Origin of the sequence: Aeromonas sp. FDAARGOS 1417 (assembly GCF_019046985.1) — a bacterium.
Lineage (GTDB): Bacteria > Pseudomonadota > Gammaproteobacteria > Enterobacterales > Aeromonadaceae > Aeromonas > Aeromonas veronii.
On sequence record NZ_CP077221.1, the window covers coordinates 2069712 to 2127382 of the forward strand.

39 protein-coding genes, 2 tRNA genes and 8 pseudogenes (2 of these 49 cut by a window edge) are annotated in these 57671 nt (G+C 51.5%); 25 read left to right on the forward strand and 24 right to left on the reverse strand.

The annotated features are described in order from the left end of the window. Positions 1-159: the 5' end (the start) of a universal stress protein gene (locus I6L47_RS09310; RefSeq protein WP_005335309.1), read on the reverse strand. It extends 273 nt beyond the left edge of the window; only the first 159 of its 432 coding nucleotides appear in the window; its start codon is at positions 157-159; the stop codon falls past the left edge of the window. 189 nt (positions 160-348) lie between these two features. Between I6L47_RS09310 and I6L47_RS09315 the strand changes: the two genes are divergently transcribed. Further along, the gene (locus I6L47_RS09315; protein ID WP_216949336.1) at positions 349-1092 is read left to right on the forward strand and encodes an ABC transporter substrate-binding protein; all 744 of its coding nucleotides are present in this window, start codon (positions 349-351) and stop codon (positions 1090-1092) included. Positions 1093-1211: 119 nt separating this feature from the next. Here I6L47_RS09315 and I6L47_RS09320 read toward each other — a convergent pair whose 3' ends face one another. Next, positions 1212-1664, reverse strand: a complete 453-nt coding sequence (locus I6L47_RS09320) for an RNA methyltransferase (RefSeq protein WP_005335311.1) — start codon at positions 1662-1664, stop codon at positions 1212-1214. A 204-nt stretch (positions 1665-1868) separates the two neighbouring features. On the opposite strand from I6L47_RS09320, the gene I6L47_RS09325 reads away from it, so the two are divergent. Then, the gene (locus I6L47_RS09325; protein WP_216949167.1) at positions 1869-2960 is read left to right on the forward strand and encodes a PfkB family carbohydrate kinase; all 1092 of its coding nucleotides are present in this window, start codon (positions 1869-1871) and stop codon (positions 2958-2960) included. Beyond that, complete coding sequence (locus I6L47_RS09330) at positions 2954-3862, forward strand: pseudouridine-5'-phosphate glycosidase (RefSeq protein WP_129503388.1); 909 nt, start codon at positions 2954-2956, stop codon at positions 3860-3862. The genes I6L47_RS09325 and I6L47_RS09330 overlap by 7 nt, the downstream gene beginning before the upstream one ends. 86 nt (positions 3863-3948) lie before the next feature. On the opposite strand, the gene I6L47_RS09335 is transcribed toward I6L47_RS09330, so the two are convergent. The 4 genes from I6L47_RS09335 to I6L47_RS09350 form a co-directional block, all read right to left on the reverse strand. Continuing rightward, the gene (locus I6L47_RS09335; RefSeq protein WP_216949337.1) at positions 3949-4674 is read right to left on the reverse strand and encodes a carbonic anhydrase; all 726 of its coding nucleotides are present in this window, start codon (positions 4672-4674) and stop codon (positions 3949-3951) included. A gap of 350 nt (positions 4675-5024) precedes the next feature. Continuing rightward, entirely contained in the window at positions 5025-6299 is a 1275-nt protein-coding gene (locus I6L47_RS09340) for an alpha/beta hydrolase (protein WP_216949169.1), read from the reverse strand. A 426-nt stretch (positions 6300-6725) separates the two neighbouring features. Continuing rightward, positions 6726-6801, reverse strand: a tRNA-Asn gene (locus I6L47_RS09345). Positions 6802-6805: 4 nt separating this feature from the next. Then, a tRNA-Phe gene (locus I6L47_RS09350) sits at positions 6806-6881 on the reverse strand. Positions 6882-7604: 723 nt separating this feature from the next. On the opposite strand from I6L47_RS09350, the gene I6L47_RS09355 reads away from it, so the two are divergent. Together I6L47_RS09355 and I6L47_RS09360 are read left to right on the forward strand one after the other, a co-directional pair. Next, positions 7605-8762: a site-specific integrase gene (locus tag I6L47_RS09355; RefSeq protein ID WP_216949171.1), complete on the forward strand. Its 1158-nt coding sequence runs from the start codon at positions 7605-7607 to the stop codon at positions 8760-8762. Between the two features lie 44 nt (positions 8763-8806). Then, on the forward strand, positions 8807-11107 hold the full coding sequence (locus tag I6L47_RS09360; RefSeq protein WP_216949173.1) for a DUF927 domain-containing protein: 2301 nt from the start codon (positions 8807-8809) through the stop codon (positions 11105-11107). A 356-nt stretch (positions 11108-11463) separates the two neighbouring features. Here I6L47_RS09360 and I6L47_RS09365 read toward each other — a convergent pair whose 3' ends face one another. Beyond that, complete coding sequence (locus I6L47_RS09365) at positions 11464-11643, reverse strand: hypothetical protein (RefSeq protein ID WP_029304370.1); 180 nt, start codon at positions 11641-11643, stop codon at positions 11464-11466. Between the two features lie 126 nt (positions 11644-11769). Further along, complete coding sequence (locus I6L47_RS09370; RefSeq protein WP_213393003.1) at positions 11770-12663, reverse strand: YafY family protein; 894 nt, start codon at positions 12661-12663, stop codon at positions 11770-11772. A 332-nt stretch (positions 12664-12995) separates the two neighbouring features. On the opposite strand from I6L47_RS09370, the pseudogene I6L47_RS09375 reads away from it, so the two are divergent. Further along, a pseudogene (locus tag I6L47_RS09375) lies at positions 12996-13201 on the forward strand (hypothetical protein); the annotation flags it as partial. A gap of 230 nt (positions 13202-13431) precedes the next feature. Continuing rightward, positions 13432-14202 (forward strand): EAL domain-containing protein, encoded by a 771-nt coding sequence (locus I6L47_RS09380; RefSeq protein WP_216949176.1) that lies wholly within the window; start codon positions 13432-13434, stop codon positions 14200-14202. Between the two features lie 455 nt (positions 14203-14657). Here I6L47_RS09380 and I6L47_RS09385 read toward each other — a convergent pair whose 3' ends face one another. The 3 genes from I6L47_RS09385 to I6L47_RS09395 form a co-directional block, all read right to left on the reverse strand. After that, on the reverse strand, positions 14658-15122 hold the full coding sequence (locus I6L47_RS09385; RefSeq protein ID WP_216949177.1) for a hypothetical protein: 465 nt from the start codon (positions 15120-15122) through the stop codon (positions 14658-14660). Next, positions 15073-15708 (reverse strand): helix-turn-helix domain-containing protein, encoded by a 636-nt coding sequence (locus tag I6L47_RS09390; protein WP_216949179.1) that lies wholly within the window; start codon positions 15706-15708, stop codon positions 15073-15075. The genes I6L47_RS09385 and I6L47_RS09390 overlap by 50 nt, the downstream gene beginning before the upstream one ends. A gap of 359 nt (positions 15709-16067) precedes the next feature. Then, on the reverse strand, positions 16068-16424 hold the full coding sequence (locus tag I6L47_RS09395) for a helix-turn-helix domain-containing protein (RefSeq protein WP_216949181.1): 357 nt from the start codon (positions 16422-16424) through the stop codon (positions 16068-16070). Between the two features lie 281 nt (positions 16425-16705). Here I6L47_RS09395 and I6L47_RS09400 point away from each other — a divergent pair, with 281 nt between their 5' ends. Further along, positions 16706-17623 carry a LysR family transcriptional regulator gene (locus tag I6L47_RS09400; protein ID WP_216949183.1) on the forward strand — a complete coding sequence of 306 codons (918 nt, stop codon included), beginning with the start codon at positions 16706-16708 and terminating at the stop codon, positions 17621-17623. A gap of 261 nt (positions 17624-17884) precedes the next feature. Here I6L47_RS09400 and I6L47_RS09405 read toward each other — a convergent pair. Next, positions 17885-18172: pseudogene (locus tag I6L47_RS09405) on the reverse strand (IS5/IS1182 family transposase); the annotation flags it as partial. A 69-nt stretch (positions 18173-18241) separates the two neighbouring features. Here I6L47_RS09405 and I6L47_RS09410 point away from each other — a divergent pair. Beyond that, positions 18242-19404 (forward strand): IS3 family transposase gene (locus tag I6L47_RS09410; RefSeq protein ID WP_216947903.1). Its coding sequence is split into 2 segments (ribosomal slippage): positions 18242-18497 and positions 18497-19404, totalling 1164 coding nucleotides; the frame shifts between segments, so codons are not numbered across the junction. Between the two features lie 10 nt (positions 19405-19414). On the opposite strand, the pseudogene I6L47_RS09415 reads toward I6L47_RS09410, so the two are convergent. Further along, positions 19415-19765, reverse strand: a pseudogene (locus I6L47_RS09415) (transposase); the annotation flags it as partial. A 205-nt stretch (positions 19766-19970) separates the two neighbouring features. Between I6L47_RS09415 and I6L47_RS09420 the strand changes: the two are divergent. Beyond that, a pseudogene (locus I6L47_RS09420) lies at positions 19971-20177 on the forward strand (IS110 family transposase); the annotation flags it as partial. A 296-nt stretch (positions 20178-20473) separates the two neighbouring features. Here I6L47_RS09420 and I6L47_RS09425 read toward each other — a convergent pair. Further along, positions 20474-20752, reverse strand: a pseudogene (locus I6L47_RS09425) (transposase); the annotation flags it as partial. A 213-nt stretch (positions 20753-20965) separates the two neighbouring features. On the opposite strand from I6L47_RS09425, the pseudogene I6L47_RS09430 reads away from it, so the two are divergent. The 7 genes and pseudogenes from I6L47_RS09430 to I6L47_RS09460 form a co-directional block, all read left to right on the forward strand. Further along, positions 20966-21169: pseudogene (locus I6L47_RS09430) on the forward strand (IS3 family transposase); the annotation flags it as partial. A gap of 298 nt (positions 21170-21467) precedes the next feature. Continuing rightward, the gene (locus I6L47_RS09435; protein WP_216949185.1) at positions 21468-22040 is read left to right on the forward strand and encodes a hypothetical protein; all 573 of its coding nucleotides are present in this window, start codon (positions 21468-21470) and stop codon (positions 22038-22040) included. Positions 22041-22144: 104 nt separating this feature from the next. Further along, the gene (locus I6L47_RS09440; protein WP_216949187.1) at positions 22145-22837 is read left to right on the forward strand and encodes a hypothetical protein; all 693 of its coding nucleotides are present in this window, start codon (positions 22145-22147) and stop codon (positions 22835-22837) included. Beyond that, positions 22815-25235, forward strand: a complete 2421-nt coding sequence (locus I6L47_RS09445) for a TcfC E-set like domain-containing protein (RefSeq protein ID WP_216949188.1) — start codon at positions 22815-22817, stop codon at positions 25233-25235. Before I6L47_RS09440 ends, I6L47_RS09445 begins: the two co-directional genes overlap by 23 nt. Continuing rightward, positions 25222-25800, forward strand: a complete 579-nt coding sequence (locus I6L47_RS09450; RefSeq protein ID WP_216949189.1) for a hypothetical protein — start codon at positions 25222-25224, stop codon at positions 25798-25800. The genes I6L47_RS09445 and I6L47_RS09450 overlap by 14 nt, the downstream gene beginning before the upstream one ends. Positions 25801-25871: 71 nt before the next feature. Beyond that, positions 25872-26897, forward strand: a complete 1026-nt coding sequence (locus tag I6L47_RS09455) for a hypothetical protein (RefSeq protein WP_216949190.1) — start codon at positions 25872-25874, stop codon at positions 26895-26897. Between the two features lie 560 nt (positions 26898-27457). Further along, a pseudogene (locus I6L47_RS09460) lies at positions 27458-27659 on the forward strand (IS3 family transposase); the annotation flags it as partial. Positions 27660-27769: 110 nt separating this feature from the next. Here the strand turns inward: I6L47_RS09460 and I6L47_RS09465 are convergent. The 5 genes from I6L47_RS09465 to I6L47_RS09485 form a co-directional block, all read right to left on the reverse strand. After that, positions 27770-28996: a site-specific integrase gene (locus I6L47_RS09465; protein ID WP_216949191.1), complete on the reverse strand. Its 1227-nt coding sequence runs from the start codon at positions 28994-28996 to the stop codon at positions 27770-27772. A gap of 483 nt (positions 28997-29479) precedes the next feature. After that, complete coding sequence (locus I6L47_RS09470; protein ID WP_216949192.1) at positions 29480-29914, reverse strand: DUF2787 family protein; 435 nt, start codon at positions 29912-29914, stop codon at positions 29480-29482. Further along, positions 29911-30531, reverse strand: a complete 621-nt coding sequence (locus I6L47_RS09475) for a hypothetical protein (RefSeq protein WP_216949193.1) — start codon at positions 30529-30531, stop codon at positions 29911-29913. Before I6L47_RS09475 ends, I6L47_RS09470 begins: the two co-directional genes overlap by 4 nt. Before the next feature lie 22 nt (positions 30532-30553). Beyond that, entirely contained in the window at positions 30554-30856 is a 303-nt protein-coding gene (locus tag I6L47_RS09480; protein ID WP_029304363.1) for a YkvA family protein, read from the reverse strand. Further along, positions 30853-31401: a hypothetical protein gene (locus I6L47_RS09485; RefSeq protein ID WP_216949194.1), complete on the reverse strand. Its 549-nt coding sequence runs from the start codon at positions 31399-31401 to the stop codon at positions 30853-30855. The genes I6L47_RS09480 and I6L47_RS09485 overlap by 4 nt, the downstream gene beginning before the upstream one ends. A gap of 735 nt (positions 31402-32136) precedes the next feature. Between I6L47_RS09485 and I6L47_RS22650 the strand changes: the two genes are divergently transcribed. From I6L47_RS22650 to I6L47_RS09515, 6 genes are all read left to right on the forward strand, one after another. After that, positions 32137-32937, forward strand: coding sequence for a pentapeptide repeat-containing protein (locus I6L47_RS22650; RefSeq protein WP_216949195.1), 801 nt, complete (start codon positions 32137-32139; stop codon positions 32935-32937). Next, positions 32934-33551, forward strand: a complete 618-nt coding sequence (locus tag I6L47_RS09495; RefSeq protein ID WP_216949196.1) for a nucleotidyltransferase domain-containing protein — start codon at positions 32934-32936, stop codon at positions 33549-33551. The genes I6L47_RS22650 and I6L47_RS09495 overlap by 4 nt, the downstream gene beginning before the upstream one ends. Then, positions 33548-33850: a hypothetical protein gene (locus I6L47_RS09500; RefSeq protein WP_216949197.1), complete on the forward strand. Its 303-nt coding sequence runs from the start codon at positions 33548-33550 to the stop codon at positions 33848-33850. The genes I6L47_RS09495 and I6L47_RS09500 overlap by 4 nt, the downstream gene beginning before the upstream one ends. Before the next feature lie 154 nt (positions 33851-34004). Continuing rightward, positions 34005-35459, forward strand: coding sequence for a caspase family protein (locus I6L47_RS09505; protein ID WP_216949198.1), 1455 nt, complete (start codon positions 34005-34007; stop codon positions 35457-35459). Positions 35460-35556: 97 nt separating this feature from the next. Then, positions 35557-36378: a hypothetical protein gene (locus I6L47_RS09510; RefSeq protein ID WP_216949199.1), complete on the forward strand. Its 822-nt coding sequence runs from the start codon at positions 35557-35559 to the stop codon at positions 36376-36378. A 103-nt stretch (positions 36379-36481) separates the two neighbouring features. Further along, positions 36482-37210, forward strand: coding sequence for a hypothetical protein (locus tag I6L47_RS09515; RefSeq protein WP_216949200.1), 729 nt, complete (start codon positions 36482-36484; stop codon positions 37208-37210). Positions 37211-37317: 107 nt separating this feature from the next. On the opposite strand, the pseudogene I6L47_RS09520 reads toward I6L47_RS09515, so the two are convergent. The 3 genes and pseudogenes from I6L47_RS09520 to I6L47_RS09530 all read right to left on the reverse strand — a co-directional run. Then, positions 37318-37740, reverse strand: a pseudogene (locus tag I6L47_RS09520) (transposase); the annotation flags it as partial. A gap of 97 nt (positions 37741-37837) precedes the next feature. Further along, positions 37838-38704 carry a glycine zipper domain-containing protein gene (locus I6L47_RS09525; RefSeq protein WP_005348376.1) on the reverse strand — a complete coding sequence of 289 codons (867 nt, stop codon included), beginning with the start codon at positions 38702-38704 and terminating at the stop codon, positions 37838-37840. A 12-nt stretch (positions 38705-38716) separates the two neighbouring features. Further along, entirely contained in the window at positions 38717-39133 is a 417-nt protein-coding gene (locus I6L47_RS09530) for a hypothetical protein (protein WP_216949201.1), read from the reverse strand. 724 nt (positions 39134-39857) lie between these two features. Between I6L47_RS09530 and rraB the strand changes: the two genes are divergently transcribed. After that, complete coding sequence (gene rraB / locus I6L47_RS09535) at positions 39858-40193, forward strand: ribonuclease E inhibitor RraB (protein WP_026034893.1); 336 nt, start codon at positions 39858-39860, stop codon at positions 40191-40193. Between the two features lie 63 nt (positions 40194-40256). On the opposite strand, the gene I6L47_RS09540 is transcribed toward rraB, so the two are convergent. Beyond that, on the reverse strand, positions 40257-42212 hold the full coding sequence (locus tag I6L47_RS09540; protein WP_216949338.1) for an EAL domain-containing protein: 1956 nt from the start codon (positions 42210-42212) through the stop codon (positions 40257-40259). Positions 42213-42397: 185 nt separating this feature from the next. Between I6L47_RS09540 and I6L47_RS09545 the strand changes: the two genes are divergently transcribed. Further along, the gene (locus I6L47_RS09545; protein WP_005335330.1) at positions 42398-42892 is read left to right on the forward strand and encodes a hypothetical protein; all 495 of its coding nucleotides are present in this window, start codon (positions 42398-42400) and stop codon (positions 42890-42892) included. A 70-nt stretch (positions 42893-42962) separates the two neighbouring features. Here the strand turns inward: I6L47_RS09545 and I6L47_RS09550 are convergent, their stop codons facing one another. Continuing rightward, a protein-coding gene (locus I6L47_RS09550; protein WP_216949202.1) for an immunoglobulin-like domain-containing protein crosses the window boundary here: on the reverse strand, positions 42963-57671 show its 3' portion. Its footprint extends 4158 nt past the window's final position; the window shows 14709 of its 18867 coding nt (coding positions 4159-18867); its start codon lies beyond the right edge, outside the window; it ends in the stop codon at positions 42963-42965.

Here is a 57671-nt window from a genome sequence, read left to right on the forward strand (position 1 = left end):
AAGGATCTTGTAACTGTCAAAACCGTGCAGTTGATCAACCACGTGGATCAGCTTGAGCTGGGCCTGATGGCTCTGTGCCATAAAAACGGCATAGTCGAGTACCGCGCGAGACATTTGGGAAAAATCGACTGGACAGAGCAGAGTCTTGATCGATGGCATAATGCAGTCTCCTCTACTGATTGGGGTGCTATTGAATCTTTACTCGATCATAACGATCCGACCGCAAATAACCCTCGACCCTGTCGCAAAATGGAGATGCGGGATCTTTTCTCCGCCCGCCGCGATCAATGGCATGGTATAAATCAGGTGATACGTGCTCTCCTCACCCCTGCGAGGATAATGCTGACCATGCTGCGCATCGGTTGTTTGCTGCTTTGCTCTCTGTGTGCGATCACCCACGCTCGCACAACCGATATCCACGTCTATTGCGATGGCTGGCCCGGTTTCTGCCAACCGGATGGCCGCGGTATCTATCTCGATCTGGTGCGAACCATCTACCAACCCCACGGCTATCAGATCGTGCCCCATATCGTGCCCTACAAACGCGCCGTTGCCATGGTAGCCAGGCAAGAGGGGGATATGGCGATGAGTGTCTATCTGGACGAGATCAAAGGGGTCAAACAGCCCCGTCAGCCCGCCTCCGCCGATGATGTGACCGTCTTCATGCTCAAACAGTGGCAACCACAATGGCGGGGAGAGCGCAGTCTGGAAGGCGAGACCGTCCTCTGGCGGCGAGGATGGGTGCTGGATAAATATCTTCCGGTCACCATGCGATGGCACGAGATCGACAGTCATGAGATGGCCCTGCAGCTGATTGGCAAGGGGCGCTATCGCTATTACCTGACCGCTGGCGTGCTCCATTCTGCCGATGAGACCCCGGCCAATATGTACCGCACCATTTTGCGCTGGATACCGACTTACCCCATTTTTGCCGATACCGAGCAGGGCGACCGGCTACTGCAGCTGTGGGATCAGGAGATGGTGAATCTGATCCGTCGCGGCACGCTGGCCGAGATATATCGCCGTTATCACCTCTATGACTACTACCGCGACTTTCTCGAGGAGCAGGCGGTCAAGGCCGGCGAAAACTGATCCCTCCATAGGGGAAAGAGAAGGATACCGCAGCCCCGTCAACCGCGGCCACCGCCAGCAACCAGTCTATGAGCAACACCTTTCCATTACGGTTTGATTGACCGTGGCCACGCCACAACTCAGGGTTGCCGGAACCCCTTCGCCAAGCGGTCATAGAGGATCACATTGACCGAGGCGGCCAGATTCATGCAGCCCTGGGTCGGCACATAAACCACATCTTTCACCGCGCCATAGAGGGCGGGATCGAGCGTACCATCCTCCGGCCCGAAGATATAAAAAGCGCGTTCCGGATGGACATAGTCGGGGAGCGGCGTAGCGCCATCGATCAGATCAACCACCACGGGCACGCATCCCTGCGGGATAAACGCCATCAGATCATCCACCCCGAGCAGCGGGATCTTCTCCACCATCTGCTTGGTATCGGTGGCAAAGCGGCGCGCCAGCTCGAAGCGGTTGCCGGTGTAGTAGACCTCATCCACCCCGTAGCAGCCCGCAGCCCGCATCACGGAGCCGACATTTTCCGGAGACTTGGGATTGACCAGCCCCACGCAGCAGAATGCACTCTTTTCCATCATCTCTCCTCATCTTGCGGCGGCCATTATAAGCCGTTGCAGGGCCATCGACCCGTTAAAAGTCCCCTCCCCGGCTAAACCGCTTGCCAACCCAGCTTTGAATGTCGATTTTTTGTGCGCAATCCAACAAATTTTGTACAAGCCGATAGCCAGCAAACGTTTCCCAGCAATAATGGACAAACGTTTGCAAATGGATGTTTGTCTATGACTGAGCGTGAACAAGAGATCCTCGCCCTGCTGCGTCAGGATCCCATGATTGCCCAGCAGGAGCTGGCCGATCGCCTTGGCATCAGCCGCTCCGCGCTGGCCAGCCACATCTCAAGCCTGATCCGGCAGGGATATGTGCAAGGCAGAGGTTATGTACTGCGAGAGGGCCCCTACGTAGTGGTGATCGGCGGTGCCAATATGGATATTTGCGGCACCAGCCATGACAACCTGCTGCTCGGCGACTCCAACCCGGGCAAGGTGCGCACCTCGGCAGGCGGTGTCGGCCGCAATATCGCTGAGAATCTGGCGCGGCTCGGCAGCGACACCCGGCTGCTGACTGCGGTCGGCAACGACCAGTATGGTCACCATCTATTGGAAGTGAGCCAACGGGCTGGCGTCGATGTGCGCCAGACTCTGGTGCTGGACGGCCACACCACCTCCTGTTATCTCAGCCTGCATGATGGCAGCGGCGAAATGAGCTGCGCCATCAACGACATGGCCATCATAGAGCAGCTCACCCCTGCTCGCCTGACCCCGCTCGGTGGCTTTCTCGGCGGTGCCCGGCTTTGGGTGCTCGATACCAATCTGGCCATCCACACCCTCGACTGGCTGTTCGAGCGACAGGGGGAGCACGCCATCTTTGTCGATACCGTTTCGGTGGCCAAGGTGGAGAAGATCCGCCCTTGGCTCGGCAAGATCCACACCCTCAAACCCAATCGCAGTGAAGCCGAGCAGCTGTGCGGTATGACCATCGCCGGGCCCGAAACCTGGCCCATGGTAGCCGCCTGGTTCCACCGCGCCGGGGTCAAGCGACTGTTCCTCAGTCTGGGTGAACTGGGGATCTTCTACAGCGATGGCGAGCAGCAGGGTCACCTGCCGGTACTGGGCAGTCCGGTACTCAACGTCACCGGCGGCGGGGATGCCTTTATGGCTGGCCTTGCCCACGCCTGGCTGCAAGAGCTCGACATTGCCCAAACCACCCGCTTTGCCCTGGGCTGCGCCGCACTCACCGTCAATTGTTCCGATACCGTTTTTTCCGGTCTGAGCAAGACCGCCGTTGACCGCATACTGGAGGAGTACTCATGCTGAACGCTTACCTCGATATCCAACCGGAAGTGGCTGCCGCGCTGGCTGCCGGCAAACCGGTCGTCGCCCTCGAATCCACCATCATTTCCCACGGCATGCCCTATCCACAGAACGTGGAGACGGCCCGTCAGGTTGAACAGATGGTGCGCGATAACGGCGCCATTCCGGCCACCATCGCCATCCTCGATGGCCGCCTCAAGGTGGGTCTCGATGCGAGTGCGCTGGAAGCGCTCGGCCGGGCAGGCCACGACGTGACCAAGTGCAGCCGCCGCGACATTCCGTTCGTACTGGCGCGCAAGGGGATGGGGGCCACCACGGTCGCCTCCACCATGATCATCGCCGCCATGGCGGGGATCCGGGTCTTTGCCACCGGTGGTATCGGCGGGGTACATCGCGGCGCGCAGGAGACCTTCGATATCTCGGCCGACCTGCAGGAGCTGGCCCAAACGCCGGTGGCCGTAGTCTGTGCCGGTGCCAAGTCGATCCTCGATATCGGGCTGACGCTGGAGTATCTGGAGACCCAGGGCGTGCCGGTGATCGGCTATCAAACCGAGGAGCTGCCAGCCTTCTACACCCGCGAGAGTGGCTTCAAGGTCGATTATCGCCTCGATACCCCGGCAGCCATCGCCGAGGCGCTTCGCCTCAAGTGGGAGCTGGGACTGGCGGGCGGCGCCGTGGTGGCCAATCCCATCCCGACCGCACACGCCATGCCAAAAGCCGATATCGACGCAGCCATTGCTCAAGCGCTGCGTGAAGCCGATGAGCAGGGGATCAAGGGTAAGGCCTCAACCCCCTTCCTGCTGGCCCGCGTCTGCGAGCTGACTGGCGGCAACTCGCTGGCGGCCAATATCCAGCTGGTACTGAACAACGCGGCCCTCGGTGCCCGCATCGCCGCCAGCCTCTGATCGCACGCCGATACCTCGCCATGTAAAAGAGGGCCTGACGGCCCTCTTGTTGTGTTTGCTATCTACTGCGCTATTGCAACACAGTGTTATTGCAGTACCACGCGTCCATTGAGCGGTTGCACTGGCCGGTTGTTGGGATGGTGCATCACCGCCTTGAAGGCGTCGATCTGGGCCTGACTGACCTCGACTGGCTGCTTCATCACCAGCCAGCGCACTCCTTCCGAGCAGGGAGGCGTAGTAAGGGAACCGCTGAAGCGATAGTAGTCACGATTCTCGGGCAGCAGTTGCTCAGCAGAGAGCGGCGCCTTGAGAGCCTGGATCTCCCCCACCTTGGCAAGTAGTTCACTCCAGGCAGCCGCCAGCACCGGATTGGCCTTGCCAGCCTCGAACATCACCGCCACCACGGCGATCTCTCCCTTGTCACTGACATGCACCAGATGCCCTTCCAGCGGATAGGATTTGCCCTCGATAAGGTTTTCACTCGGGGCGTGGAAGTGAAACTGCTTTAGTTCAAACGTGGTGCCATCGAGTTGCAAGGTGCTGCCCGGGGCATAACCGACCTGCACGGTATGACCGTTGTTGACCACTGTGTTGCCACCCGCCTGATAGTGGAGTACCAGCGGGGCCAGTTTGGCCTCGACCAATCCGCGCAGGTCAACCGGCGACTGATTGCTGCCCGCACACTGACCAAACTCCGGGGTCAGCTTGGCCCAGTGGGCAGGCCCCGCCTCACCGCTATATTCCCAATGGGGGGTGGCAGCAAACACGACAGGGCACAGCAACAGGGAGCAGGCCAACAGAGACTTTCTCATCATACATCCTTATTGTGATTGAAAAGCACGACCATCCCCTCCCCCGGATAGCGGGGCATGCAGAGATGGCATATCAGATACGCGGGATACAGAGCATCGGAGCGACTTTCTAATGGTAACGAGCACGGGTTGGTCAATCGGTTTGACCGCTGCTCAATACAGAGTCGTTTGGCAAGTATATGGTGAGGGATCGACAGAGACAGTGAAAGAGGGGGAAATTAATCAGCCGGCTATCCACTCATCGTCTGGCGGATACGGGTCAAGGTTCAGGGAGTCACGCTTTCATAACAACTATCCATCACAACCATCGCGGGAGTCCGGGCTCCCGCGATAGTTGCCGATAGCGGCAATTAACGGTCGCGATTCAACGCGATCAGACGATCAAGAATCGCCTCACCATCGGCACGCAAACCGTTGTGCTCATACTCATTGGTGATCCAGGCGCGACTGTTGCCAAGGCCACGCAGGGTCTCGCGACTGTAGTCAAACTCCACATACATATCCTCGGCATAGACGGCGCAGGCGACCGGCACCTGGTTGCGGGCCAGCTGTGCCGGATCATAGAGCGCCCCCCAGTCCGCCTTGTTGGCCAGCAGATGAGCCGCCTCTTTCAGGGGCAGCAACTCGCGGAACTGCTCGAACATCCAGGGGTAAACCATCTCGCCGGTGAAGGCGAAATCCTTGCCTGGCGCCCAGTTCACCGCAGGAAACTCCCCTCTGACCCGATCTGCCGCCCAGCGAGTCGCCTCCCCTTCGGCGTAGATAGCCTCGTGCAGAATGGCAAACAGCGGGTTGGTATTGAATGGCTGCATGCTCTGCACCTGATAGAGAAAGGCCGGGCTCAGCTTGTCACCGATAAAGGCCTCTTCCAGCAGGTAATAAAGCTCCTCGAAGGCACCCGTAGCACCGAGATCCAGCCCCTGCTGCTGGAACTGCTCCACCGTCAGGCGCTGACCGTTGGGCAGCCGCACATCATGCTGGTGCAGATGGTTGGCCAACCGGTTGGCAATCCCCTGAGCGTGGGGGAAGCGGGCGAAGAAGGCTCGGTTCTTGTCAGCCACCCGCTGATAGGTGGCGCGGTAAACCTCCTCGGCGCTGCGGCCAATCGGCGCGATGCCGCCGGTGATATAGACCTCCCGCAGGCTATCGGGGAAGAGCGAGAGATAGGTCAGGCAGCAAAAGCCGCCAAAGCTCTGACCCAGCAGGCTCCAGCGATGCTTGGGGCTGAGCTCCTGCCGGATGAACTCGGCATCTTGCACTATGCTGTCGGCGCGAAAATGGCTGAGATACTCCGCCTGCTCGGCCGGGGTCATTTTGGCCAGACTATGCCCGTGGATGGGGCTCGACATCCCGGTGCCACGCTGATCCAGCAGCAGCACTCTGAACTCCTGCAACGCCCGCTTGAGCCAACCACTGTTAGCCGTCGGGCGCGGCGCCCCGAATCCCGGCCCCCCTTGCAGAAAAAGCAGCCAGGGCAACTTCTCATCGAGCTTGTCTTTACGGCAGAGGGTACGGGCAAACAGAGTAATGCTATCGCCATCCGGCTCATCATGATCGAGGGGAACGGTAAAAAAGTGCGGCTCGCAATGAATGCCGTCCAGTACATAGCTCAAGGGGCTGCTCATCTGGGATCTCTCCGTCAGGATGGGAACATCATTGACCCCATCATATCCTCGCCCAGCCACAGGGTCACTCCAGTTTTCCAAAATGTTAACAATGGCTTAAAGGTCGAAACATCACCCGACAAGCCGCTCTTCAACGGTGCTGAATTAATTGTTTTGCGGGGGAGATTGACGCCATGGCGCCATTCAACAAAGATGGCTCGCCTGCACAGGAGTGCAGCCATTCAGGCCGACAAAATGGATAAGGGAATGTGATGAAACCGAAGTGGATCAGGGCCAGAAAAAGAGAGAAGAAGCCATGCCCTGGCAGCATGCTACAGACCGGAATGCTGCTGTTCAGTGCCACCTGTGGCGCGACGCTCTTTTTGGCAGCATGCAACAGCAACTAGAAATGAAAAAGCCCGCTCGATTGAGCGGGCTTTCCGAATTTGGCTCCTCCTACTGGACTTGAACCAGTGACATACGGATTAACAGTCCGCCGTTCTACCGACTGAACTAAGGAGGAATTGTGGTGCCCAGAGACGGAATCGAACCGCCGACACGGGGATTTTCAATCCCCTGCTCTACCGACTGAGCTATCTGGGCAACGGCGCGCATTAAACCCTTTCTGGACTGGGGTGTCAACCTTGTAGCCCCAGTTTTTGGCCTGTTTTTGCATAGGGTGAACTAAGTGGCGAGATAGTGTGCAAGGAGCCCCTGACTCAACACCCGGATCCGGTTGTCGGCAGGTTCTGCTATCGAGGATTTTTCCCTTTATAGAATTGCCTTTTCGCTCTCTCACACATTCGGTTCCTCCAACAAGTGAGCCCATTTTTTGTCAAAAAACGGATGAACTAACCTGCATGTTTTTTGTACGCTGAAAAGTTACCAGAAATTGACCAGACAAGGTTTGCTGTGTCGCTGCCTCTGTACCTCCGGTCGTCAGCTCCTCAGCGGCCCTGTGAAGAAGAGAAGTGATGGTGTTTCGGCGGGGGAACTCAAATTTATTGTGACAAAAATCACAAAAACTCAATCTCGATTACACCTCTTTTTGAGCCTCAAATGACGATTTTTGCTTTGTGGGCGTACACAGATCCCCCTGAAGATAAGGAGCATTTGTCGTTAGAAGCACAAAGTCGCTCTCCAGAAGGCGATCTGATGTTCGCCTCCGAATCGCCTTCATATGGCTGCCTTTAGGGTCCTCAACTACAAACAAATTCATTAAATATCAATAATATGGCTGCATTTGGTGCTGTTGTGATTTGAGGGGGGATATGCAAAAACTTTCCAGTCACCGTCATCCCGGCGGTTATGGTTAGAGAGGTAGTTGTGAGCAGCGAAGTGTCAACGCCAACTGCTAAACGCAGGCTGGGGTCGTGTGGAGAACACGTCTCCAAACAAAAAGAGGTGAAAGACGAGTACGTCCCTTGGCTCGCATGGGTCACATATCAATCTGGTGCCAGGGTCGGCTACTTCAATGTGCACAGAAACAATCAGCGTTATCGGTTTAAGATCGCGAGCACCAGTGAGGCTAGCCTCAAAGTGATACGCGATAAAGCACGTAAACTGATGGCGGAGCTCATCACAGATCCGGATGGATTCAAACAAGCCTATCGCGCTAGTTTATCGGTAGAGCGCTTCATTTATGATGATTACCTACCCGCAGTGCAGGAAACTCATCTTTCTATCAGGACTATTAAGTCCCGTATAAAGCCAATCGTGGCAGCTTTAGGGCACAAGCCACTGAACCGTGTCATTCGTGATGATATCGAGCGCTTTCAAGCGGAGCAAGCTAAAACCAAATCTGTTGCTACGGTGAATCGCTACCTAGCACAGATCAAGGCTATTGCGACCTTCGCAGTGGAGCGCGGCATACTCAAATCGTCTCCCGCAGCAGATATCCCCGCCAAATACGAGCCTGTCCTGCCTCCCAAAGGCTTACCCGATGAGGCAGTCAATAAGCTGGTCGCTCGCTTGATGGAAGACATTGACGAGGAAAAGGCTCGTCTGTTGCTGTTCCTGTTCGCAACGGGCTCCCGGATGGGAGAGGCCAGGGCTCTAAAGCTGCAGGATTGTAATCTCACCACTCAGATCGCTTATCTACCGACGAGTAAGTCTGGTCGAGAAAGGCTTATACCGCTTAATCAGTTCGCCCTTGAATTGGTTCAGCTTCAGCGCCAGCGCCATGGCACGACTGGCCTGCTGTTTCGTGGCCAGGACGGTGTCTCTCAGATTTCCGAACCTCGGCGGTATTGGTACCGGGTCTGCAATGATTGTGGGCTATCAGAGGTACGCATCCACGATGCCCGTCATACCGTCGCTACTTCACTGCTGAACAAGGGCTGTTCGCTTGATGTACTGCAAAAAGTCCTAGGCCATAGCTCGCCGAGGATGACCGAGCGATACGCCCGCTACCACGATAAGACGCTGGTCAAGGCCGTCGACGCACTACACACCGTATGGGACCTCCCCAACCTCACCTGCTAACAAACTTTAGGAGATGGGGGAGGGAGACTCCCCCATTAAGAATTATGAGTCTTTCAAAAACAAATGATAACTGCAAACAGAAACGTTTATGTTCTATTGAAGAGTCCCTAAATGGGTCTACAGGAGACCCCAATAGTGCTGGTCAGGGTGTATCGCCGACAGGTTCGGCATTAGGCCCCATTCAGGAAGCATCCGCGTCAGAATCGGTGCCTGTCTCTGCTATCGCTCCGGTAGTTCAGCCATCAGAGTCAGCTTTATTAGTATCCAGCGAACCCTATTGCAGCCATCAAAACTTAGCGCTGCAAGAACTGGCGCGTATCCATCAGTGGTCTCAAGAAGCGGCCTATCTGGCATCAGAAGAGGGGCTAGCCCTTAATCAGGGAAAGGGTTCTTCTGAGCGTCCCGTCAGGTCGGATGGTACTCATCTGTCGTATACCATTGATGAACTCCAAACATGGATGAAATCCAGTCTGTTACCCGAGCACTACGTTGTTAGCCCTGACCTGAAAGTGGTGAACCTTGAAGGAAGGAAGCCCGTTGAGCTGTTCGATACGTTAATCCTTCCGCTCAATTGCATTATTGATAATAACAATCAGTTCAAAGGGTTGGTGTTGGTCTGCATTGGCTATGATGGTAAGCCACATGTCTTTACAGTCCTGCTTGATGATGTCCTGCATGACTTGAAAAGGGTCAAGGTCCAGTTGGGTGAGCTACGTGTTGGGTATTATGGTCATGACGATCGGCAGCTTTCTCGGTTTATGAACCACTGCTCAAGATGGAACTCAATTGAGCCAATTTATCGCATTGAGCAGGCTGGATTTATCTCTGGAAAGTTGATCTATATATCGCATGAGACCGTGCTACAGCGGAACATTGGAACCCCGGAAACCAAGCTCAGCTATCAAATCCGTAAAGCATTGCCGCAACTGAGAGCACAAGGCACCTTGCTGGAATGGCAAGAGCATGTGGCTGGGCCTGTCCGGCAGCTCCCTAACATGATTTTTCCGATTTTGGCGATGCTTGGGAATGTATTGTTGAACCTCCTGAAGGAGGGGACGGTTATTGTTCACTTGCATGGGCTCAGCTCAGGCGGCAAGACGACTCGGGCGCAGATGGCACAGAGTGTCGTAGGACGAGCTACTGACCCAAGCAAAGATGGTGGGTCTGCTATCAGGAAGTGGCATGGCACGACGAATTGGCTGTTTGCTGTGGCAAAAAGTCACCACGGTATGGGGTTAGTACTGGATGAGCTTGGGTCACACAACAGCAAAAATTTCGACGGAACCATCTATGCCCTATCCAATGGGAAAACCAAAGGAAGGTGTGAAACGGGTGGGGATGAGAAGGAGGATCAAGACTCAGCCATCCTCTGTATTATATCCACTGGTGAACTCAGCACAGATGACTATCTGAGGAAAACGGGTGGCAGCGCCAATTCCGGTGTCTATGTGCGGATGCTCAACATCGAGGTTCACCCCGATGATGCGAAATTGCCCGACGAAACCCTGGCCCAAGCCAAAGCCCGGATTGACCAACTCAAAGCGGCCTGTGGTCAATACTACGGCACAGCCCTTCCGGCTTTGGCACAAGGGCTGTTGAACTTGCCGGAGGCCACTTCTTATGAGGCTTTGCAAGAGTTAGTTCGCAACCGGGTTCATGAGTGTGCCGAGCGCCTGATGCAGATGGTCAATGGCGCGATGGATTCACCTCTGGTTCGTCGTGGCCTGGATTTCTTCGCTATCACGCTGGCTACCGGCTTGTATGGTATCGAGCTGGGTGTGTTGCCCTATACCGAGAATGAGGTGGAGGCCGCCGTGCTTGAGGGTGCCAATCGCTGGGTTGCGTCCTTGGAGGAGCAACTGGATGACGTCACCCGAGCCGCTACCCAATTCAAGAATACGGTAGCGCTCCAACGACATAAAATTCACCTTGGCAAGCCAGCCGTTGTAACGAGGGAGCTCCTAGGCTTCATAGAAGGCGAACGGTGTTACATCTTTAAGGAGCAGTTCGACAAACTGGTTCCGAGCATGGGTGAAGCTGTTAAAGCATGGTTGTTCGATAACCAGTATCTTGAGAGGTATGCACCAGACCGCTATGTAAGAAAGATCAAGGTAGCGGGTGTGGATAGTGGCGTTTACTCGTTCTATTTGAATCGATTGTTTGGCAGTACTGGTGAGGTCGTCAGTAGCCATGCCGGAGAGAGTGACAGCCTGAAGGGGTCGCTGCCAAAATGCGAACCATCAAAGCGAATTTTTAGCCGATTCTCAAACAGCAAGGCGGGCAGCATCAGCGCCCCCCCCACATCGGAAACACCGGAGGAGACGACACACATCGAGCAGTTTTAAGAGTAAGGGGGGCCAGTGCGAACTGGCCCCTTTGCTTTTATGGAATCCGGTGGCAAAAGCAGGCAGCAAGGGGAGGAACGTTTTAGCAGGCCGAGAAGGCCAGGATGATCTTGTTGCGGAGGTTTGGAGGGCGGCGCAGCCAAAACGGCTCATTGGGTCGCTAAACCGCGATACGGGTGCCTCGCCATGCGGGGATTACCCCGGAATTGCTCACTGGTGTGATCTCAGCCGGTGCTGTCGAACGGTCCAAAAAAAAAGCGGCCAGTAGAACTGGCCGCTTTGTCGTTACGAGCGTTTCGTGGCAGATATCGCTCACAGGAGTCAACTAATGACCAACTAACATGTACGCGTTGACGTTATCGATACACTTCATATCCGGCAGGAACGCGGTCTTCATTATCGACTTCCTCTCGGGATTCACCGATCACCCGGTTCACCCGATCCCAGAAAGCCTGGCCATCCGTTTCGGTCAGGCCGTATTCCTGCTTCACCTCGCGCTTTGCGGTGGACTCTTTCATCTGGATCATTTTACTCATGCATCACTCCTTGGATTGCTACTGCTTGATGGTTGACGACAATGTGAAACAGCGGCGACAGGTGGTGTCGCGGCATGTCAGGCGGTGTCGCCAGATGTATAAACTGGGATCTTTGTCACAAATGGATCAGGGCGGAGCCTGACTCATCAGGGTCAATAAATGGCGTAAATCACGGACGATCTGCTCATGGATAAAACCGGGTGAGATCACGGTCAGTCCCGGCATCCAGGATTTGATGACAGGCAGAATTTGATTGGCATCGAGCACGCGACTACTCAATAACAGCGCACCGTCATCCAGGGTTTTGACAATCTCTTGCTCAGGCAGCAACGGGCGGTGCTGAAAGTTGATGGCGATGGCGGCACTGGCCTTGAGGAGCACCTCGATCATACCGGAGCGCCAGAGCGTCGGGTCGGTATCGATCTGTCGTTGAATGTACGCGTCACGGGTGAAGGTCTGTTGCGATAGCTCAACCAGTGTGATGTTGCTCAACGGATAGGCTTGCAACCGCCCCTCGCTGACGCCGACCAAGTGCCAGGTGCCCTTGTAGTTGACGAGCTGATAGGGGCTAAACAGCTGCTTGCGCTGGTCTTTGGTGATGAGCCAGCATTGCAGATGGTGGGTCAGTGCCTGCTCTAATACCGGTATCTGGTGGACTAGTAAGTCGGCTGATTGACCATCGAACCCCTTGATAGCGAAGAGACTGGGGTTGCCTCTGTCCAGCAGTTGACCCAGACGATGTTCACTGGCGCGGGGGAACAGGTCGGTGATACCAAGCTGTTCGGCCAGCTTTCGCAGTTTTTTGTCGTTCTTGTGATTGAGAAACTCAGGCTCCAGCCAGTATTGCTGGTTGCGGTGCTCTATCGGTAGATAACTGAGGCGTTGATTGAAATCCCGCTGCAGGGTGCGCACGGTGACGTTGTACTCGGTGGCCAGATCACTCAGGTGCAGCTTCTCACCGCTGTAGAGGCGGGTGAGGAGCATACCGAGGCGCTGAGCAATCTTGTCGTGTTCGTGCATACCATCAAGCAAGGGGATTAACCGTGTCGCGGATTATCCAAACAGACCGCGACACGGCGTGACGAATTGGCTGGTAGGTAGTTTTTCGCAAAATCCATCATCGGCGATGGGCTTTTGTCATCAGGTGAGGGGTTTTGTTATCGACCGGCGAGAATCGGTTGAGTGGGCCAGGAAGGCCGGTTCGGTTGTTGCTGCTTGCCCATGGCGGGGCTTATTTGAGGCTATTTAGCCGCTTAACTGCGATACCGGTATCTCACCGCTGAGGGAGATACCGGGTTGCTGCTCACCTTGATAACTGAGGAGGGGTTGACTCCAGAGCTATGCCGCAACAAGTGTGTCTTCAGTCCGGCAAAGTGGAATATCGATTAATCCGGTGTTGGTTTGCCGAGGAATTGGTGTGGACGAACCTGTTTTCGCTCAGAGTGTAATGACTGGGAAGCTATCAATTTTGAAAGCGTACAAAGAATAGTACAACATGGTGGTTACTGCTATTGAAATAATAGCCAAAACAATAGAAAGACTGGAGTGGGAAGCTGATTAATTGGCAAAGAACGCTTAATGGTTATATATGAATAGGTATTATTTTAATTGATTTCTCTCTCATGCCATTCAAAATTAAAGATAAAGATAATGCAAAAACAGTAACCTAACATGCATTTAATTTAATTTAATTTAATTTAATTTAATTTGCCTATGTAAAATGACCTCATGCCTATATTGTTGCTTGAGTTAATTCGGCCTACCTATTTCAAATGAATGTGAGAGGAAATGATGATAAGGCAACATAGTTTTTTTGCATATAAACTTTATTATCAACCTATAGTTGATATATCCCACCGGCGCCTAATAGGCGTTGAAGCCTTGTTAAGAGTTAAAGATTTAGATGGCGAATTTATTTCTCCATTCAGTGTGGATTGCGGTCGCAGGTTTATTTCAAGAATAGAGAATGACGATGTTTTCTTTGCAGAGTTTTTGTGTCACTTTGAAAATGACATAAAATTAGCACAGGATACTTTAGCTTGTGTTTTTCTTAATGTATCCATTGGTAATATTTTTGATGGCACATTTTTGAAATGGTTAAAAAATAGCAAATTAAAACCGGAAAAACTCTGTATTGAATTAGTGGAGAGACGACATATTGAATGGAATAATGAAAATGTTTTTCATAAATTCAGGAGGGGTTTGATTGAAATTAAGGGGATGGGTTGCAAATTAGCATTGGATGATTTTGACCCTGCCCGAGATGCAGAACTACTAGATTTTTTACAACATGATGAATTCATCGATTATATAAAAATTGAATATGATTGCTATATGAAGTACAAGTCAAGTGATTTATACTATTGGACGCATACTTTAGGACTTGATTGTGAGAAAATCATTATAGAGAAAATAGAGTGCGAAATGTTTATCAAAGCTTTACAGGATACTGAATGTTCAAAAAACAATAGTAAATTTCAGGGTTTTTTCTTCACCGAGGCACTGGAATATAATAAATGCATAGCGTGGATATCAAACTACAAGCCTCTTAAGTTCTAAATAAATATGGGGTATGCCAATGAGCTTTCACTCTAATAGAAACTGAATTTATAAAACCCTCCCCCTCACTCATTAGCGATAGCAATACATCATATTACTAATATCGCCCCTGGTTTTCTAGGCACTCTATTGCTACTCAGGTAGAGTACGTGAGCGCGATAAACAAAATAAACACCAAGTGACGGTCTGTTAGATAGCACTGAGCTAAATAGTCACTTGGCGCTGAAAAAACGTGGTTTGTTGACTCACTTAGGCAAAAACACCTGCAGTCTCCACGTTACTTAATATTCGATTGGAGATAATAGTGAAATTTAGTACGCTATAGGTTTTTTTGCAAAATGGCGCCATATTAATAATGCTATATCAATAGAGATGAATATCATTTCAACTAAATTGCCCAAAAAATATCAGCAAACGCATCAAAACAACAAGTTCATGTATTGAGTCCTCAATAATCAAAACATTGACAATTGACCTACCCGATGAAGGACATATATTTTCATGACCGGCGAGTCCCATAAAACTATGTCGCCTAGTATTCCTTTCCTTTCAAATATAACAAATGACATAATTAATGGCATATCTACATATTCTATTAAAAAAGAAACAAGGTCAAATGATGCCATTTTATTACCACCTAAATAACCATCAGCACTTGAAATATCCACCGGGATTAACAATACTGTGTTTCCAATCTTACCATATATGCTATCAATAATTATGATCTTATTGGTTTTCTTGGACAGGTAAACTTTTTTCATCAAACCAGAGAAACATGTCATATATACAACTCGCTCTGAATCTTCAGCTGCACCTGTAAAGTTACACCCCACCCCATTTATGAATGGATATACTATATATAAAGCACAACTAACGCAAAGGATATATAACCATTTTTTTTGCCGTACTATTATACCCATAAATATACACCCTATATTCACTATTAATTGTCTTTAGGTATGTTTTTATTTCTTTTTTTTCAAAATCTGTCGGTGTGCGAGTGCTACAAAATGTTTTACCGTCAATATTTTCACACCTAGTAAATTTTTGATGTAAAAAAAACACAAAAGAAATAGACATCAATAGAAAGAACGATATCCTTTTAAAAAGGGAGACAATATCGCACCTTCCAACCGCAAGAACTGATGGAGGATTAACATTCACGTCTATGTTATTATCTTCATAATCAAAAACAATATCCTCAACAACAACGATATCACTTCCATTCACTCCTATAAATTGATATCCATATCCATGTAATGTTTTTATTTTTACACTACTATCTCGAGAGCTTAATAGTTTTCTAATGTTTGCTATAGCTACTATCAGTGAAGAAGGGGCTACAACTTTATTACCCCAGCCAATTTCAAGCAAATCACTTTTGGAAAGTTCCACTCCTGCATTCTCTATAAAAAATAGCAATAATATAAGTTCACTACTCCCTAATTGCCCAACATACTGCTCAGAGAAAAAAATGCGTCCAGAGGTTCGTTCGACATGCCACATAAACATTCCATTATTTTCATAAAACACATGTTAATCATCACACTTCATTCTTTCTCTCATCTATTACAGGTCTGTGATGAAGATCAAGTGCATATACGGGGGGTTAGTTGTCATCGATGACAAAATAAATCCTAAATACATTTAATATCGGTATGAGTAAATGCTTAAAATCGTTACTACTTAGTAAGTTACGTTTCACATGAATATGTAGAGCTTTATTTTTGTATATCTCAGGATGTTGTATCCCCCATTTCTGGCAGACCTCCAACTGACGCTCTATTAAAAATATAAAATCATCAATTTCTATGCAATTAATATTGGACACTTTAGGTAAAAGCTCATATCCTTCAATAGTAGCATCAAGATTTACTATTGGATTTAGTGTGATGTTCCACACGCTTTGCAGATGTGTTTTTTCTTTTAGCATAATAGCCCCCATTTCTAACGGAAATAAATTCTATATTTTCATTTAAAAAAACCAACCTGATATTATGTATATAAACCCCCAGACTAGAATTTGAAACAGAGTTACCTTTCCAAACGTGCTCCACAATTTCATTCTTATCTATATGCTTACCATAGTTAGACATGAATAGACAAAAACCACGAATAAATCTATCATTGTTCATTACAGAGTTTTCATTGATGAACGTCTCGCTAACAACATCATCTCTTAAAGCCAATGAAATTATATATTCTTTTTTTTTTACAATCACAACAGCTATTGCTATCCTTACATATAAAAATACTCATTCCTCATTGCCCCGCTTTGGCGTTGGTGGGATATGGATGCACAAAATTAACATATCTGGATTATAATCAACTCCACCCTAGGGCAATAATAATTTATAATAATTTATAATAATTTATAATAATTTATAATAATTTATAAATTATTATGGCATTTTTGAGTTGACAAAGAAATTTGATTTGATTTAAATCACTTATCAGTTTTTTTTGAAAATAAAAATAAAGTGCATCTGACAAGTGGGGTTACATGAAAACCATACGTGCTCTTAGTCTATTCCAACTGACTGCTGATACAGGAAGCCTCTCTGAAGCAGCTCGTCGGCTGAACATCACTCCAGCAGCAGCTAGCATGGCGTTAAAGAAACTAGAAAACGAATTGGGAACATCTTTGTTCTTACGCTCAACCCGAAGTATGCGATTAACTGAAGAAGGATTGATCTACCTAGAGCACAGTCGACGAGCTATGCAGCTACTTACCGACGCACGTGAGGCTATACAAAGTGGGGCAACGACACTACGTGGTAAGTTATTGTTGTCGATGCCATCAGACCTTGGGCGAAATGTTGTCCTACCATGGCTCGATACGTTTCAACAGCGTCACACCGAACTAAAATTACACTTGTTGCTCACTGATCACCGCACTGATATCTATCGCCAAGCGGTCGATGTTGCCTTACGCTACGGACTTCTTCCAGACTCATCCCTAGTTGCCTTACCCGTAGCCCTCCACAATCATCGGGTCCTCTGCGCATCCCCAGCCTACATTGAGCGCAATGGTGCCCCCAATTCCCCAGAAGAACTGTCACAACATAACTGCCTTATTTTTATACTTGGTGGCTACCTCTATGATAACTGGCGTTTTTTTGGGGTTAATGAAGAATTATCTATACAAGTATCGGGCGATAGAACGTCCGATGACAGTGATATCGTCCGACGCTGGGCTATTTCAGGGCACGGAATAATCTATAAATCCTCTTTAGATGTTGCCCTAGATATACTTGCTGGACGTCTTGTTCTACTTTGTCCAGAATGGCAAGGTGAACATGTACCACTTAACTTAGTTTGCGCTAACAGGCAGAGAATAACTCCTGCACTCCAAGCACTACGTAGTTACCTAGCGGAGCAATGCTCCTTGTTACTTTCAGCAATTGAACGTCTGAGGTAAATAAATATTAGATTGCCCCCTATCTCACACTGCATATGAAGATGCTAAGATCGCGAATACAAATTTCCACGAATGAATTGATGCGACAACATAAAGGTTACGATAATCGACATCGATTGAGGAAACGATATATTTCTGTATATTCAGAACGCTTATAAATAATGATTATTTTTAACGCCAACAAGGATTCGAGCAAACCCCTGACGGCGTTGTTGCCCAAATCAGCCAGCAAGTCATGACTTCCCAAGCCCCGGGTGGCTGCTACACTCGGGGTTGTCTAACGGGCAGACCCAGAGTGTTCAATTTGTTTATAGCGCTTACATACGCCATGACTTCTCCCACTTGGCCGTTGTAGTTACGCAGACTGATTTTCCCCGCCAGCAACGGCTTGAACCGATACATCGCCGCCTCTGCTAGCGAGCGACGGTGATACCCTGATATCTTCTTCCAATGCGCTAGCCCTTCCTTATGCATCACCAGCACCACTTCATTTCTTGGATGTTTCTTTTTCCATAACCCCGCGTTCTTGCGAGGCGGGATACAGGCTGTCTGTAGTGGTCTAATCATCCCGGACACCATTTTAGGTGGTACAGTCGCCACCATGACCTGAGGTGTTCAATGACAAGATTACGTCGCTCATTTACTGCCGAATTCAAACTCGAAGCCGCATCCCTGGTACTCGACCAGGGATACTCTGTCCCTGAAGCCAGCCGTTCACTGGATGTCGGTGAAACCGTACTGCGTCGCTGGGTTCAGCAGCTCCAATCCGAACGCTGCGGCACAACCCCAATCAGCAAAGCACTGACTCCGGAGCAGCAGAAAATTCAGGAGCTGGAAGCCCGCATCAACCAGCTCGAACGTGAAAAGGACATACTAAAAAAGGCTACTGCTCTCTTGATGGCGGACGAGTTCACACGTACGCGCTGATAGACCGATTAAGGGAGCAAGCCCCCATCACTCTGGTCTGCTGCGCTTTCGATGTTCCCACCTCCTGTTTTTACGATTATCTGGCTCGCAGGCGGACGATTAACCGTGAACGTATGCAACAGCGCTGTGAGTTGCGCCGTTTGTTCAAAGAAAGCCGGAACTCAGCGGGCAGCCGCGCCTTGATGTCGATGATGCGGGAGTTGGGGTATCAGATTGGTCGATTCAAAGTACGTAACCTGATGAAGGAAGCCGGTCTGGTATCCAAGCAACCGGGCGCTCATCGCTATCAGGTCGCTCGGTCTGAACGACCGGACATTCCCAATCTGCTGGCCCGCGAATTTGATGTCCAGCAACCCAATCAGGTGTGGTGTGGCGATATCACCTACGTCTGGGCAGGTGGTCGTTGGCGTTACCTGGCAGCGATTCTTGACCTGTACACCCGGCGGGTCGTGGGCTGGGGGATGTCTGATAAGCCTGATGCAGAGCTGGCCATCAAAGCACTTGAGATGGCGTATCAGCAACGAGGTTGTCCGTCAGGCGTGCTGTTTCACTCTGACCAGGGCAGCCAATATGGCAGCCGGGCATTTCGGCAACGACTGTGGCGCTATCGCATGACCCAGAGCATGAGTCGGCGTGGCAACTGCTGGGATAACGCCCCGATGGAGCGACTGTTCAGGAGCCTGAAGTCAGAGTGGCTTCCGGCTATGGGATATATGAGCTTGCGAGAGGCGAAGCGGGATATCAGTTATTACCTGATGGATTACTACAACTGGCGGCGTCCACATCACCACAATGACGGGATACCGCCAGCAAAAGCCGAGGTTCGGCCTAACCAAGTGTCCGGATTTAGTTGACCACTACAGTCGCCCCTTTGCGCGAGATAAGCTGATGGCTGGCTTTGCTGTCATAGGCGCCATCCGCATAAACATGTCCCAGCTTGCACCGAAATGGGTTGAGTAAGGTCGGCAACACCTCGGCATCATGGACATTTTCCAACGAGACTTCCGCCGCCACGATATCATGGCTCACCGGGCCTACCGCCAGATGCAACTTGCGCCAGACTCGCCGTTTCTCGGCGCCGTGTTTTCTGACCTTCCATTCGCCTTCACCAAACACCTTCAGTCCGGTTGAGTCGATAACCAGGTCGGTGATACGCCCATTGGCGGGTTGTCGATAGGCCACCGTCACCGTGTGAGCACGCTTGCTGACACAGCTAATGGGATGGTCGCCCCTCCTAAGCTGGCTGCACCTGTGCCAACGTGTGGGACGATACATTCATCAATGTGAGTGGAGCGATCAACATGAACGTTAAAACTATCGGGAGCGATTTTCCAGATACACGGAGTGAACGAACACGGCAATAGCCTGTTTAACAAGCAGCTCAAGCTGGCACATAATGATCAGCTTTTTTGCCAATCCGCGCACCCTGCTGATCCATGGAGCTCGGGCTGTACTCCGGGTAGCGGAGCACAAGGCGCAGCACGCAGACAGTTGGTTAGCCGGGGTGATGGGGCGGCGCAATCATAACGTGGCCGCCGTGGCACTCGCCAACAAGAATGCCCGCATAGTCTGGACATTGCTTGCTCAGGAAAGAGAATATGAAGCTAATTATGGCGTGGTAGCCTAAACAACAAGTATCCCGCGACACCAACTACGTAGCAACGCTAATAGTAACTGATATCGATCAGAACAACCGATTGTACAGGCAATCATGACGTGATGGCGAGACAGGTCAGACCGTGATGGGGAAAACCAGTGGACTACAGGGCTTTGTAAGAGCTAACAGCTGATAGAGGTTCCCATCAGCGAATTTCATCAGGGATAGAGGCGGTAGCCTCGATCGAAATCCGGATCTATGGCTGCAATCTACACCTGACTCATTTTCATCGATTGAGGGCTTGGCAAACAGGGGCGACCATTTATGTAGTCCGGTGCGCACAGCGGTACATTCATCAACTCGAACAGGGAGTCGAGTAGCCCCTGAATTGCGCGAAGCGTGAGGCTGAAAATCCCCTTGAGCATCAGGAAGGTACAGATGGTCTGGTCAGTATAAAGCTGGCCGCGCCCCCGCCTTCCATGATGGTCGTGGTGAAACCAGTTGCTCGTTGCCTCAGCATCAACCCAGAAGGTGAGTGAACCACGGTTAATAAAAGACTTGTTGTATTTAGGCCAGTTGGTGATGGGGTGAAGCGATGTGCCCATGATGCAGACTTGAAGAGGATTGTGGTAATCAGATCATCAAGTATTCAGTTAGTTCCATTAAAGCTGCATCGATTTGGGCAAGAACGCCACCCAAGGTGGTTTATCTTCGAAAAAGATCCAACGTTGTATGAAACGCGATATCGCCAGGGACTCTACCCTCTGATCGTGGCCGATTTAGCTGACTCAGCACGAGCTTGTTGACATAGGAGCATCAATGCCCCGATAGACCGGTTGTTTCGAATCCTGAATTAAGAGTGGCTTCCGGTAACGGGATACATGAACCTGCAGGAGGCGAAACGGGATATCAGTTATTACCTGATGGATTACAACAATTGGCGGCGTCTACATCAATACAATGATGGAATACCGCCAGAAAAAGCCGAGACTTGGCCTAACCAAGTGTCCGGATTTAGTTGACTAGTACAGTGCACCTCGTCTTATCAGGGGTTTGTTGTACTGTGATCAGTTGGAAATGGGGTGAAGCACTTTGTCCATGATATTGACTTAAAAGGGGATGTGGTGAGCAGATCCCCGAAAGCACTGAAAGTTCCGCGCCAACCATCAGTATTTGGGAAACAACGCCTTACTTGTGTCGCAATGACAAGCCATTTAATTTAATTTAATTTAATTTAATTTAATTTAATTTAATTGCCCTTAGATTAGGGGGGGGGCTAGACTAATAAAAAAGCACTCTCACTTAATAAGGAACTTTATTGTGTTGAAAAAAATGCGCTCTGCCCTTGTTGTTTCAGCTCTTTTAGTTGCTGGTGCAGCTAATGCTGTAGTTGAAAATGGTAGTTTATCTTTTCAATGGCAAGGCACCACGCCAGCTATGCCGGTGGTCCCAGCCACATGGAGATTCGTTGATGCGCTTGGAGCGAGCTATACCCCCACTAATATAAGCCTGAATATGGTTCGTGAGAGTGATGGTTCGTTGTCTGTTAACAGTGCGTCTAATCATTCGTTTTTTGTCGCAGTTGATAATGGCACCCTTAATACACTAGACGCTTATTTGGGTAGTAACCCTACATCTACAGGTTTAGTGGCATCTAGACAACTAGCTCTTGCCGCCACAGCCTCGCCAGGAGTAGATCAAGTAGCCATCCTGATGAATGGTACTCCGTTGAGAGTAGGTTCTGCCAACAAGGTCACAGCGGGTGGAACGGGGAGCCAACGTAGTATTGATATTTCTTTATCTGCAAAAATTGCTCCGTCCAGCTTTACCGAGCGAACAATTATTGGTGTTAGTGCTCCAGTAATTTTTTCAGTTGATATCGTAGGCAGTTGATTACGAATTATGAGCTGAATTTTATATCAAGGTTTGGTGGGGGGAGCCTTGTCGTGAGGGACTCTCCCTACTTTAGATAATATTTAAAATGGTAATAAGGACAGATGATAAAAGCAGTTGTCTTATTGGGAGCCTTGTTTTCTGCATCGCTTATGGCATTTAGTGTTGATAGTATGTTTAAAGTTGATGATGGCAAGGAAGGGCATCTCTTGCTAAAAAACACTACTGGTCGAACAGAGTTTATTAGTATAAGGCTGTCACGTGTTTCCATTGAGAATGAGAAAATTAGAGAACGGCCATTTGATACTTCTGATTTCCTTCGCTGGCCAATGTATCTCACCCCTTCATCTATCATTCTTGATCCGGGTGCCGCAGAGCGTGTGTCTATAGTTCGCGTTAACAAGGATAATAAAGAAGATGTTATGATTGGTATATCTTTAATGCCAGATATACTGTCATCATATGGAAAAAACAGTATGGAATTATCAATTGGCTATAAGGTTTGGTATCTCATGCCAGGCAGCTCAGAGATGCGAGGGGAATTGATAGGTGAGCGTAATAATGAGAATAAATTTTTATTTTTGCGTAATCAGACCAACAAGCATGTCTCGATGACAATAAATTTTTGTGGTGAAGTAAACTTCACTGATGTTAATTGTACATCATCATTATTTATGTTGTCGGGCTCTAATAAAAGTATAGATATTTCAGCCCTTAATAAGGGTAAGGTGAGTGATGTTATTAACATCCGTTACCATGACGCTCTGAAGAAATATGTTAAAAACATTCAAATTTAGAATGCTATCGCTTCGCATCATTTTTTTTCTATATCTTCCAGTATCTGGCTATGCAGCCGAAGAGATGGTGCAGGATGGAAATGTGATCGCAAATAATGAGCGTTCTACTAAATTGGCTGTTATTGAGCGAGAAGTAATAGTTGGAGATGGTAATTATACTGCATCTCATTTTTCAAGTGGTTTGGCTTTCTCAAAGTCGGACTATGCGAGGCAATTAGTACCTGCGCTTGAGAAGGTGACAGTGGAGATACCTTCTATAGCTGAGGGTGAATTTAGTGGTGAATTATCGAGAGCTAGATTTTTGCTACAGAAGCCAGATGAGTTTTCTCAATTTTTAGAAGTAAATGGAATTTCTCAGGTTGAGCGCATTACAAAAGCATTTTCCGCTGGTGTTGAGACTGACCCTAGCTGTAAAGGATTACGTTCTGAGTGTATAATACTGACAGATAGTTTCTCGGTAGTTATTGATTATTATCAGAAGAAGGTTAGATTATTTCTTTCCCCCAGCTGGATAGGACAAGCCCCCACAGAGCCAGAATACCTTTCTGTGAGTGGTGAAAACGTCATAAAAAATAAGCTATCCACCTTCATAAATAAGAGTAACTATTCGTCAACTTTCATGATTGGTAATGAGGGGTACTCTGGTTTTGGGGATGGTTTTTTGTATCACAATCTTGATATATACAATGATGGTCATGCATTAAATGACCTCAATTACACCTGGTTAAGTGATAACAAAAAAGCTCTTATTGGCCGTTCTTTACGAGGTCAGTATTTTAATTATGCTTATGGTAAATCATTTCTAGCTGGAAATATTTTTGAAGGTGTTGTTGTAGGCACTTCAGAACAGTTGAATTTAAGCAAGTCTAATAATAATTTGTCTTTTTATAGCCCGGTCCCCGCTACACTCACAATCCTTAAAGGAGGGAAGGCGATTTTTAAGCAGTTTGTTAATCCAGGTATGGGGAGTCTGAGTTATAACGATCTTCCATTAGGTGTATATCAGGCTGAGGTAGTTATTACTGCTGATGATGGTTCACTTATCCATAGCACACCGACATTTATCATTAATGATGGTTCGATGTTTGCCTCAGATTTTGAGTTTTTTTCTCAGTACGGTACTGTAACAGAGAAATCATTACCTGCTTATGGTGTTGGTGCTTCATTACCTGTGTATTCAGGTATCGCACTCTATTCATCATTGCAGTCTGTTGATAGTAATCCTCATTTATCTGTAGGGGGGGAGTACCGTAATGACCAGTTTAGTGTATCCGCTACGCTGAGGAAAGATAACTTTTCTCGTGGGCATGATGTGACATTCTTACTGCAAAGATTATCGGTCAGTTATGTAGAAGACTCAACTAACAACGTTGTGTTAGTTGAGTCTTCTGAGAATGTGCGGCGGCGACAATATGTAAGAGTAAACTATAATCACTCTATTGGTGAAAGCAGTAATATTGGTTACTCCTATGATCAAACTGACACAAGTTTTAATAAGAGTGAAAGTTATGGGATTCAACTTAACACGCCAATTTGGCAAGGTGTTTTTTTGTCTCTGAACTATGAGCGCAGAGCAGGTAACAATAACGCATATATCAACCTTTCGCTCCCACTTGGGCAACATCTTAGCGGTACATTGATGAACACTTACGATGGTTCTCAATGGCGCACTCAAACCTCAGCTCAATTCATGGATAATTTTAATGATGCATTGAGTTATAATTTAGGCATGACGGCTGGTCTTGAAAGTGATCGGCGTTTAAATAGTGGGGTCACTTACAATGGACAGCATGCAAGCGTTTCTTCAAGAGGCTCGTTAAGTGAGTTTGGTAATAGTTATGGCGTGCAACTGAATTCATTGCAGGTCTTATCTAAAACAGGTATAGATTTCATTAATCCTGATAAGCAAGGTAACCATGATAGTTTTATATTGTTGCCAACTGAAATGAAAGATGACATTGATATCAGTTATAGCAAAATTGGTGATAAGAACTATACATTCACCAATTCTGAACAGTCAGCCATAGGTGTACCTAGTTATGAGAGATATCGAATTAATGCAAAAGTAAAATCAGGTGATTTTGTATTCGATAATTTATCTGACAAAATTAAAGAGAATGTGGATTTAATACCAGGTAAGTCAGTTCGTATTCAGCGAGCTTACAATAAAGTGGTGGATAATATAGTTAAAGTTGAGTCATCGGTAACGGAGTTTCGCTGTGAAGGACGGGGATGCATCTCGCTAGAAAAAATTCAAGATGACCTTTATCGCGTAAAAATGTTTACCGTTGGTGACGTGTCATTGATGTCGGGAAATGATATTTGCTACGTTATTTCTGAACAAGGTCGCGGTGTAAATCAGGGGCGGCTAGTCAGGTTATCTTGTGAAAATAAATAATATAATATCTTTTATATTGTTGTGGTGCAGCTTTAGTGCAGCAGCCCAACATATTTCAAGTGATAAGCAAAGAGTTGAAGAAGACCTAATGCTCAGCGCAACAGTGAATTTAAGTGATGAGGCGTTACTTGGCACTGTGGACTTTGATGTGCGATCACCTTTAAACGAGGTGGCAGTGTGGAATGCAACGAATAGACAATTCAATGATTTAGGCTTAGTGGTTCATATTGAGCGGGAAATGGCAATTCCTTTATTAGTCACAGTCACTAATGATGATTTTCAATGTCGGTTTGGACAACGAGTGGTGTCACGACAGCGTAATGTAGAGTATTTAAGTGAGATTAACTATCAATATAGTGTTCGCAGTAGCGGGCGAGCATTTATCAATAGGCAATATCAAATTTTTCTCGGTGATTGGCAACAAGTTGAGTCGAACAAAGTTGCCGTTAATTTGGATATGAACATACAGTTGCCACGGTTTGATACTTCTTTGTTTAGTACGTTGGCGACGGATGCTGGGAGCTGCTTTGGTGAAGTTCGGTTGCTATTTACATTAGCTCTGTGATCAACGTGAGAGAAAGGACATCAATGAAATTTTTATATGCAATATGGTTATTACTAATATCGATGAGCTGTATGGCTGCAAATGTCACAATAAATGTGGATGTCACTATTGCAAATCAGGAGGTGACAGATATTTCAGTATCTGGACCTGGAGTTACTAATGGAAGATATATTGCAGAAAGTAGACAGATTGAAATAACTGATTCGCATCCAGACCTGGCTGGTACGACGGTAGTGACCCAACAGGCTCAGTATTTTCGTGATAATAGTTTATTTTCAGCACTTATTCGTGGACAGCAATCCAATAGAACGGAAACTATTAGAGGGAAAATGATTTTTTCTCGTATCACTTTCCCAAATGGTGGGGTGGCATATCAGAATGGTTTCAATTCAGGGTGTTCATTGGTGAATCCAGTCACCGGTGGAGAGTTCAGTGGTGGTGTATTTACTATCGAGGCCTATGCTGATTTGGCTCAGAACTGTACTGGTAAAACTCGTGCCTTTTCTCATAATGGAGGGGTGGCTACACTTAGTAATGGTTCGCGACGTTATGTTTTTGATATATCCCCTTTAGTACTTTCAAATACTTTACCGATAGACATTTATCGCGCCTCCTTTACGTATAACGGTATAAGAGCGTTGGGTATAGCAACCCCTGTTAGCACCTTTAATTTAACCATTCATAATAAGTCATATTTTTCTGGACTGACATTAGGTGCAAACATAGTTGATTTCAACGTCAACAATCATAACGAATCCACTGGATTACGCGTGAGTGGTCAGGCATCAACGTCTTTCAATCTGCTTGGCCGTTTTACAGAGCTAGATAGGATCCGAATTGATGCACGTTCAACTAATAACTTCAGACTATCAGGTTCAGGGGGGAGTATACCTTATAATGCCTCCATAGTTTACAGAGGAACAACAATACCTCTTGTTGCTAACGGAGTTAAACAAAACCCAATTATTCTTGAGCCAAATTTAATATCTACCACGCTGAGTGGATCACTAGCGTTTGACTTTTCTGTTCAGGCGAATCAGATAACCAATGGTGTTTTTAATGATACCTTCACCCTTATGGCTGAATTAGTATTGTAATAATAAACATTCGTTCATCCGTATGCTATGGATTGCTTAGCATTCAATTTATGTATGTTTTTATATATTGCTCACTGCATATATAATTTACGATGGGACTGCATTATGTTACTCTCCCCCTGAAACTATATAAAATAGTTTTTGCCGTTAAAAACAAATGTGTCTGTTTAATTTAAACAAGCACTTAGGGAGGGGCATCGCAAGTTGCTCGCGCCTATATCATAAGCAGACTACTTACGTTTAAAATTTTCATTACTCTAAAACTCGAACGTATTTACTAAAAAATCAGCTTTTTGCACCATAACCCTCTTTTGGGGACTTACCTCGCATTTTGGCTACAGCTATTCCATGCTCGTATCATCTGTTTCACTCAAATTGGATTCACAGTGAAACAACATTGCCAATTAGTTGTCGTACTTCCTTATCACCTTGCATCGCGTTTTCACAAAGCCAAACTGGCGCTTGATGTAGTTATGTGATTGACGCCACCACTCAGCGTACTCAGTTTCATACTTAGTCTGACTGCGTTCAATTTGGGAGAGCACCAAGTGAGCACGTTCTGTCATGACAACGCGGTGGCGGAGAACGTTCAAGCGGGAGCGGATCAAAAAGAAGATTTACGCGACAAGGGATGAAGCTAGGAGCGATGTATTTGATTACATCGAGTTATTTTACAACAGCAAACGCAAGCATTGTTCCAATAATCTGTTGAGCCGGATAGAGTTAGAGAGCTGCGACCGAGAACGGCTAGGAAGTGTCTAGATCACTGGTGGCGATTCATGCCATATAGATTCTGTCTTTCCTTTATCCTGTACTTGATGTGAAAGCAAAGTATTAATCGGTATCTCACTTTGCCGCGAGATACCGGTATATCATTTGTCATTCTTCGAATGATGGGCGTTGCGGGGCGGGGGGATGTGAGTCAATGCATCATGGATACAGTTGGCTATTTTCTGGCTGGTCTGCTGCATCCGAGTGTTATGCAGGTGAGCATAACGCAGTGATGTCTGACTGCTCCTGTGCCCTAACTGCGATTGCACGTCAAACAAGGTGCCGCCGTTGGAAACAATCAGCGCAGCGACCGAATGACGACAGGTGTGCAGGCAAACCCCCTCCTTATCTATACCGGCTCGCGCCAGCATCCGCTGAAAACCCTTGGTGGGATTCTGTAATGGCTGCCCTTGCCGCTTGCCGGGAAACAGATAGGGATTTTCCTGTGTCACCGGCAAATAGTTCAACAGCTCCACCGCCATATGGTTCAGGTGCAACACACGGCTATGGCCGTTCTTGGTGTGGGGAATGTATAGGGTCTTGTCCTCCTTGTTGTAGTGCTGCCATTTGGCCCTTGCCAGCTCGGCCCGGCGCAAGCCTGTGAGCAGCAACATCTTGACGTACTGACCGGTATAGAAACTCTCATGTTGATCAGCGGCCCGGAACAGGCGACGGATTTCATCTGGAGTGAAGTAACGTTCGCGCCGATTGTTCTCTCGCAGCAACGACACCAAGGCGGCGGGATTGTCCTTGATCAGTCCGGCACGGGCTGCCCAGGTCATGATGGCCTTGAGCAAAGCTAGGACGCGATTGCAGGTGGCCGGAGTGAGGCGCTTGAGCAACATCTGTTGCATGTTCTGGATGCGGGTAACGGTGATCTCTTCCGGGATCAGATTGCCGAAGATTGGCCGTAGGTGATTACGGAAGCGATGTTCATCCGTCTTCCAACTGCGATTTCTCGATTGCAGATAGGGCAGATAGTCCTCCTGAAACAAATTGCTCAGGGTCTTCTGGTTGCGCTTGTCCTCCTTGGCTTGTTGCGGGTCAACGCCTTCGGCGATCTTGCGTTTGTAGTCGAGCGCGAGCTTACGAGCCGCGCTGACATCCAATGTGGGATAGTGCCCGAGGGCAATGGCCCGCTTGCGCCCGTGTATCTGATAACGCAGCAGGAACTTGCGGCGGCCTTCCCCTTTGCCCACCAGACAGCGCAGACCGGTCACGTCGGTATCGGAATACTCCGCTTCGGTACTGCGAGCGTCATCTGGGTTAGGGGGTAGATCGGCAATTCGCCGGTTGGTAAATTTAAATCGGGTAGGTGTTTCGTTCATGGTTCGCTCCTCAACATGTGAGCTGGTTAGACACGGCATAGGCCCCCTTCACAGTGGAAAGGAGGCTTAATCCCCGTCTCTGGCTTGGCGGTTGAAGTGGTCGTTGCTTGGCCTGACTGGCCCAGCACGATGACAACGCGGGAAAGGTGAGTGAGCAGATGACCTCCCCGGTCGCTACCCGGTCCGATCCCGTAAAAATGCTACCGAGCCCCGTGTCCGCCCCGCACGAACAGGGGAAAACGGGGTTGGTTTTTCCCTTTGAGTGATTGGGCTTTTCCATCTCAACCCCGTAACCCCGCGACATTCGCGGGAGTAATGGGTGAGTTAATGAAGAGGTCGGGTTGCCCCGCGCATTCACGGCGAGCCCCGTGCCCGCCCCGCACAAACGGGGAGAAACGGGGCGCGTTTTTCCCTTATAGAGACTGGGTAAATCGACGCCAACCCCGTGAACCCGCGAAATTTGCGGGAGTAACAGGGGGGGAATTATTCAGTGGCTACCCTGATCGCGTAGACACCCAGCGACAGGTAGGCGAGGAAATTGCCCTCCCATAATTCATAGAACTCACCCAACTCAGACAACGGCACCACATGCGCATAGGCAATCAGCCCTTCCTGGCTTGAGAAGTCAAAATCGACCTCCTTAGCCAATTCGGCATAGTCACCCATGCCGACATAGGAAAAGTCCGTCATATAGACCAAGGACCATAGATTTCCTCGGCGTTGCAGACGGATTTCCACCGGATGAAAGCCGCCGGTTTCCGGGCCATAACCCGGATCACGAAAGTTCATTGTTACAGCTCGGGCTTGGTGCCATGTGGGATAGTGCCTGTTCAGCAGGTCGGTTAGACATACTGCGAGCCGGGATGAAACCGGCAGGGGGAGTCCCTGCCAGTTCAGTGCTATGTCACGGTTGCTCATTGTTGGGCCTCCTCACTGGCCGCCGGGTCTGCGGTTTCAACTTCACCCCCTGTCTCATCCATCTTGTCTGACAAACCGGCTTGGTCGTTGGCTGTTTCCAAAAACGGGGGCTCATTGCCTTTCTCGATGGTTATCTCATCGGTCGTGTCATCTTGGTCCTTCTGTCCCTTGGCTTTTCCCTTGCGAGCCTGTTTATCCATATTGGCCGGTTCATCCAGCTGAGTAGACCAGTCGCTGAGGGATAGGCCGACCCGGTGGAACGGTGAGTTGGGCTCGGCGGCGACCAGTAACTTTTCAGCCCGCAGGATGGCGGCGAGGAAACCGTGGTTATTAGCACTGCCTCGAACAAACAACGCCTTGAGCGCCACCGATTTGAATGGAGCATCCTTGAGGATGTCCAGCAGAGCCAGGATGTCATCGAGCGATAACCAGTGTTTGCTGAACAGGCCACCCGTGTCGTTGGCGGTAATGCGAAGGGCGTAGCGACCTTCATCGTTCTTGCCCACGTCGTAGTGCAGCAAACCACTGGCCCGTGCGCTGATCTTCGGGGCCTTAGCAGATTTAATAACAGTCCAGACCGGAGCAGCAGAGGCTGCCGGTTGTGTGGCTTTAGCCATGTTGAAATTCCTTCTGAAGGGATTACTTGAAGAAGTCAGCCGCTTTGCTGCGATGACCTTGATGGATGTGACTGCCTAACGAGGCAATGGCACCGCTGATGACCCCCAGGTCATCGGTAAGACCGACGCCGGGGATAAAGTCCGGTACGGCATCGACCGGACAGAGCAAATAGGCGAGTGCGCTGACCACGATGGTCTTGACCCACACAGGCGTCTGCTCGTCGGCCATCAACAGGTAGAGCAAGACGGCCTGCTCAACTAGCAGCTTCATGCCCTTGATGTGCTTGAGCTTGGCGAGTAGTGAGGAGCGGTTGATCTCTGTCATGCGGCCCACTCCCCATCCCAATCTGACGCCAGCGCCAGACTGACCACGCCATCGCAGATATCCAGGACCGGACCCGCGTTCCGGGCGGTGACGTTCAGCAACTTGAACACCGGATGGTCTTTATCGTGCAGCGCCACTTGCGTGCCCTCCAGAGCAATCCAGCTCTCCGGTAACGGCAACCAGTAGACGGCCTGCTCGGCGCTGTCCGTGGTGAAGCTGCTGTCACCCATTTCCCACATCTCTTCAAAGACGCCGTTGTCCAGGTCATGGGTGGCCTGACCGGAGAAGCGAGCAATCGACAGCACCAACTGCCCTATCTGAGTCGAGGGCAGTTGGTGCAGGGTGTAGGTATTGGTGTGACTGAAGATGGCGACCAATACCGGCAGACCGGGCATTGGCAATGATTCCGGTACATAACGACCGTGGATGCGGATGGCTTTGACCAGTTGATGATGGCGCAGCAGTGCCCGCGACAGGGTATCCAGATAATCCTGAGTCGCGTTTTTGCCTTCGCCAATGGCATCGAACAATGAAAGTTCAGACATGGAAGTTCTCCTTGGATGTTCCCGGACCGGAATGGTCATGGTTTATCCAGGGATTCATATATGTTTGAGGATTGGGCTTTTACGGGAAGGGGGGGGCAGGCAATCAGGATGAGCAGCAATTGATAGCGGGTGAACGGTGGTTTTGAAAAGGGCTATGCAGCGAAAGTGAGAGCTTCCCGCGTGTCGGTGCTGCCCATCATCCTCTAATGCGGATTAGTTTGTTGATCTTGCTCAGAAAACTACCATTCCCCTCTTTTGTGTGATCTATCTGGAGCGCTAAGATAATCGTTTGGAACTACCTCTCCTGAATCACTTATGAGCCAGGCTGGAGAAACGCCCGAGGTCAAAAGCAGCAGACTAAAGGCTGTAATTTAGGGGCGGTAGCTTAGACACAGCTCAGGAGCCATGCGACCACGTTAGGACGCAGCGATTATCCCAGTGGACTGATTCCTCCAGCAAACGAACGCCCAGCATTGGGGGACTTGCATCGTAAGGCGAAAGACAGGTTGACGGGGGCTTGATAAAAGCTGTCTTGCCGCTGTTAAGCGTGAAAAAGAGCAAAAAATGGGTGTCAAGCGAGCTCTTCCTGGTGTTAGATATAGACTGGTAATGCTATGATTTAACTTTGATTTTCATTTTGCGGTGATGAAAATGGGGCTGAGCTATATGGAAGGCTCTGCTAACGGGTTAGCACCGCCATTACTGTTAGCACCCACTTTACGCATGGCGCGAGACATGGAACTTATAGATCACTCCAAGCCAGTCATTGAGGACAAAGAGTTCTCCTCTGATGTTAGAGATCAGAACCTATCGCAGCAGGTATTGAGGCGTGTCTTTGCCGTTAATAGGACCTTTGTTGGAGTCAGTTTCAAACAATCAGAAATATCCGAATGCTACTTTCGCAACTGCAGGTTCATACGGTGTGATTTCACCGGCACCAGCCTTCGCCGCTCAAACTTCCGCGGGTCTCAGTACGAAGAGTGTAAGTTCCAGTACTCGACATGGGAGCATACGCAGCTAGATGAGGAGTTTTTGGATAACTGCCTCCCCAGTGAAGAAAACTTAGCTCGTGATCTTGTGCGCTCCCTTCGTGTTAACTTCGGACACATTGGGAACTACTCAGCCGTTAACAAGGCTGCGTCGATTGAAGTAATGCTTACCGGGGAGCATCTTTTTCATGCAGCCTACTCAAAACAGTCTTACTACAGATCGAAGTACAAAGGTTGGGCCCGGGTACTTCACGCCATCCGCCATGTTCGCTGGAAAGCGCTTGACTTGCTTTGGGGTAACGGGGAAAGCATCGCTCGCATCCTTCTAACTGGCGTATTTACTGTTTGTTTTTGGTCCAGTTATCTCACGTGGAATAATCCGCAGTTATCTTGGTCACAGTCACTGGTAGAAGTTGCATACGCATTCTGGGGAGTTAGTGGAGGTACATCGATACCCAGCCACCAAGTAGCGCTCCTAACAATAGTTAGGTTCGTACTGTTCGGGCTTTTCATGGCCATTTTGGTGAAAAGGCTGGCACGTCGATGAGTCACGAAATCTACTTGTTTGGCTCAATCTGTCGAGGGGAATCAACACCCACGTCAGATGTCGATGTACTGGTTGTTCCATTTGAAGTGGATAGCTCCAGGTTTCCCCAGAGCTGGAGTGTCTATTCGCCCGAACTGCTTGCAGAGTACTTCAAAGAAGGGAGGCTCTTCGCCTGGCATCTCCACCTCGAAGCGAAGTGTGTATACAGTTCGCGCAGTGAGTCATTTCTGGCAAGCCTAGGGCCTCCCGCTCCATATTCGACCATCGTTGATGATATTGACGATTTGGATGCATTACTCAATGAAGCACTTACAGAACTGGCTTCCGGAACGGAGAACGTAATTTATGAACTGGGCATTGTCTATACGGCGATCCGCGATCTAGCGATGTCAGTATCTTGGTCTTTATTGGGGAGCCCATGTTTTTCGGCGGATGCTCCATATCGCCTACCTCTTGCTCAACCACTTCCACGCGATGTATATCATCAAACCATGGTGGCAAGACACGCCTCGACCCGTGGCTCCCAAGTGAATTTTGACCCTTCGATCACTGCAAAAATTGTTACGAACGCTTCACTTGAAAATTGGGTGGCGTCGCTGCGAGAAGCTATATGAAAAATACCTTCCTCAACAGAGTTTCGGCGGAACGCAAGGTGCTAAAAATAGTAAACACCTTATTCTCAGGGAATCTTCAACTGGCCGGACTATCTCAAGCTGCCTTGCTCCGCTGGGAGTCTGCTGTGGGCCAAAGTCGCGTGGCCAATGTGCTGCCACTTTTAACGGACCTTGCAGAGCACTGCCAGCGGCTATCTGATAGGAGCAACGAAACATTTATGCCCATCGAGGAGGTGCAGGCTATCAAGATAGCTGAGCAGCTTGAGGTGCTGGCTCTGGAGCTGAGTAAGTGCCGGTGAGGGCTAACAAAGCTAGGCAAAGGAAGCGCCAAAGCTACGTTTGTTTTTGGCTCGTTACGCTACCGTTCCACTCAACCCAAAAACAACTACGCTTCGCCGCCCCGTGCTGATGGCGTTGGGCATCTATCTACCGTTATCCGTCGAGAACTCAAAGTTGACCAGAAAACTTACTGCGCTAGCTATCGGAAATTCGGCCTATCCTGGTGCCGCCTTATCCAACCCTGTAAATGATGCCGAAGACATCTCTGCAGCACTTGCTGCTCTTGGGTTCTCGGTAGTGAAGCTGACGGATGCAAGGATTGAAGAGGTTGATAGAGCCATATCGTCCTTTCGTGACAATCTAAACAGCAATGACGTCGGACTTTTTTACTTTGCTGGTCATGGAATGCAAATCGCGGGCGAGAATTACATTACAGCAGTGGATACAAAGTTTGCTGATGAAACAGCAGCAAAATATTCTTCATATCCACTAAATCAGTTAATTGACGTAATGGCTGGTTGCTCCAACTCTACGAACCTAATTATTCTTGATGCTTGCCGCAATAACCCTTACGTCAGAGCTTGGAATCGCGATGCGAGTGTTAATGGATTGGCACCTGTATTTACCCCGAAAGGTACGTTAATAGCATTTGCCACATCACCAGGTGAAACTGCCGCTGACGGTGTGGGTCGAAATGGCTCATACACAGAGTCATTGCTTCGCCATATCAATACGCCAGACGTCCCGATAGAGGATGTGTTTAAGAGAACTAGAAATACCCTTTCGGTGATTACGTCGGGAAAGCAAACATCTTGGGAACACACTTCTTTAACAGGTGATTTTGTCTTTAATGCCAGCATTGGTCGCCAAATAACCATGTATTCGAGCGATGCTTTAGCTGATAGCAAATATCTACTTACCAATACAAATCCCTTAAGAAGCGTGATAACGGGCCTAAAGTCTCACGACTGGTACATCCAGAATCCTAATGTTGATGCACTAAATGTCGCGTTGCTCGGCTCGGCCGACAACGATGCTCTTTTTGTACTTGGCAGAAATATTTACCAAGCAGCCGTTGGTAGCTCCCGCACCGCAATTGCATATCTTCGTGATTTTAGAAACAAAGTCAATGGACTCGCTCCGGATAAGGTGAAAGCATTCTTGGATGGAACACTTTTTGAAATATTTTTCAACTCAAAGGGTGAGCTTCGAAGGGACTTCAAGATATCCCTCTTTAATACGGTATTTGAACTGAGTGAATTTCCAGAATTTGAGCCAAGCTTTGAATTTATTTCTGATGCGCTCATCAATTACCCAAATCGGTTCTACGTAGTCCCAGGGAAAAAACGGACTGTTACGGTTGATATTTCCACCGTCCAAAATGAGAAGGACGAAAGCGTTATTACTGGCGTCTTCTTCGAGGGATTCAACATCCTTCGCAGGTCAGATGACCCGATGGCTGTGTTCTTTAAAGACAAGCCATCTTTTTATCCAACTAGCCTTGAGCGTCTAAAAGACCAGATTTCTATGGAGATGGTTATACCTCTCGCCCAGCTGACACTGAACCCGACAATGCCTATTTCAGCCAATGGAATGCTATTGCCGTCCTACCATACCGTTTCAAAGTAGTTGATAGGGTTCTGTGGAGATTTATGCTCAACCATTACACCGGACCTTGTGCATAAAGTCGCACAAGGCCGGTGAATTCAAACGTTAGAGGTTACTCATGGAAGTCAGTAACGTCATAGAGATAGATTTCAGCCAGAAGCTCGAAATCAAAATTAATAATCAGAAACCCGTCGTCCTCACTGACCTTACGATGTCCCTGCTCGGTATTAATCAGCAATACCAGCGATTCATCGAATCTGAAACAAACCAAGATTACGATGCGAGCACTGAACTTTATATAAAAGAAGTCCGCACAGGCTCAATAATTGTTGAGCTCGTAGCGCTTGCGATGCCAATTGTTCCATTAGTCTGGAGTGGTGGTTCGCTTTCAGAGTGGATAACCCAAGCTAAAGCAGTCATCGAATGGCTACTGGGGAAAATGGATACACCACCAAAAGAAGTATCCAAACAAGATTTGAAGCAATGGAAAAACATTTTAGAACCTGTAGCAAAAGACAATGGCTCACAGCTTAACTTTACCGTGTCTGACGGTGGCACGGTAATTAATCAGTTTTTCATAAACTCTCAAGAAGCCAACGCAGCTCAAAACACCATTCAACGCCAACTCGAACGTCTTGAAGAACCTGAAGACCATATTCAAAAAAACAAGGTAATGTACTGGTATCAAACAAAATTTGATACCGAATCACATACTGGCGACAAAGCAACGATAGAAGATATTTCAAAAAAACCGCTGAAAGTAATATTTGAGAATAATGCGGTGAAAGAAGCCATGCTTGCAGGGGATGAAAGGTTTTCTAAACCTTGGCACAAGCTTGCATACGTTGTCGATGTAGAAGTCCAAACGATAAATAGCGTGGCAAAAATGTACACTATTCTTCGCTACCATCAAGAGCATACATTTGACCCGTCAGAGTAACGCAACCTCTAACTAAAGGTTCAAATCGCTCAGTTCGTTCGCTGGGGCCAGCTAAAGCCAGCCCCTTAACCAAACGTTATACATACGAGCATATATTGAGGGCATGATGAGTTGGAAGGAATTTCTTCTTGAGGCGTTTCGAATTTATCGAGGCACTTTGGTTTCAAAAGTTGTTTTGGCGATCATCACGCTGGCAGCAACGCTTTTAGGGGCATCACCTTGGTGGAGTTCATTTTTGACTCCAATCATCGAAAAGCACTTTGACGTCAAAATATCAGTTCCATCTATCCCAATTGGAATAGTGCTTCTTGTGTTGGCTGTGGCTCTCACTCTGCTTGAGATGTTCCGGCTATATCGCCTTGAATCTTTGAAGGTGCAAAGCGACTCTATTTCAAAAGAGATGCAAGCAATTCAAAGCGACGACGCATTCTTTCGCCTTAGGTCAGAGTCAGAAAAAAGCGCCTTAAGCATTCTCCGACGTTTAATCGACATGCATATCGACATTCATGGTTCAGACCCAGTACTTACTCCGATTGGAAAGCAAGTCCGTTATGGAGACGAAGAAGCCGTATATAGATATATCGATGCAATTATTGTTGGCCAAACATCACAACAGACTAAGCAGGATTTTTTTAGCTTGGTTGGGGACGCAACGGGCCATCCCCTTGCCTACAAATTCGTGCGTGTCTATGAAGGCCTGATAAAAGAGGCAGAGTCAAAGTCTAAAACGCATCTCGTGCATGGAACGCCGCTGTTTCAAGCTTTCTCAAATATCACTCATGCAGCAATGCTACCAATTAGAAAAAAAGCGTATTGGGAAGAGTATGTATAATAATTCGTTTCAGCGGACCGCTTTCGGCTCCCGCTGAACTCAAACGTTAGGATGAAGAGTAATCCAAGAACCATGCCTGATGTATGAATGTACACGGCGCAGGAGGGTTTCGATACCAGCCCCGCCGAGATGTCGGCGTCATACATCTCTTTGAACGCGTCCACGATATCTCGCGTGCTCAAACCCTTGGCGTAGAGGGCGAGGATCTGGTCGTCCATCTGGGTCAGGCGGGTCTGGCCCTTGCGGACAAACTGAGGCTCGAAGGAGCTGTTGCGGTCACGAGGCGCCTGGATGGTGACCTCTCCGTGCTGTCCTTTTAGGCGCTTAGTGGAATAGCCATTGCGATTGTTGACGGTCCCGCGGCCTTGTGGAGCGTGTTTCTCGTAGCCCAGATGCTCGTCCATCTCGGCATTGAGCGCGGTCTCGACGGTAAGCTTGATCAGCTGTTGGGTGAGGGTGCCGAGATCTTTTTCAGATTTGATGTCTTTGGCCAGCTCAGCGGCCAGTGCTTTGAGTTTGTCTTGGTCCATTTGCTTACCCACGAAGGTATCCTTTTGAAAAAGTTACTTATTCGTGGGCGGTTACACAATTGGATTTACAGGCTCGTTATCAACTCACTTTCGCCATTCAAAACCATTTTTTTAGAGCACTACGAACATCTTTTATCATCAGGTTAACTTCATCACCCTTATTTTCGTCTTTATATTGAACCCCAGCACCTTCTCCAAATGATTTTCCTAAAAAGTTGCCCATGGCCCCTCCGACTGCGGCACCAAGCACTGTACCAGGCCCTGGTACTACAGAACCAATTACAGCCCCCAATTTTGCCCCAGCTAATGCTCCGCCTACTCCACCTACAGTTTTGCCAATTCTAGCCTCTGTAGTATCAAGTTTTCCGACTACGCCACCTGATGACCAGTTATACACTACCAAAGAGTCGAATTGTTCTAATAATATTTCAAGAGATTCTTCATCATGATTATTGCATAACAAGCCTTGCTCATCGATATAACCATTCGTGTATGCATGTGCACAATAAATAGCATTGTTGATAGCTTCATCGCTAACACCACGATTTAGCATCTCATCGATGGCAGCCAATACGATCGGAAGGCCGTCACGCTGTATAATCGGCCTAGCCCTCAAGTACTCGTTGGAATCCTCAATCTGTTTTACCGCAACTCTTGCCATCAACCTCAATGGGTTATTCACCATATTAAAGCCGTAGCTAGCATGTTTGACTACGTTTGTTATTTCATTACCATCAATAATTTTTTGAAAAATAATAGCAGCAGCATCGAAAGAACAGGCAGGAAAGAGAGATTCAAATTCAGAAAAAACCCCTCTATCATCGTCAATAAAATGTGATATTAACTGAATGCAATCAAGTGGGGCTCGAGCAACATTCATCGTATCAGCTTCATCGATAAAGGAACGGCTGCGTTCTGTTAATAGTGTATATGTCGATGCATGAATACGTTGTAGAACATCCATAGAATATATTTCCTATATGATGATGTCGGACAAGTCTTGGCTAAATTCAATTTTCCCGGACATATAAGCCTTTGCAAGTTCGTGTGCTAACCCACTTTCACCAATAATGCTTTTAACCAATCCATGATCATCACACATATTGACACCTAGTAAAGTGTCGTATGAATGTATAGCGTGACCATCGCCCCCCAAAAAATGGCTATTACCTAGTTGATCTTGATAACTGGTTCCTGTCATATGTCCTTGTCCATCAAAATGGGAAGCTGTTCCATCCTGATGTTCCATTGTTCGCTCAACCGGGGATGCTTCAAAAGGCGCATAAGTAATACTGCCCATACCATATGCATTCGGACACGTTAAGCCAATTAATTGGCCATTACTGTAAAAACTCTGCGTACCAAAACGAGTTGCCATCTTGATAAATGCCATATCATTGGCTCCTTATGCCTACTCTATATCTATGTAAACATTATGGATTAACGCTAACAAGATTCGGCACATAACTCAATGAGGGCCATGGGGTCCACAGTATCTTCCATGACTGTCCGGGAAGCAGCCCCTCTGCGATAACCGGGATTCGGCTCACGACACAACCTGTATCACGTAGAGTTGGCAGGGAGGGCACGTGTTGTTTGTAAGAAGTGGGAGTCATTTCAGGGGAGGGAGGCGTACTTTGCTATCGGTTGTCAGATGAAGCAGCGGAGCAGGAGGCGGGGATTATTAATCCCGAGCTCGGTGAGGAACCTTGCCAGAGATTGACCAGAGACGCATAACAAAAAGGCCTCGCATTGAAAGCGAAGCCTTGCAGGGTGTGCTGTCCAGCGCTGTGGTATGAAAAGTGTCATGAGGATTTTCAATCCCCTGCTCTACCGACTGAGCTATCTGGGCAACGGCGCGCATTAAACCCTTTCCAGCGCAGAGTGTCAACCATGATGGCACGATAAAAAGCGCGTTCGCTCAACAACCGAACGAAGCGGCCATTTATTATCCACCTCGGTCCCGTTTCACGCACTTGCTGGCCTCTGAACACCCTGCTGTCTGCGCCAATATGATGGAAATTCGAGGTTCAGTGGGTCAGCCGCATTGAGCCGAATCCACTCTGCGAGTATGCTTTGCCGCAATGATACCGCCTGGAGGCAACATGAGTCTGAATATGCAAGAGTGGCGTGATGAGACCACCGAGATCGTCAACGAACTGCTGGCCGATGGCAGCAATCCCGATGCGGATTACGACATCGAGCACCACTTCGCCTGCCAGGATTTCGATCGTCTGGAAAAAGCAGCGGTTGACCTGTTCAAGGCCGGTTTTGAAGTGACCGATGCCGAAGAGATGGAGCTGGATGACGGCGCCACCATCTTCTGCTTCGATGCCACCATCGAGTGCAAGCTGAATGTCGAAGCGATCGTCGCCGATATCGCCAAGATGCTGCCCATCCTGGAAAAATACGGGGTGGATTACGATGGCTGGGGCACCTACTTCCAAGATTGATCCTGCCTCCATCGTAAAACAACAAGGCCACCTTGCGGTGGCCTTGTTGTTTCTGACGATCTCTCACACCAGATAGCTGGCAGCGAACTCCGCCGGCGGCAGGGGGCGGCTGAACAGATAGCCCTGTAACCGATCACACCCCGCCTCGGTCAGCCACAACTGCTGCTCGGGCGTTTCCACCCCTTCGGCAGTGATCCGGATCCCGAGCTCATGGCCCAACCCGATGACTGACCGCACGATAGCGGTGGTCGCGCTATTGCTGGCGAGCCCCTGAGTGAAGCTGCGATCCAGCTTGAGGGTCGCCACCTGCAAACGCGGCAGATAGGCCAGCGAGCAGTAACCAGTACCAAAGTCGTCGATGGCCAGCTGAAAACCGGCGGCAATCAGGTTGTCGAGGTTGGTCTCAATCTCGTCGGCGTTCTCCATCAGTACCCCTTCGGTGATCTCCAGCTCCAGTTGACTGGCCTTGAGACCATGGCGGGCGATGCAGGCAGAGACCCGTTCACAGAGCGTCGGATCACGGAACTGTAGCGGTGAGAGGTTGATGGATAGCACCATATCCGGCTGCGCAGTTTGCCACTGCGCCAGCTGGGCACAGCCCTGCTCCAGCATCAGCTGACCAAGCTGACCGATGATCCCCATCTCTTCCGCCAACGGAATGAATTCGTCGGGGGAGATCATCCCAAGCTCGGGATGGGGCCAGCGACAGAGCAGCTCGGCGCCGTGCAGTCTGTGAGTACGGGTACAGATGATGGGCTGATAGACGGCAATCAGCTGGGCGGACTTGATAGCGAGCGGCAACTGGGCGGCGATCAACTGACGCCGCTTGAGCCGGGCATGCAGCTCGGGATCAAACAGGGTGCAGTACTGCTGCTGCCGTTTGCCCTGCGCCAGCGCAGCCTCGGCATGGCTGAGCAACCGCTCGGCATCGCTTGCCCGCCCCTGGGCCAGCCCCAGAAACACCGGTATCTGGATGCGATGATCTTCCACCTGATAGTGCTCCATCAACTGCTGCTGCAGATGCTGGCTCCACCCCTGCAATGGCTCGTTGAAGTCGGGCAACAGCAGGCTGAAGTCATCGGCAGCGACCCGACAGAGCAGGGAACGCGGCGGTACCAGCTGCTGCAACCGCTTGGCCACCTGGCTGAGCAGGCGGTCGGCAATCCGGATGCCGAAGCGATCGTTGATCTCACGAAAATGGTGCAGATCGACCAGCACCAATGTGGCACTGCGACCCCCAAGATGGCGACTGGTCTGCAAGAACCGGGAGAGTTTGAGCAGCCCGGTCAGACTGTCGTAGTGCTGCTCCTGCTGCAACTGCGCCTGAGTTGTGCGCAGGCCGGTGATGTCACGCCCCAGCGTCAGGATCCCGAGGGAGTGGCCGTCACCATCGGGGACATCGACCCGGGTGATCTCCATGTGTCGCCCCTGCCCGCTGGCATCCAGCAGACAACACTCGCCATGACCCATCCCCTGCGGCGCCGCCAACCGGAACGGCAGCTGCTGACCCAGCACCTCATCCGCCCCTTGGCCGATAAAGTCGAGAAACGCCTGATTGCACTCCAGCAATACCCCGTTGTGATCATCGAAACGGATCAGATCAGGAATGGCATCGAGCAGAAAACGCTGCAACAACTGCTGCTTTTTGACCGTCTGTTCAAGACTTTTGCGCTGGGCAATCTCGTTAACCACCCCGAACACTGCGCAAGCTTCCCCCTGCGGAGTGTAAAGAGGCACCTTGTGCACCTCCATCCAGCAGGTATTCCCGCCCCGGTTGCAATGAAGCTGCTGATACAGCATCGGCACGCCTCCGGCAAGCAGCTGCTCATCCTCACTGCGAAAGAGATCGCCCCAGGGCATATCTGCATCTGTCTTGCCGACTACCTCGGCAGGCGAATCCAGCTTGGCTTCACGGGCGAACTCACGATTGGCGAACAGGTAACGCCCATGACTATCTCGACAGAAGATACTCATTGGCAATTGGTCGATGATCTGCTGCAGCAGATCCGGGGTGAGCATGTTGGTCACAGGGGTGCTTATGGAGGAATTTCGAGCAAATCTATGATAGCAAACCAATTTTGTAAAGCACCCCGATCACCTCCCCATAACATCGAACGCTGGATGGTTGCTGACAGAGATTGTCGCTCCGGCGATAATAGGCGCCGGTTGGCCAATGGCCTGGTGATATGGACGAGAGAAACAAGATGAAAAAGATTATGGGGAGCGCATTGGCGCTGCTGCTGGTTGGTTGTGCTGGTGACAATAACGGCGGTGAGGAGTATCGCTACAACCCGCCAATTGCCAAGGCAACCAACAACACTCAGGAAATGGCGATCCCGGTGGATCTGGTGTGGGCTCGCGCCGAGAAGTGGTTCACCGATCACGGCCTCACCATCGAAAACAGCCAGCGTGGTTCCGGCCTGATGACCGCCAACGTCAACCAGTCAGCCGACGGGCTGGAGTGGCTGGACTGCGGCACCATGGGTTCCAAAGTTGCACTGGGCAACCCGAACCTGCAGATCAACCTGATCATCACCCAGAGCGGCAACAGCAGCGTGGCCACCGTCAATGTCAAGGGCAACACCGAGCTGTTCTTCGTTGAATCCTCAGGCGAGCGCGTACCGGCCCCGTCCATCAAGCCGGTCTGTGTCTCCCGCGGCACCCTGGAGCAGAGCCTGTTTGCCACCCTCGGCAACTGATTTCTCTTCCCTGCAAAGATAAAAAAAGCGGCAGATTGCTCTGCCGCTTTTTTATTGCCCCAAATTGGGCTTACTTGTCGATATCGAGCAAGTGGTTTTGCAACATATAGTTGATTACCTGCTCGGATGTTGATCCCGTAGAACCATAAACATGATTGTCACTATCTCCGGTTATGGACTCGAAGGTATTGTCAAGCAAGACAATCTCTTGTCTCACTTTGCTGCCATCAGCAGTCTTCACCTGCAAATGAACGTCACCCTCCTTCTCAAATACTGAAAGCAACGTAGCCAAGTTGGACTCGTTTTTGTTACCACTGTGATCCAACAGGTCGGATAAGTCCAACTTGTCTGAACGTGCAATATCCACATCCTTGAAATAATTAACCTTATTACTGCTCAACTGCCAGCCATCGCCATGCTGGACCTGGAAGTCAGTGATGTAATCAACTGGATGGGTTGGAAGCATATTTGAATTGCCTGAACCCTGAACTAATGCATCATCCCCCTGCTGCCAAAGGAAGGTATCGGCCCCCTCCTCACCACGCAGGTAGTCACTACCGGCCCCACCCAAGATCACATCATCACCACTGCCACCACGGATGAAGTCTCGATCCTTTCCACCATCCAGATAGTCGTTACCTGATCCCCCAAAGAGCAAGTCCACACCATCCTCGCCAAACAGGAAATCATTGCCCTGAGCGCCTTGCGCCACATCCCCCCAAGCCACAGAGGCATTGGCTGGGATCAGGTCACCATCCTCACGGGCAACACCATCAGCAGGCCGCAGTGTAATGGTGGCAACATCAGCTGTGACAAAATCAATTGCCTTGCTTAAATCGGGAGGATTGCTGCCGCTATTTCCCAAATACATCACATCATTGCCACGCCCACCTTCGACATGATCATTACCACCATAGGTATACACGGTATCGGCACTGTCTTTGTTGATGACTACACCGTCAGTACCATCCAGATAAATACCAGGTTGAGAGTAGTGGATGCCATTTATTTCGATGGCCGTATGGGCAGCTACGGAAGGCCTATCGCTACTCAAATATACCGAGTCATTCTGATCGCCGGTCTTGATCGCGTTACCATCGGGCACAACGTTCAACGTAACATTCGCGTTAACGCTGTCACCATCCCGGTCAACCACAGAGAAACCGATGGTTTCCTGATAGCCCATCGCAGCCTTGCTCGCGGCCTGATAGCGATAACTGCCATCATCCAAATCGATCACCAACTTGCCACCTGCCGCAGTCGTGATATTCAGCTCGTGAGTAGCGCTATTGTAGCTGGCTTTACTCCCCAAATTACTCGGGTTGGCACTGCCACCATCCCAGCTATACACCACCTTATCGACAGTCACTGAGGACAAACGACCGCCATCAGCCCCAAGACCGGCGCTCACAGAGCCCACCGTCAGCAGATTACCGATCACGTTCGGTGCTACGGTCTCCTGTAGCTGCGACGCCAACTCAGACTCTTTCTCTGCAACGAAGGCATCCACAGGCTTACTGGCATCAGCGCCATTGAAAGCAATCGGTTCCAGCGCCGAGATTGTTGCCCCCTCGCCTATCCCCACCGCATAGGCTGTGATCTTGTTGCTTTTCAGAAACGACTCCCAGTCGTCCTGTTCGTCCGAGTCAATACCAGTATCACGAGATGGCTTGTTTGGCTCACCGTCCGACAAGAAGTAGGCCACATTCTTCGCCCCAGCTATTGCACCAGTTTGCGTGAATGCCGCCTTAGCTTTCTCAAGAGCATCGTCATAGTTGGTATTACCACGATAATCCAGCCCATTGATAACCTGCTTAGCTATGGCAGCATCCACCCAGGTCACAGTCTTGATACTCGCACTATCAGAGAAGGTCACCAGCTGGACACGCACATCCCCCAACTCCTGATAGCGATCCAACAGCTTGATAAGTGCCTGCTGTGCCATCTCGAAACGAGTCAGACCGTTACTACCGTCTGGGCGTTCCCCCATACTGGTCGACACATCAAGCACCAGCATCAGATTGGTCGGTTGGGCAGTCATTTTCAGCACAGCCGAGCCATCAGTTACCACCGGTTTGTCATCCTCAACCTGAATAGTCAACGTGCCGGTACCGGTTACCTTCCCATCGCTGGCTTCTACACCGACATTGATCGCCAAGCGCCCTTCCACGTTGTCTGCATTGACATGATCCAGCGGCTTGAACAGATTGACGTTGTAATTGCCCTGCTTGTCGATGGTGACCGTCACGGCAGTCGGGCCGTCATTACCCACCTTGCCGGTAAGCATCATGCCATCGGCCGACACAGTCCACTTGATGTCTGTATCACCGGAAGTGATGCGTTCTGTCGGCGCGACCAGTTTAACTGATTGGATGATATCGCCATTAGCATCACTGATTGTCAGCTTGCCAGAAACCGAGGTGTCACTTGTACTATCCAGATTGGTGTCCTGACCACGGAAATCGGTGGTATCTATCAACCCGCCTGGCAGCCCCTCTTCGGATACTGCAACCGATGTAGCCGTAATGACCGGAGCAGCATTGGCGGCCAATACCTCAACCGGCAAGATAACTTTGCTAACGGCACTATCCAGAACGGTACCGCTAGATGTAACCTCCGTCGCTGTTGCCTTGACAACAAGGTTGTAATGACCAGGATCATTCACTTTCAGTTGCAGGGTGGACAGACTCCAACCTGTAACATCGACCTTGCGGGAGTCACCCACGATCACGCTGTGGTTAGCCGCATCTTTGAGCACAGCCCCCACCGGCAATCCTTCTATCTCGACAGACAAGCGTTCAGAACCATCTTTATCTACCAACTCAGCATCGATCTTGCCCAGCTTGATGAAGCTGTCTTCATACCCCTTGTTATCGACTGCCTGAAACTTGACATTGTCGAGAACAGCCCCGTAAGAATCTCCATTTCCTGAGGTGTCCTTGGACTCAAATACCAGTCGATATGTGCCGGTCTCCGGCACCTTCAACGGAACAGGCACCCCCTTCAACCAGCCGACAGACTTAGGTGAAAAATCATACAAATCAATGCGAGATTCGGGAATTTGACGACCATTAGCATCAAGCTGCACCAAAAACACCTTCAAACCACAGCTGGAAATGTCAATATTCTGTGGTGTCGTGCGAGCACTGATATCAAAGTTCAGCTGATAGAAACGGCCTGACTCACACTGAATGTCAGTGTAGAGCTGGCTCACATTCCTGCTACTTTCGATTTCCATCACCTGGTTCGTTGTACTGGTTGCCTTATTGCCCAAATAGACGGATTCTTTACCCACCTCAATCAGTCCACTGCCATTGGCGTGCCATTGACCAATAGCACCGGCACCATTAATAGAGTTGGGGTTAATGTTATCTTTCCATCCTTCTGAGCCTACCCCCACATTCTCAAAATCCATGGCAGCCAGGGAACTAAATGTCCCAACCTTCAGCGTCGGAGCATCAGCTTTCGGCGTCAGATCCACCACAACGCTTTTATCACTGGCAATAACCTGATTTCCCTTCAGTACATCAAACTTGATACTGGTGAGATCGTGGCCTTTGTTACCGACGCCTTTGTCATTCCCGTAAACATCGGCACCAGACACGTTATCTTCCGGGTCAAATTTCACCTTACCACTGTCGATATCGGCCTTGGTAAAGGTTTTGGTCTCGTTTTTACCCAACTCTTTGTACTGGTTAGTGCTTGCATCCAAATACCGGATCGTGCCGGTGCCATCCTGGTTACCGGAAATCCGGACGGTAGATGCGTTATCCGAGATCCCGAAAGACGCCCATGTCATAGTGACATCCGTATCCTCCACTCCCATCAGCATGGTTGGAGCTACGGTCGTCGGAACATTGCCATTCAGGGTCAGCACCGCTGAATTGGACACATCTCCATCGTTATCCTTGACGGTATAAGTAAACTCTTCTGTTACGGCACCAATAGCAGGCGTGTACTTGATCGAATCAACGACATAACCGTTCTGGTTACCGCTATAACCCAACACCAGATACTGGAAGGGGGTATTGGTCGAGATATTGAATGATTGCAAACCTCCATTACTGGAAGACGATACCAAGATACCGGAACCGACCAGCACGCCATTCGCATCATAAGCTTTCCAACTTGCGCTACCCTGTCCGCTATTAAGCTCGTTGATACCTATCTGAGCAAAATTGGATAGCGCCTTAAGCCCAATCACCAGCGATTCACCACTACCGATATCGTTGGTACCACCACCGCTTTGAGAGACACCAATACCGGGCTTGGCATTGTTGCCGCTGGTACGAACATCCACGAGTGCCGTTGCGCTATCGGTCAGGCCAGTCAAATTCAGTGAGGTGCCATTCAGCGGCAGCGAGTTATTCTGGAAGCCATATACAGCAAAGGCAGATTTCACCGCCGGACCACCTTCGACCGCCTGCACATCGGTATCCAGCTTGCTGGTATAGGTGTAGCTGCCATTGGCATTCACCGTAAGATCCCCATACTTGCCAGCTACGGTCACACTACCAACTGCGCCCAACTCGACAGCAGTACCATTCAAGCCTGTCACCGAGTGGACCGTGGCAGGTTTGGCAACCGAACTATCCACCACGGTGTCGTTTGCCAACAGGCTGATGCTTCCAGCGGTCTGGACATTCAAGCCTACGGCGAAGCTACCACTATCATTGGCAGCCAGCGGGTTGGTATCCAGAATGTTGATGTTGTATGTCACCGTCGAACCATCGGCCCTGGTGTAAGTAAACGAGTCGATGTCGGCAATCGAATCGGCATGATCTCGTACCGGCGCTTGGTAAACGAACTTGCCGTTCAACAGCGAGACAGTTCCTCCCAAGGCTGTCGCACCTGTAAAAGCAACACCATCAGCCACGTTCAGAACATTGTTCGAGGTACCTTCTACTACGTCTTGCAACGCTACTAACGAATCGTTGTCCAAGATGGTGGTGGTGACGGTGGCGTCGCTGTATTCCACCTTCTCGTACTTGCCCGCTTCGCTGAAGCTGCCGCCATTCAGACTGACCTTGAACTGCTCGCCGTTGTCCGCCAGCGCGTCGTTCACCGCCTTGGCGCTGAACACCTCGCCCACCGCAACGGTGGTCTTGCTCGCGCTGTAGTCAGCACTGCTGGTCGTGCCCAGGTTGCCAAAGCTCACGCTCACGTTGCCGGTCGGCTGGGTCGCCAGCACGTTACCGTTGGCATCCACGGCACGCACCACGTAGTAGGCGCTGGTTTCACCTTCTTCCGACACTGTGGAGCTGTCGACCACATTGCCCTGCGCATCCACCGCAAACAGTTTCAGCGTGAAGGCGGTGTCGTTGTCGCCCGGTACGTCCGGATCATTGCCGGTTTCGTCAGTGATGGTGGTGGTGACGGTGGCGTCGCTGTATTCCACCTTCTCGTACTTGCCCGCTTCGCTGAAGCTGCCGCCATTCAGACTGACCTTGAACTGCTCGCCGTTGTCCGCCAGCGCGTCGTTCACCGCCTTGGCGCTGAACACCTCGCCCACCGCAACGGTGGTCTTGCTCGCGCTGTAGTCAGCACTGCTGGTCGTGCCCAGGTTGCCAAAGCTCACGTTCACGTTGCCGGTCGGCTGGGTCGCCAGCACGTTACCGTTGGCATCCACGGCACGCACCACGTAGTAGGCGCTGGTTTCACCTTCTTCCGACACTGTGGAGCTGTCGACCACATTGCCCTGCGCATCCACCGCAAACAGTTTCAGCGTGAAGGCGGTGTCGTTGTCGCCCGGTACGTCCGGATCATTGCCGGTTTCGTCAGTGATGGTGGTGGTGACGGTGGCGTCGCTGTATTCCACCTTCTCGTACTTGCCCGCTTCGCTGAAGCTGCCGCCATTCAGACTGACCTTGAACTGCTCGCCGTTGTCCGCCAGCGCGTCGTTCACCGCCTTGGCGCTGAACACCTCGCCCACCGCAACGGTGGTCTTGCTCGCGCTGTAGTCAGCACTGCTGGTCGTGCCCAGGTTGCCAAAGCTCACGTTCACGTTGCCGGTCGGCTGGGTCGCCAGCACGTTACCGTTGGCATCCACGGCACGCACCACGTAGTAGGCGCTGGTTTCACCTTCTTCCGACACTGTGGAGCTGTCGACCACATTGCCCTGCGCATCCACCGCAAACAGTTTCAGCGTGAAGGCGGTGTCGTTGTCGCCCGGTACGTCCGGATCATTGCCGGTTTCGTCAGTGATGGTGGTGGTGACGGTGGCGTCGCTGTATTCCACCTTCTCGTACTTGCCCGCTTCGCTGAAGCTGCCGCCATTCAGACTGACCTTGAACTGCTCGCCGTTGTCCGCCAACGCGTCGTTCACCGCCTTGGCGCTGAACACCTCGCCCACCGCAACGGTGGTCTTGCTCGCGCTGTAGTCAGCACTGCTGGTCGTGCCCAGGTTGCCAAAGCTCACGTTCACGTTGCCGGTCGGCTGGGTCGCCAGCACGTTACCGTTGGCATCCACGGCACGCACCACGTAGTAGGCGCTGGTTTCACCTTCTTCCGACACTGTGGAGCTGTCGACCACATTGCCCTGCGCATCCACCGCAAACAGTTTCAGCGTGAAGGCGGTGTCGTTGTCGCCCGGTACGTCCGGATCATTGCCGGTTTCGTCAGTGATGGTGGTGGTGACGGTGGCGTCGCTGTATTCCACCTTCTCGTACTTGCCCGCTTCGCTGAAGCTGCCGCCATTCAGACTGACCTTGAACTGCTCGCCGTTGTCCGCCAGCGCGTCGTTCACCGCCTTGGCGCTGAACACCTCGCCCACCGCAACGGTGGTCTTGCTCGCGCTGTAGTCAGCACTGCTGGTCGTGCCCAGGTTGCCAAAGCTCACGCTCACGTTGCCGGTCGGCTGGGTCGCCAGCACGTTACCGTTGGCATCCACGGCACGCACCACGTAGTAGGCGCTGGTTTCACCTTCTTCCGACACTGTGGAGCTGTCGACCACATTGCCCTGCGCATCCACCGCAAACAGTTTCAGCGTGAAGGCGGTGTCGTTGTCGCCCGGTACGTCCGGATCATTGCCGGTTTCGTCAGTGATGGTGGTGGTGACGGTGGCGTCGCTGTATTCCACCTTCTCGTACTTGCCCGCTTCGCTGAAGCTGCCGCCATTCAGACTGACCTTGAACTGCTCGCCGTTGTCCGCCAGCGCGTCGTTCACCGCCTTGGCGCTGAACACCTCGCCCACCGCAACGGTGGTCTTGCTCGCGCTGTAGTCAGCACTGCTGGTCGTGCCCAGGTTGCCAAAGCTCACGCTCACGTTGCCGGTCGGCTGGGTCGCCAGCACGTTACCGTTGGCATCCACGGCACGCACCACGTAGTAGGCGCTGGTTTCACCTTCTTCCGACACTGTGGAGCTGTCGACCACATTGCCCTGCGCATCCACCGCAAACAGTTTCAGCGTGAAGGCGGTGTCGTTGTCGCCCGGTACGTCCGGATCATTGCCGGTTTCGTCAGTGATGGTGGTGGTGACGGTGGCGTCGCTGTATTCCACCTTCTCGTACTTGCCCGCTTCGCTGAAGCTGCCGCCATTCAGACTGACCTTGAACTGCTCGCCGTTGTCCGCCAACGCGTCGTTCACCGCCTTGGCGCTGAACACCTCGCCCACCGCAACGGTGGTCTTGCTCGCGCTGTAGTCAGCACTGCTGGTCGTGCCCAGGTTGCCAAAGCTCACGCTCACGTTGCCGGTCGGCTGGGTCGCCAGCACGTTACCGTTGGCATCCACGGCACGCACCACGTAGTAGGCGCTGGTTTCACCTTCTTCCGACACTGTGGAGCTGTCGACCACATTGCCCTGCGCATCCACCGCAAACAGTTTCAGCGTGAAGGCGGTGTCGTTGTCGCCCGGTACGTCCGGATCATTGCCGGTTTCGTCAGTGATGGTGGTGGTGACGGTGGCGTCGCTGTATTCCACCTTCTCGTACTTGCCCGCTTCGCTGAAGCTGCCGCCATTCAGACTGACCTTGAACTGCTCGCCGTTGTCCGCCAGCGCGTCGTTCACCGCCTTGGCGCTGAACACCTCGCCCACCGCAACGGTGGTCTTGCTCGCGCTGTAGTCAGCACTGCTGGTCGTGCCCAGGTTGCCAAAGCTCACGCTCACGTTGCCGGTCGGCTGGGTCGCCAGCACGTTACCGTTGGCATCCACGGCACGCACCACGTAGTAGGCGCTGGTTTCACCTTCTTCCGACACTGTGGAGCTGTCGACCACATTGCCCTGCGCATCCACCGCAAACAGTTTCAGCGTGAAGGCGGTGTCGTTGTCGCCCGGTACGTCCGGATCATTGCCGGTTTCGTCAGTGATGGTGGTGGTGACGGTGGCGTCGCTGTATTCCACCTTCTCGTACTTGCCCGCTTCGCTGAAGCTGCCGCCATTCAGACTGACCTTGAACTGCTCGCCGTTGTCCGCCAGCGCGTCGTTCACCGCCTTGGCGCTGAACACCTCGCCCACCGCAACGGTGGTCTTGCTCGCGCTGTAGTCAGCACTGCTGGTCGTGCCCAGGTTGCCAAAGCTCACGTTCACGTTGCCGGTCGGCTGGGTCGCCAGCACGTTACCGTTGGCATCCACGGCACGCACCACGTAGTAGGCGCTGGTTTCACCTTCTTCCGACACTGTGGAGCTGTCGACCACATTGCCCTGCGCATCCACCGCAAACAGTTTCAGCGTGAAGGCGGTGTCGTTGTCGCCCGGTACGTCCGGATCATTGCCGGTTTCGTCAGTGATGGTGGTGGTGACGGTGGCGTCGCTGTATTCCACCTTCTCGTACTTGCCCGCTTCGCTGAAGCTGCCGCCATTCAGACTGACCTTGAACTGCTCGCCGTTGTCCGCCAGCGCGTCGTTCACCGCCTTGGCGCTGAACACCTCGCCCACCGCAACGGTGGTCTTGCTCGCGCTGTAGTCAGCACTGCTGGTCGTGCCCAGGTTGCCAAAGCTCACGTTCACGTTGCCGGTCGGCTGGGTCGCCAGCACGTTACCGTTGGCATCCACGGCACGCACCACGTAGTAGGCGCTGGTTTCACCTTCTTCCGACACTGTGGAGCTGTCGACCACATTGCCCTGCGCATCCACCGCAAACAGTTTCAGCGTGAAGGCGGTGTCGTTGTCGCCCGGTACGTCCGGATCATTGCCGGTTTCGTCAGTGATGGTGGTGGTGACGGTGGCGTCGCTGTATTCCACCTTCTCGTACTTGCCCGCTTCGCTGAAGCTGCCGCCATTCAGACTGACCTTGAACTGCTCGCCGTTGTCCGCCAGCGCGTCGTTCACCGCCTTGGCGCTGAACACCTCGCCCACCGCAACGGTGGTCTTGCTCGCGCTGTAGTCAGCACTGCTGGTCGTGCCCAGGTTGCCAAAGCTCACGCTCACGTTGCCGGTCGGCTGGGTCGCCAGCACGTTACCGTTGGCATCCACGGCACGCACCACGTAGTAGGCGCTGGTTTCACCTTCTTCCGACACTGTGGAGCTGTCGACCACATTGCCCTGCGCATCCACCGCAAACAGTTTCAGCGTGAAGGCGGTGTCGTTGTCGCCCGGTACGTCCGGATCATTGCCGGTTTCGTCAGTGATGGTGGTGGTGACGGTGGCGTCGCTGTATTCCACCTTCTCGTACTTGCCCGCTTCGCTGAAGCTGCCGCCATTCAGACTGACCTTGAACTGCTCGCCGTTGTCCGCCAGCGCGTCGTTCACCGCCTTGGCGCTGAACACCTCGCCCACCGCAACGGTGGTCTTGCTCGCGCTGTAGTCAGCACTGCTGGTCGTGCCCAGGTTGCCAAAGCTCACGTTCACGTTGCCGGTCGGCTGGGTCGCCAGCACGTTACCGTTGGCATCCACGGCACGCACCACGTAGTAGGCGCTGGTTTCACCTTCTTCCGACACTGTGGAGCTGTCGACCACATTGCCCTGCGCATCCACCGCAAACAGTTTCAGCGTGAAGGCGGTGTCGTTGTCGCCCGGTACGTCCGGATCATTGCCGGTTTCGTCAGTGATGGTGGTGGTGACGGTGGCGTCGCTGTATTCCACCTTCTCGTACTTGCCCGCTTCGCTGAAGCTGCCGCCATTCAGACTGACCTTGAACTGCTCGCCGTTGTCCGCCAGCGCGTCGTTCACCGCCTTGGCGCTGAACACCTCGCCCACCGCAACGGTGGTCTTGCTCGCGCTGTAGTCAGCACTGCTGGTCGTGCCCAGGTTGCCAAAGCTCACGTTCACGTTGCCGGTCGGCTGGGTCGCCAGCACGTTACCGTTGGCATCCACGGCACGCACCACGTAGTAGGCGCTGGTTTCACCTTCTTCCGACACTGTGGAGCTGTCGACCACATTGCCCTGCGCATCCACCGCAAACAGTTTCAGCGTGAAGGCGGTGTCGTTGTCGCCCGGTACGTCCGGATCATTGCCGGTTTCGTCAGTGATGGTGGTGGTGACGGTGGCGTCGCTGTATTCCACCTTCTCGTACTTGCCCGCTTCGCTGAAGCTGCCGCCATTCAGACTGACCTTGAACTGCTCGCCGTTGTCCGCCAGCGCGTCGTTCACCGCCTTGGCGCTGAACACCTCGCCCACCGCAACGGTGGTCTTGCTCGCGCTGTAGTCAGCACTGCTGGTCGTGCCCAGGTTGCCAAAGCTCACGTTCACGTTGCCGGTCGGCTGGGTCGCCAGCACGTTACCGTTGGCATCCACGGCACGCACCACGTAGTAGGCGCTGGTTTCACCTTCTTCCGACACTGTGGAGCTGTCGACCACATTGCCCTGCGCATCCACCGCAAACAGTTTCAGCGTGAAGGCGGTGTCGTTGTCGCCCGGTACGTCCGGATCATTGCCGGTTTCGTCAGTGATGGTGGTGGTGACGGTGGCGTCGCTGTATTCCACCTTCTCGTACTTGCCCGCTTCGCTGAAGCTGCCGCCATTCAGACTGACCTTGAACTGCTCGCCGTTGTCCGCCAGCGCGTCGTTCACCGCCTTGGCGCTGAACACCTCGCCCACCGCAACGGTGGTCTTGCTCGCGCTGTAGTCAGCACTGCTGGTCGTGCCCAGGTTGCCAAAGCTCACGCTCACGTTGCCGGTCGGCTGGGTCGCCAGCACGTTACCGTTGGCATCCACGGCACGCACCACGTAGTAGGCGCTGGTTTCACCTTCTTCCGACACTGTGGAGCTGTCGACCACATTGCCCTGCGCATCCACCGCAAACAGTTTCAGCGTGAAGGCGGTGTCGTTGTCGCCCGGTACGTCCGGATCATTGCCGGTTTCGTCAGTGATGGTGGTGGTGACGGTGGCGTCGCTGTATTCCACCTTCTCGTACTTGCCCGCTTCGCTGAAGCTGCCGCCATTCAGACTGACCTTGAACTGCTCGCCGTTGTCCGCCAGCGCGTCGTTCACCGCCTTGGCGCTGAACACCTCGCCCACCGCAACGGTGGTCTTGCTCGCGCTGTAGTCAGCACTGCTGGTCGTGCCCAGGTTGCCAAAGCTCACGTTCACGTTGCCGGTCGGCTGGGTCGCCAGCACGTTACCGTTGGCATCCACGGCACGCACCACGTAGTAGGCGCTGGTTTCACCTTCTTCCGACACTGTGGAGCTGTCGACCACATTGCCCTGCGCATCCACCGCAAACAGTTTCAGCGTGAAGGCGGTGTCGTTGTCGCCCGGTACGTCCGGATCATTGCCGGTTTCGTCAGTGATGGTGGTGGTGACGGTGGCGTCGCTGTATTCCACCTTCTCGTACTTGCCCGCTTCGCTGAAGCTGCCGCCATTCAGACTGACCTTGAACTGCTCGCCGTTGTCCGCCAACGCGTCGTTCACCGCCTTGGCGCTGAACACCTCGCCCACCGCAACGGTGGTCTTGCTCGCGCTGTAGTCAGCACTGCTGGTCGTGCCCAGGTTGCCAAAGCTCACGTTCACGTTGCCGGTCGGCTGGGTCGCCAGCACGTTACCGTTGGCATCCACGGCACGCACCACGTAGTAGGCGCTGGTTTCACCTTCTTCCGACACTGTGGAGCTGTCGACCACATTGCCCTGCGCATCCACCGCAAACAGTTTCAGCGTGAAGGCGGTGTCGTTGTCGCCCGGTACGTCCGGATCATTGCCGGTTTCGTCAGTGATGGTGGTGGTGACGGTGGCGTCGCTGTATTCCACCTTCTCGTACTTGCCCGCTTCGCTGAAGCTGCCGCCATTCAGACTGACCTTGAACTGCTCGCCGTTGTCCGCCAACGCGTCGTTCACCGCCTTGGCGCTGAACACCTCGCCCACCGCAACGGTGGTCTTGCTCGCGCTGTAGTCAGCACTGCTGGTCGTGCCCAGGTTGCCAAAGCTCACGTTCACGTTGCCGGTCGGCTGGGTCGCCAGCACGTTACCGTTGGCATCCACGGCACGCACCACGTAGTAGGCGCTGGTTTCACCTTCTTCCGACACTGTGGAGCTGTCGACCACATTGCCCTGCGCATCCACCGCAAACAGTTTCAGCGTGAAGGCGGTGTCGTTGTCGCCCGGTACGTCCGGATCATTGCCGGTTTCGTCAGTGATGGTGGTGGTGACGGTGGCGTCGCTGTATTCCACCTTCTCGTACTTGCCCGCTTCGCTGAAGCTGCCGCCATTCAGACTGACCTTGAACTGCTCGCCGTTGTCCGCCAGCGCGTCGTTCACCGCCTTGGCGCTGAACACCTCGCCCACCGCAACGGTGGTCTTGCTCGCGCTGTAGTCAGCACTGCTGGTCGTGCCCAGGTTGCCAAAGCTCACGCTCACGTTGCCGGTCGGCTGGGTCGCCAGCACGTTACCGTTGGCATCCACGGCACGCACCACGTAGTAGGCGCTGGTTTCACCTTCTTCCGACACTGTGGAGCTGTCGACCACATTGCCCTGCGCATCCACCGCAAACAGTTTCAGCGTGAAGGCGGTGTCGTTGTCGCCCGGTACGTCCGGATCATTGCCGGTTTCGTCAGTGATGGTGGTGGTGACGGTGGCGTCGCTGTATTCCACCTTCTCGTACTTGCCCGCTTCGCTGAAGCTGCCGCCATTCAGACTGACCTTGAACTGCTCGCCGTTGTCCGCCAGCGCGTCGTTCACCGCCTTGGCGCTGAACACCTCGCCCACCGCAACGGTGGTCTTGCTCGCGCTGTAGTCAGCACTGCTGGTCGTGCCCAGGTTGCCAAAGCTCACGCTCACGTTGCCGGTCGGCTGGGTCGCCAGCACGTTACCGTTGGCATCCACGGCACGCACCACGTAGTAGGCGCTGGTTTCACCTTCTTCCGACACTGTGGAGCTGTCGACCACATTGCCCTGCGCATCCACCGCAAACAGTTTCAGCGTGAAGGCGGTGTCGTTGTCGCCCGGTACGTCCGGATCATTGCCGGTTTCGTCAGTGATGGTGGTGGTGACGGTGGCGTCGCTGTATTCCACCTTCTCGTACTTGCCCGCTTCGCTGAAGCTGCCGCCATTCAGACTGACCTTGAACTGCTCGCCGTTGTCCGCCAACGCGTCGTTCACCGCCTTGGCGCTGAACACCTCGCCCACCGCAACGGTGGTCTTGCTCGCGCTGTAGTCAGCACTGCTGGTCGTGCCCAGGTTGCCAAAGCTCACGCTCACGTTGCCGGTCGGCTGGGTCGCCAGCACGTTACCGTTGGCATCCACGGCACGCACCACGTAGTAGGCGCTGGTTTCACCTTCTTCCGACACTGTGGAGCTGTCGACCACATTGCCCTGCGCATCCACCGCAAACAGTTTCAGCGTGAAGGCGGTGTCGTTGTCGCCCGGTACGTCCGGATCATTGCCGGTTTCGTCAGTGATGGTGGTGGTGACGGTGGCGTCGCTGTATTCCACCTTCTCGTACTTGCCCGCTTCGCTGAAGCTGCCGCCATTCAGACTGACCTTGAACTGCTCGCCGTTGTCCGCCAGCGCGTCGTTCACCGCCTTGGCGCTGAACACCTCGCCCACCGCAACGGTGGTCTTGCTCGCGCTGTAGTCAGCACTGCTGGTCGTGCCCAGGTTGCCAAAGCTCACGCTCACGTTGCCGGTCGGCTGGGTCGCCAGCACGTTACCGTTGGCATCCACGGCACGCACCACGTAGTAGGCGCTGGTTTCACCTTCTTCCGACACTGTGGAGCTGTCGACCACATTGCCCTGCGCATCCACCGCAAACAGTTTCAGCGTGAAGGCGGTGTCGTTGTCGCCCGGTACGTCCGGATCATTGCCGGTTTCGTCAGTGATGGTGGTGGTGACGGTGGCGTCGCTGTATTCCACCTTCTCGTACTTGCCCGCTTCGCTGAAGCTGCCGCCATTCAGACTGACCTTGAACTGCTCGCCGTTGTCCGCCAGCGCGTCGTTCACCGCCTTGGCGCTGAACACCTCGCCCACCGCAACGGTGGTCTTGCTCGCGCTGTAGTCAGCACTGCTGGTCGTGCCCAGGTTGCCAAAGCTCACGTTCACGTTGCCGGTCGGCTGGGTCGCCAGCACGTTACCGTTGGCATCCACGGCACGCACCACGTAGTAGGCGCTGGTTTCACCTTCTTCCGACACTGTGGAGCTGTCGACCACATTGCCCTGCGCATCCACCGCAAACAGTTTCAGCGTGAAGGCGGTGTCGTTGTCGCCCGGTACGTCCGGATCATTGCCGGTTTCGTCAGTGATGGTGGTGGTGACGGTGGCGTCGCTGTATTCCACCTTCTCGTACTTGCCCGCTTCGCTGAAGCTGCCGCCATTCAGACTGACCTTGAACTGCTCGCCGTTGTCCGCCAGCGCGTCGTTCACCGCCTTGGCGCTGAACACCTCGCCCACCGCAACGGTGGTCTTGCTCGCGCTGTA

Bases quoted from the DNA above. Each gene is read 5' to 3' on its own strand.
- I6L47_RS09315 (WP_216949336.1), top strand. From the start codon at position 349: ATGCTGCGCATCGGTTGTTTGCTGCTTTGCTCTCTGTGTGCGATCACC.
- I6L47_RS09320 (WP_005335311.1), bottom strand. From the start codon at position 1,664: ATGGAAAAGAGTGCATTCTGCTGCGTGGGGCTGGTCAATCCCAAGTCT.
- I6L47_RS09325 (WP_216949167.1), top strand. From the start codon at position 1,869: ATGACTGAGCGTGAACAAGAGATCCTCGCCCTGCTGCGTCAGGATCCC.
- I6L47_RS09330 (WP_129503388.1), top strand. From the start codon at position 2,954: ATGCTGAACGCTTACCTCGATATCCAACCGGAAGTGGCTGCCGCGCTG.
- I6L47_RS09335 (WP_216949337.1), bottom strand. From the start codon at position 4,674: ATGAGAAAGTCTCTGTTGGCCTGCTCCCTGTTGCTGTGCCCTGTCGTG.
- I6L47_RS09340 (WP_216949169.1), bottom strand. From the start codon at position 6,299: ATGAGCAGCCCCTTGAGCTATGTACTGGACGGCATTCATTGCGAGCCG.
- I6L47_RS09360 (WP_216949173.1), top strand. From the start codon at position 8,807: ATGAGTCTTTCAAAAACAAATGATAACTGCAAACAGAAACGTTTATGT.
- I6L47_RS09365 (WP_029304370.1), bottom strand. From the start codon at position 11,643: ATGAGTAAAATGATCCAGATGAAAGAGTCCACCGCAAAGCGCGAGGTG.
- I6L47_RS09370 (WP_213393003.1), bottom strand. From the start codon at position 12,663: ATGCACGAACACGACAAGATTGCTCAGCGCCTCGGTATGCTCCTCACC.
- I6L47_RS09380 (WP_216949176.1), top strand. From the start codon at position 13,432: ATGATGATAAGGCAACATAGTTTTTTTGCATATAAACTTTATTATCAA.
- I6L47_RS09385 (WP_216949177.1), bottom strand. From the start codon at position 15,122: ATGGGTATAATAGTACGGCAAAAAAAATGGTTATATATCCTTTGCGTT.
- I6L47_RS09390 (WP_216949179.1), bottom strand. From the start codon at position 15,708: ATGTGGCATGTCGAACGAACCTCTGGACGCATTTTTTTCTCTGAGCAG.
- I6L47_RS09400 (WP_216949183.1), top strand. From the start codon at position 16,706: ATGAAAACCATACGTGCTCTTAGTCTATTCCAACTGACTGCTGATACA.
- I6L47_RS09440 (WP_216949187.1), top strand. From the start codon at position 22,145: ATGATAAAAGCAGTTGTCTTATTGGGAGCCTTGTTTTCTGCATCGCTT.
- I6L47_RS09445 (WP_216949188.1), top strand. From the start codon at position 22,815: ATGTTAAAAACATTCAAATTTAGAATGCTATCGCTTCGCATCATTTTT.
- I6L47_RS09455 (WP_216949190.1), top strand. From the start codon at position 25,872: ATGGCTGCAAATGTCACAATAAATGTGGATGTCACTATTGCAAATCAG.
- I6L47_RS09465 (WP_216949191.1), bottom strand. From the start codon at position 28,996: ATGAACGAAACACCTACCCGATTTAAATTTACCAACCGGCGAATTGCC.
- I6L47_RS09470 (WP_216949192.1), bottom strand. From the start codon at position 29,914: ATGAGCAACCGTGACATAGCACTGAACTGGCAGGGACTCCCCCTGCCG.
- I6L47_RS09475 (WP_216949193.1), bottom strand. From the start codon at position 30,531: ATGGCTAAAGCCACACAACCGGCAGCCTCTGCTGCTCCGGTCTGGACT.
- I6L47_RS09480 (WP_029304363.1), bottom strand. From the start codon at position 30,856: ATGACAGAGATCAACCGCTCCTCACTACTCGCCAAGCTCAAGCACATC.
- I6L47_RS09485 (WP_216949194.1), bottom strand. From the start codon at position 31,401: ATGTCTGAACTTTCATTGTTCGATGCCATTGGCGAAGGCAAAAACGCG.
- I6L47_RS22650 (WP_216949195.1), top strand. From the start codon at position 32,137: ATGGAACTTATAGATCACTCCAAGCCAGTCATTGAGGACAAAGAGTTC.
- I6L47_RS09495 (WP_216949196.1), top strand. From the start codon at position 32,934: ATGAGTCACGAAATCTACTTGTTTGGCTCAATCTGTCGAGGGGAATCA.
- I6L47_RS09500 (WP_216949197.1), top strand. From the start codon at position 33,548: ATGAAAAATACCTTCCTCAACAGAGTTTCGGCGGAACGCAAGGTGCTA.
- I6L47_RS09510 (WP_216949199.1), top strand. From the start codon at position 35,557: ATGGAAGTCAGTAACGTCATAGAGATAGATTTCAGCCAGAAGCTCGAA.
- I6L47_RS09515 (WP_216949200.1), top strand. From the start codon at position 36,482: ATGATGAGTTGGAAGGAATTTCTTCTTGAGGCGTTTCGAATTTATCGA.
- I6L47_RS09525 (WP_005348376.1), bottom strand. From the start codon at position 38,704: ATGGATGTTCTACAACGTATTCATGCATCGACATATACACTATTAACA.
- I6L47_RS09530 (WP_216949201.1), bottom strand. From the start codon at position 39,133: ATGGCATTTATCAAGATGGCAACTCGTTTTGGTACGCAGAGTTTTTAC.
- rraB (WP_026034893.1), top strand. From the start codon at position 39,858: ATGCAAGAGTGGCGTGATGAGACCACCGAGATCGTCAACGAACTGCTG.
- I6L47_RS09540 (WP_216949338.1), bottom strand. From the start codon at position 42,212: ATGCTCACCCCGGATCTGCTGCAGCAGATCATCGACCAATTGCCAATG.
- I6L47_RS09545 (WP_005335330.1), top strand. From the start codon at position 42,398: ATGAAAAAGATTATGGGGAGCGCATTGGCGCTGCTGCTGGTTGGTTGT.